Annotated in this window: 36 protein-coding genes and 8 pseudogenes; 22 read left to right on the forward strand and 22 right to left on the reverse strand. The window is 69.6% G+C overall.

What is annotated here, in order from left to right:
• The first annotated feature begins 52 nt into the window (after positions 1-52).
• A complete protein-coding gene (locus JF597_RS28925; RefSeq protein ID WP_294002214.1) occupies positions 53-652 on the forward strand; it encodes a cation transporter in 600 nt (199 codons plus the stop codon).
• A 46-nt stretch (positions 653-698) separates the two neighbouring features.
• On the opposite strand, the gene JF597_RS28930 is transcribed toward JF597_RS28925, so the two are convergent.
• Positions 699-1,049: a metalloregulator ArsR/SmtB family transcription factor gene (locus tag JF597_RS28930; RefSeq protein WP_294002216.1), complete on the reverse strand. Its 351-nt coding sequence runs from the start codon at positions 1,047-1,049 to the stop codon at positions 699-701.
• 413 nt (positions 1,050-1,462) lie between these two features.
• Between JF597_RS28930 and JF597_RS28935 the strand changes: the two are divergent.
• Positions 1,463-3,491 (forward strand): annotated as a pseudogene (locus JF597_RS28935) (ATP-dependent DNA helicase).
• A gap of 292 nt (positions 3,492-3,783) precedes the next feature.
• On the opposite strand, the gene JF597_RS28940 reads toward JF597_RS28935, so the two are convergent.
• Together JF597_RS28940 and JF597_RS28945 are read right to left on the reverse strand one after the other, a co-directional pair.
• Positions 3,784-5,496 carry a SulP family inorganic anion transporter gene (locus tag JF597_RS28940; protein WP_294002217.1) on the reverse strand — a complete coding sequence of 571 codons (1,713 nt, stop codon included), beginning with the start codon at positions 5,494-5,496 and terminating at the stop codon, positions 3,784-3,786.
• On the reverse strand, positions 5,493-5,834 hold the full coding sequence (locus JF597_RS28945) for a metalloregulator ArsR/SmtB family transcription factor (RefSeq protein WP_294002219.1): 342 nt from the start codon (positions 5,832-5,834) through the stop codon (positions 5,493-5,495). The genes JF597_RS28940 and JF597_RS28945 overlap by 4 nt, the downstream gene beginning before the upstream one ends.
• Positions 5,835-6,519: 685 nt before the next feature.
• Here JF597_RS28945 and JF597_RS28950 point away from each other — a divergent pair.
• From JF597_RS28950 to JF597_RS29005, 12 genes are all read left to right on the forward strand, one after another.
• On the forward strand, positions 6,520-7,584 hold the full coding sequence (locus tag JF597_RS28950) for a sugar ABC transporter substrate-binding protein (RefSeq protein WP_294002220.1): 1,065 nt from the start codon (positions 6,520-6,522) through the stop codon (positions 7,582-7,584).
• 46 nt (positions 7,585-7,630) lie between these two features.
• On the forward strand, positions 7,631-9,196 hold the full coding sequence (locus JF597_RS28955; protein WP_294002221.1) for a sugar ABC transporter ATP-binding protein: 1,566 nt from the start codon (positions 7,631-7,633) through the stop codon (positions 9,194-9,196).
• 4 nt (positions 9,197-9,200) lie between these two features.
• Entirely contained in the window at positions 9,201-10,241 is a 1,041-nt protein-coding gene (locus tag JF597_RS28960) for an ABC transporter permease (RefSeq protein WP_294002259.1), read from the forward strand.
• A gap of 92 nt (positions 10,242-10,333) precedes the next feature.
• Positions 10,334-11,659 carry an L-fuconate dehydratase gene (locus tag JF597_RS28965; RefSeq protein WP_294002222.1) on the forward strand — a complete coding sequence of 442 codons (1,326 nt, stop codon included), beginning with the start codon at positions 10,334-10,336 and terminating at the stop codon, positions 11,657-11,659.
• Positions 11,652-12,539: an amidohydrolase family protein gene (locus JF597_RS28970; RefSeq protein ID WP_294002223.1), complete on the forward strand. Its 888-nt coding sequence runs from the start codon at positions 11,652-11,654 to the stop codon at positions 12,537-12,539. The genes JF597_RS28965 and JF597_RS28970 overlap by 8 nt, the downstream gene beginning before the upstream one ends.
• Positions 12,540-12,551: 12 nt before the next feature.
• Positions 12,552-12,989 carry an RbsD/FucU family protein gene (locus JF597_RS28975; protein ID WP_294002224.1) on the forward strand — a complete coding sequence of 146 codons (438 nt, stop codon included), beginning with the start codon at positions 12,552-12,554 and terminating at the stop codon, positions 12,987-12,989.
• The gene (locus JF597_RS28980; RefSeq protein WP_294002225.1) at positions 12,986-14,029 is read left to right on the forward strand and encodes an alcohol dehydrogenase catalytic domain-containing protein; all 1,044 of its coding nucleotides are present in this window, start codon (positions 12,986-12,988) and stop codon (positions 14,027-14,029) included. The genes JF597_RS28975 and JF597_RS28980 overlap by 4 nt, the downstream gene beginning before the upstream one ends.
• Positions 14,026-14,787: an SDR family oxidoreductase gene (locus tag JF597_RS28985; protein ID WP_294002226.1), complete on the forward strand. Its 762-nt coding sequence runs from the start codon at positions 14,026-14,028 to the stop codon at positions 14,785-14,787. Before JF597_RS28980 ends, JF597_RS28985 begins: the two co-directional genes overlap by 4 nt.
• A complete protein-coding gene (eda, locus tag JF597_RS28990; RefSeq protein WP_294002227.1) occupies positions 14,784-15,413 on the forward strand; it encodes a bifunctional 4-hydroxy-2-oxoglutarate aldolase/2-dehydro-3-deoxy-phosphogluconate aldolase in 630 nt (209 codons plus the stop codon). Before JF597_RS28985 ends, eda begins: the two co-directional genes overlap by 4 nt.
• Positions 15,410-16,447: a sugar kinase gene (locus JF597_RS28995; RefSeq protein ID WP_294002228.1), complete on the forward strand. Its 1,038-nt coding sequence runs from the start codon at positions 15,410-15,412 to the stop codon at positions 16,445-16,447. The genes eda and JF597_RS28995 overlap by 4 nt, the downstream gene beginning before the upstream one ends.
• 23 nt (positions 16,448-16,470) lie before the next feature.
• Positions 16,471-17,481 carry an aldo/keto reductase gene (locus tag JF597_RS29000; protein ID WP_294002229.1) on the forward strand — a complete coding sequence of 337 codons (1,011 nt, stop codon included), beginning with the start codon at positions 16,471-16,473 and terminating at the stop codon, positions 17,479-17,481.
• A complete protein-coding gene (locus JF597_RS29005) occupies positions 17,472-18,191 on the forward strand; it encodes a FadR/GntR family transcriptional regulator (RefSeq protein WP_294002230.1) in 720 nt (239 codons plus the stop codon). Before JF597_RS29000 ends, JF597_RS29005 begins: the two co-directional genes overlap by 10 nt.
• Before the next feature lie 88 nt (positions 18,192-18,279).
• On the opposite strand, the gene JF597_RS29010 is transcribed toward JF597_RS29005, so the two are convergent.
• The gene (locus JF597_RS29010; RefSeq protein WP_294002231.1) at positions 18,280-20,511 is read right to left on the reverse strand and encodes an alpha-L-fucosidase; all 2,232 of its coding nucleotides are present in this window, start codon (positions 20,509-20,511) and stop codon (positions 18,280-18,282) included.
• A gap of 337 nt (positions 20,512-20,848) precedes the next feature.
• Here JF597_RS29010 and JF597_RS29015 point away from each other — a divergent pair, with 337 nt between their 5' ends.
• Entirely contained in the window at positions 20,849-21,550 is a 702-nt protein-coding gene (locus tag JF597_RS29015) for a FadR/GntR family transcriptional regulator (protein WP_294002232.1), read from the forward strand.
• A gap of 52 nt (positions 21,551-21,602) precedes the next feature.
• Here the strand turns inward: JF597_RS29015 and JF597_RS29020 are convergent, their stop codons facing one another.
• The 10 genes and pseudogenes from JF597_RS29020 to JF597_RS29065 form a co-directional block, all read right to left on the reverse strand.
• Entirely contained in the window at positions 21,603-22,937 is a 1,335-nt protein-coding gene (locus JF597_RS29020; protein WP_294002233.1) for a ricin-type beta-trefoil lectin domain protein, read from the reverse strand.
• A gap of 51 nt (positions 22,938-22,988) precedes the next feature.
• Entirely contained in the window at positions 22,989-24,971 is a 1,983-nt protein-coding gene (locus JF597_RS29025; RefSeq protein ID WP_294002234.1) for an alpha-L-fucosidase, read from the reverse strand.
• Between the two features lie 53 nt (positions 24,972-25,024).
• Positions 25,025-27,430: a ricin-type beta-trefoil lectin domain protein gene (locus tag JF597_RS29030; RefSeq protein WP_294002235.1), complete on the reverse strand. Its 2,406-nt coding sequence runs from the start codon at positions 27,428-27,430 to the stop codon at positions 25,025-25,027.
• Positions 27,431-27,477: 47 nt separating this feature from the next.
• Complete coding sequence (locus JF597_RS29035) at positions 27,478-29,304, reverse strand: RICIN domain-containing protein (protein WP_294002236.1); 1,827 nt, start codon at positions 29,302-29,304, stop codon at positions 27,478-27,480.
• Positions 29,305-29,374: 70 nt separating this feature from the next.
• On the reverse strand, positions 29,375-30,940 hold the full coding sequence (locus tag JF597_RS29040) for an arabinofuranosidase catalytic domain-containing protein (protein ID WP_294002237.1): 1,566 nt from the start codon (positions 30,938-30,940) through the stop codon (positions 29,375-29,377).
• Between the two features lie 71 nt (positions 30,941-31,011).
• Positions 31,012-32,643 (reverse strand): ricin-type beta-trefoil lectin domain protein, encoded by a 1,632-nt coding sequence (locus JF597_RS29045; protein ID WP_294002238.1) that lies wholly within the window; start codon positions 32,641-32,643, stop codon positions 31,012-31,014.
• A 43-nt stretch (positions 32,644-32,686) separates the two neighbouring features.
• A pseudogene (locus JF597_RS29050) lies at positions 32,687-33,661 on the reverse strand (arabinofuranosidase catalytic domain-containing protein); the annotation flags it as partial.
• A 481-nt stretch (positions 33,662-34,142) separates the two neighbouring features.
• Positions 34,143-35,606, reverse strand: a pseudogene (locus JF597_RS29055) (endo-1,4-beta-xylanase); the annotation flags it as partial.
• 65 nt (positions 35,607-35,671) lie between these two features.
• Complete coding sequence (locus JF597_RS29060) at positions 35,672-36,823, reverse strand: ricin-type beta-trefoil lectin domain protein (RefSeq protein ID WP_294002239.1); 1,152 nt, start codon at positions 36,821-36,823, stop codon at positions 35,672-35,674.
• A gap of 285 nt (positions 36,824-37,108) precedes the next feature.
• The gene (locus JF597_RS29065; RefSeq protein ID WP_294002241.1) at positions 37,109-38,707 is read right to left on the reverse strand and encodes an arabinofuranosidase catalytic domain-containing protein; all 1,599 of its coding nucleotides are present in this window, start codon (positions 38,705-38,707) and stop codon (positions 37,109-37,111) included.
• 886 nt (positions 38,708-39,593) lie between these two features.
• Here JF597_RS29065 and JF597_RS29070 point away from each other — a divergent pair.
• From JF597_RS29070 to JF597_RS29090, 5 genes are all read left to right on the forward strand, one after another.
• Positions 39,594-40,004 carry a hypothetical protein gene (locus JF597_RS29070; RefSeq protein WP_294002243.1) on the forward strand — a complete coding sequence of 137 codons (411 nt, stop codon included), beginning with the start codon at positions 39,594-39,596 and terminating at the stop codon, positions 40,002-40,004.
• Positions 40,005-40,247: 243 nt separating this feature from the next.
• A complete protein-coding gene (locus tag JF597_RS29075; protein ID WP_294002245.1) occupies positions 40,248-40,949 on the forward strand; it encodes an RHS repeat-associated core domain-containing protein in 702 nt (233 codons plus the stop codon).
• Between the two features lie 20 nt (positions 40,950-40,969).
• Positions 40,970-41,482, forward strand: a complete 513-nt coding sequence (locus JF597_RS29080) for a hypothetical protein (RefSeq protein WP_294002247.1) — start codon at positions 40,970-40,972, stop codon at positions 41,480-41,482.
• 697 nt (positions 41,483-42,179) lie between these two features.
• Positions 42,180-42,443: a hypothetical protein gene (locus JF597_RS29085; protein ID WP_294002249.1), complete on the forward strand. Its 264-nt coding sequence runs from the start codon at positions 42,180-42,182 to the stop codon at positions 42,441-42,443.
• A 73-nt stretch (positions 42,444-42,516) separates the two neighbouring features.
• Positions 42,517-43,410, forward strand: coding sequence for a hypothetical protein (locus JF597_RS29090; RefSeq protein ID WP_294002250.1), 894 nt, complete (start codon positions 42,517-42,519; stop codon positions 43,408-43,410).
• A 207-nt stretch (positions 43,411-43,617) separates the two neighbouring features.
• Here the strand turns inward: JF597_RS29090 and JF597_RS29095 are convergent, their stop codons facing one another.
• Positions 43,618-44,142: a hypothetical protein gene (locus JF597_RS29095; RefSeq protein ID WP_294002252.1), complete on the reverse strand. Its 525-nt coding sequence runs from the start codon at positions 44,140-44,142 to the stop codon at positions 43,618-43,620.
• Between the two features lie 38 nt (positions 44,143-44,180).
• A pseudogene (locus JF597_RS29100) lies at positions 44,181-44,792 on the reverse strand (GNAT family N-acetyltransferase).
• Between the two features lie 279 nt (positions 44,793-45,071).
• Between JF597_RS29100 and JF597_RS29105 the strand changes: the two are divergent.
• A complete protein-coding gene (locus JF597_RS29105; RefSeq protein ID WP_294002253.1) occupies positions 45,072-45,656 on the forward strand; it encodes an Imm21 family immunity protein in 585 nt (194 codons plus the stop codon).
• Positions 45,657-45,704: 48 nt separating this feature from the next.
• Here the strand turns inward: JF597_RS29105 and JF597_RS29110 are convergent.
• Positions 45,705-46,190, reverse strand: a pseudogene (locus tag JF597_RS29110) (transposase family protein); the annotation flags it as partial.
• Between the two features lie 173 nt (positions 46,191-46,363).
• On the opposite strand from JF597_RS29110, the gene JF597_RS29115 reads away from it, so the two are divergent.
• Positions 46,364-46,804 (forward strand): hypothetical protein, encoded by a 441-nt coding sequence (locus tag JF597_RS29115; protein WP_294002255.1) that lies wholly within the window; start codon positions 46,364-46,366, stop codon positions 46,802-46,804.
• Positions 46,805-46,830: 26 nt separating this feature from the next.
• Here JF597_RS29115 and JF597_RS29120 read toward each other — a convergent pair.
• The 5 genes and pseudogenes from JF597_RS29120 to JF597_RS29140 form a co-directional block, all read right to left on the reverse strand.
• Positions 46,831-46,960, reverse strand: a pseudogene (locus JF597_RS29120) (IS5/IS1182 family transposase); the annotation flags it as partial.
• Positions 46,961-47,443: 483 nt separating this feature from the next.
• A complete protein-coding gene (locus JF597_RS29125) occupies positions 47,444-47,770 on the reverse strand; it encodes a hypothetical protein (RefSeq protein WP_294002257.1) in 327 nt (108 codons plus the stop codon).
• A 535-nt stretch (positions 47,771-48,305) separates the two neighbouring features.
• Positions 48,306-48,906 (reverse strand): annotated as a pseudogene (folE, locus tag JF597_RS29130) (GTP cyclohydrolase I FolE).
• A gap of 77 nt (positions 48,907-48,983) precedes the next feature.
• A pseudogene (locus tag JF597_RS29135) lies at positions 48,984-50,270 on the reverse strand (aminomethyl transferase family protein); the annotation flags it as partial.
• Between the two features lie 265 nt (positions 50,271-50,535).
• Entirely contained in the window at positions 50,536-51,969 is a 1,434-nt protein-coding gene (locus tag JF597_RS29140; RefSeq protein ID WP_294002258.1) for a multicopper oxidase family protein, read from the reverse strand.
• Positions 51,970-52,169: the final 200 nt, after the last annotated feature.

Here is a 52,169-nt window from a genome sequence, read left to right on the forward strand (position 1 = left end):
GGACGCCTGAGGCGTCTTCGCGTCCGGTGGGCAGGTCTGGGAGGATCTCGCGGTGGACAGCACTGATGACGCCGCCCGCCGGACACTTGTCCGCCGCGGCTTGGCTCTGGAGTACGTCACCCTGGGCTGGAACGTGATCGGCATCGTGGTGCTCGCCGTCGCCGCGCTCTCCGCCAGGTCCGTCGCGCTGGCCGGGTTCGGACTGGACTCCCTGATCGAGATCGGCGCCTCCACCGTGGTGGTCTGGGAACTGTCCGGCACCGGCGAGGACCGCCGACGCCGTGCGCTGAATCTGATCGGCGTCGGCTTCGCGCTCCTGGCGGTGTACCTGCTGGTGCAGTCCACATGGGTGCTGGCCTCCGGCTTCCGGCCCCACCACTCCCCGCTGGGCATCGGCTGGACCGCGGTGACGGCTGCGGTGATGTTCACGCTCGCCGCCGGCAAGGCACGCACGGGCACCGCGCTCGACAACCCGGTGCTGAAGACCGAGGGCCGGGTGACCCTGATCGACGGCCTGCTGGCCTCCGCCGTGCTGCTCGGCCTCCTGCTGAATTCCCTGGCCGGCCTCTGGTGGGCCGACCCGGCCACCGGCTACGTGCTGGTCTACTACGCACTGCGCGAGGCCAAGGAGATCTTCTTCAGCGAGCACTGACGCTCGTGACCAGCGATGGAAACCGGCCGCCGTCCTGGGGCCACCGCTACGACGGCGGGTTCGGCTCCTGCTGTGCGGACTGGAGGTCGGCGAGGAGTTCCGCCTGCCCGGCCAGCACGCCGGACAGGATGGACCGCGCCACCCGCAGCAGCTCGGCCAGTTGCGGGCTGGCCAACGAGTAGTACACGTTGGAGCCCTCCTTCCGGGTCCTGACCAGGTTTGCGCGCCGCAGCACGGCGAGTTGCTGGGACAGGTGCGCAGCCTCGATGCCCACCTCGGGCAGCATCTCGGCGACCGCATGCTCTCGCTCGCTCAGCAGTTCCAGGACCCGGATGCGGGCCGGATGGCCGAGCGTCTTGAAGAACTCGGCCTTCAGTTGGTACAGCGGTGTACTCATGGAGTCGCCTCCCCCACACAGCCGCACGGCCCCACCGGCCGGCGTTCGGCGCATCGCATCCATCCACTCGTCAGCAACATGCGGCCATCCTCGCCTGCGGCGCCTGCCGGATCGAATCCGCACCGAAGCAGCGAGGCAAGCCCCCGTTTCCATCTCATTGGATCGAAGGAAAGCGGGGAAGATTCGGCGCAGCGATTCAGGAAGGCAAATAGCGATATACGGAACGGCGGAATGCATGACACGTAATACGGTCCGCCGTCATGGATTCAGCCGCAGGGACACATCCTCAACAAGTAAGTCAAGACTTACCCTTGGGGAGCTTTGACCGTATGGTGTGGCTCGAATCGAAGGAGCCCCCTTTGTCGGAAGCGAACGATCCCGCTGTGCGTGCGGTTGAATCGGAGCAGGATTATGTGTCCTCCTTGTACGAGTTGCTCACCGAGCGGCTTTCCGAGGCGCGAGTACACCGAGCGAGCGTGCTGAAGGCTCCGGCGGACAGCGCCGGTGAGGCATACGAGAGGGAAATCACCGCCGAGCGTCTGACCAGGGAAATAGGCCGCCTGGAAGGCGCCGAGAAGGGGCTGGTCTTCGGACGCATCGACTGGACGGACGGCACGGCCCTGCGCATCGGGCGGATCGGACTGCAGAGGGAGGAGGATGACCTGCCGCTGCTCGTGGACTGGCGCGCGAACGCGGCGCGGCCTTTCCTACGAGGCGACACCGGTCCACCCGATGGCCCTGCGGCGGCGCAGGCACCTGCGCCTCGAGGAGCGCACGGTCATCTCGGTGAGCGACGAACTGCTGGACGGGACCGCCCCGACCGACGAGGACGTCGTGGGGGACGGCCCGTTGACCGAGGCTCTGTCGGCACGGCGTACGGGCAGGATGCACGCGGCCGTCGCGACGCTGCAGGCCGAGCAGGACGAGATCGTCCGCTCCGCCCACCGCGGGGTGACCGTGGTGCAGGGCGGGCCCGGCACCGGCAAAACGGTGGTCGCCCTGCACCGGGCGGCCTTCGTCCTGTACGCGTTCCCCCGCGCCGCGGAGGAGGGTGTCCTGGTGGTGGGCCCGAACGCCCGGTTCCTCGACTACATCTCCCAGGTCCTTCCCTCGCTCGGCGAGAACGACGTCGTCCTGGCGACCTGCCGGGAACTGGCCGGAGTGTCCACGGACGCGGCGGGCCCGCTCGACACGGCGCGCCTGAAGGGCAGTTCCGACCTCGCTGGCGCCTTGGCCGGCCTGCTGCGCGTCCACCGAGCCCCGGCCGGGGACTTCGGCGTGCGCGTCGGACAGGAACTGGTTCGCCTCTCCTGCGAGGAAGTCGCCGTGGCGCGCGAGGCCGCCGTGACCGCCGTACCGGGGCACAACCCCGCGCGCCAGGTGTTCAAGGAGCTCTTGGTCGACGCCGTCGCCGATGCGATGCAACGAGACATGGGCGACCTCCTGGATCAGATCGACGCCGATGCCGAGAAGATGACGGGCCTGAACCTCGACCGGTTCACGGGAGTCGCCCAGCGCCGTGCCGAAGGTGGGGACGACTCAGGTCCGGTCCACGCGTTGGACCTGGACGCCATCCGGGCCGATCTTCTCGACGACGCCGGCGTCGACCGAGCGGTCGAGGCGTTGTGGCCGGGGCTGGTACCCGGTGACCTCGTCAAGGCGCTCCTGACGAGCGCCGACGCTCTCGCCCAACACCTGCCCCGCCTGACCGCGCAGGAGAGGTCCCTTCTGCTGCGCGGTCCGGACGACCCGTGGACCGAGGCCGATGTGCCGTTGCTGGACGAGGCGGCGAGCCTGGTCGACGGCCCTCCCGAGCGGACGTACGGGCACGTCGTCGTCGACGAGGCGCAGGAACTGACCGCGATGCAGTGGCGGATGATCGCCCGCCGCTGCCCGGCGAGGTCGATGACGCTGGTGGGTGACTTCGCCCAGGCGGGGCCGGTCACGACAGCACGCGACTGGAAGGAAGCGCTGAGCCCGCACGTGGGACCGCGGTTCACGCTGCACAACCTGACCGTCAGCTACCGCACCACGCAGGAGATCCTGGAAAGCGTCCGGGACCTGCTCACGCAGATCGCCCCGGACCAGCAGCCCGCACGGTCACTGCGAAGCGGTGAGAGCCCTCGGGCCGTGACCACACCCGCGACCGGGTTGATCACCGCCGTCGTTCAGGCACTCCGCGCCCAGAGCACCGCGCACCCGGGCGAGCTTCTGGGAGTGATCTGCGCGGACACCCGGGTCAGCGGGCTGACGGCCCAGGGCATCGCTCACCACGCACGCATCGTGCCGGCGTCCGAAGCGCGCGGCCTGGAATTCGACGGGGTCGTCGTCGTGAGTCCCGAGGAGATCATCACGGCCCGTCCCGGTGGGGAAAGGGACTTGTACGTAGCCCTGACCCGGGCCACCAAGCGCCTCTGCACCATCACCGTCCGGCCCGCCTGACGGCTCGGCGCCCGCGTCGTCGCCGCGGGCGCACCCGGCGCGGTACGGACACCCGCCCGCTCGCGGGGCTGCTCGACGGGTCACCGCTCGTGGCGGCACCCGGCATCACGGGGCCTGGTCCGCGTCGGGTTCGATGCCGAGTTCGTGCGTGCTGTACTCGCCGAACCGTTTGACGTGGTCGGTCGGGTACGGCGAGGTATGGGCCAGGTCCTCAGGATTCATTGGGCAGGGCCGGGTCCGCTGACGGTCAGTCGGCCCTGCCCCCACGCCTGTCAGGCGGGCCGGATCATGGTCAAGTGCTGGAGGTTCGTGGCTGCTGCGTGGGAAGGGCGGGCAGGACTCCGGCCGTCTCCAGATGGGCGCGGGCGGCCGCGATCGCCTCGGGTGTGGTGGTGTACTCCCGGCCCTCGTCGCGCAGCAGGTCCAGCACGCCGAGGGAGTCCAGGACCCGGCGCTGGCCGGGGCGAATGCCGGAGGCGAGGACGGTGATGCCGCGTCGGCGCAGTTTCTGGACGGCGTCCTTGAGGACGAGGGCACCGGTGGCGTCCATGGTCGACACCCGGGACATCCGCAGGATGACGACCCTGACGTCGGCCACCTCGGCCAGTACCAGCAGGAAACGGTGGGCGGCGGCGAAGAACAGCGGGCCGTCGATGCGGTAGGCCACGATGTTCTCGGCCAGCAGGGCGTGTTCCTCGGCGCCGTGGTCGCCCCGGTCGAGCGGCACCTTGTCGACGCGCGCCTGCTTCGCGACCGCGTGCAGGGCGAGGGCACCCGCGACGGCCAGGCCGATGACGACCGCGTACACGAGGTCGAGGGCGAGGGTCGCTGCGGCGGTCAGGACAAGGATCAGCGCATCGGAGCGGGTGGCCCGCGCCAGGGCCCTGAGCGAGCCCACCTCGACCATGCGGACCGCGGTGGCGAGCAGCACGCCGGCGAGCGCGGCGAGCGGGATCCTCGAGACCAGCGGTGCGGCGGCGAAGACGATCACGGCGAGAACGGCGGCGTGGGTGAGGGCGGCGAGCCGGGAGCTCGCGCCGGTGCGGACGTTGACCGCGGTACGGGCGATCGCGCCGGTCGCCGGGACACCGCCGAAGAGCGGAGCAGCGATGTTCGCGAGGCCCTGGCCGAACAGCTCCCGGTCGGGGTCGTGCCTCTGCCCGACTGTCATGCCGTCGGCGACCGACGCCGACAGGAGGGACTCCAGGGCGGCGAGCGCGGCCACCGCGACGGCCGGGGCGAGCAGGGAACCCAGCGAGCCGAGATCGAGGAAGGCGAGCGAGGGCGCGGGCAGTCCGGAGGGCAGGTCACCGATCGGCTTGGCGGCATTCAGGTGGGCGGCCTGCGCGACCACGGTCGCGGCGGTCACGGCCAGGATGGAGAACGGTACGGCCGGTCGCAGGCGGGCGCCGGCCAGCATGACGGCGGCCACCGCGGCGGCGAGGCCGACGGCCGTCCAGTTCGGGGACCCGGTGAACTCCTCGACCGCCCGCCAGGTCACCACCAGCACCCGGTCGCCCTCCGGCTTGGGCACGCCGAGGGCGTTCGGGATCTGCTGGAGGCCGATCACGCAGGCGATGCCGAGAGTGAAGCCCTCGACCACGGGCGCGGGAATGTACTGCATGTACCGCCCGGCCTTCAGTACGGCGAGCGCCACCAGCATCACGCCGGCCAGCAGACCGACCGTGAGGACACCCGTCCGGCCGTACCGGCCGACGATGGGGACGAGGACCACGGTCATGGCGCCGGTCGGCCCCGACACCTGGAGGTTGGATCCGCCGAAGAGGGCGGCGAGGGCGCCCGCCACGACAGCGGTCGCCAGACCCGCCTCCGCGCCCAGCCCGGAGGAGACACCGAAACCGAGGGCCAGGGGCAGCGCCACGATGGCCACGGTCAGCCCGGCGAGCAGGTCCCGTCGAGGGTCGCGGCCTGCCTGAGCCAGGTCGGTACGGGCGGGCAGCAGTGCGGTGATCCGGGAGCCGGCCCGGCCGATCCACCGTGTCATTGCTTGGCGACCTCCGCGTCCCGCAACTCGACCAGTAGTTCGTTCCGTCCGGCGAGCATCTCGGTCAGGATTCGCCGCGCGGCCGTCATCAGGTCCGCGACGTCGCCCCCGGCCAGCTCGTAGACGACGGTCGAGCCCTCGCGGGCCGACGTGACGATCCCCGAGCGGCGCAGCACCGCCAGGTGCTGCGACAGGCCGGAGGGCTCCACCTCGATCGCGGCCAGCAGGTCCCGCACCGGCATCGGCCCGTCCTGCAGCAGCTCCAGGACCCGGATCCGCACGGGATGCCCCAGCATCCGGAAGAACTCCGCCTTCGCCTGGTACAGCGGAACGGACACGACCCCTCACCTTCGCCTGCGAGCCCCGCCCCACAAGACGGACAGGGAAAAGCTGCATCCGCGGCAACTTGCGAACACGATGAACTAAGCATCTAAGCAATTGCGAAAATTTGCAATTCCTCATCAGGATGCCGTCCGGAGCCCTGGCGTCGGAGGGGGTGGCGGAGACTCTGGCGGTGTCGAGGGTGGACGGCCATGCCGAAGCGGAGGCGCTGGGGCCGTCCCGGGGCGGTCACGGGCGGTGGTGACCCGGCGCCACGACGTCGGTGCCGTCAGCGCTCGGCCGTTGATGACGACCGTGCCCGGTGAGTCCGTGCTTCCGCAGGAGCGTCCGGCGCGGGCCCGCCAGTCGCCGGCGCGCACGGGGCCGAGGGCAGGCCGGCCTCCGAGCGGGTCGGCCGCCGGGTGCCGGGCGCCGAGCCCGCCCGGACGCCGCCATCTAGCGATCCGATGCAAGAGACATCCCATCACAGGTTCACAACATTGATGGGATGGATCCCTTGTTGACATCCCATGACGGCGACCCCCAGTCGAGCGATCAGGCGGAATTCTCCAGCTTCTTCTCCCATGCCTCTAGACAACCCCTCCGGACCCACCCTATAAACATCCCATCTCTCTGTCAGCGACACCCAACCGTCGCATCGGTGTAACAACCCCGCTCCGGGACAAGCGCGAGGAAGTACCCATGAGAATCAGACCCGCACTCAGCTCCACAGCCTCCGTCGTCTGTGCGCTGACGCTGCTCAGCGCGTGCAGCAGCGGCTCCGGTACGTCCGCCTCGTCGAGCGGCAAGCCGCTCGTGGGCGTCGACTACCCGCGGTCCGACACCGACTTCTGGAACTCCTACATCAAGTACACGCCCGACTTCGCGAAGCAGCTCGGCCTGTCCCTGAAGACCACGAACTCCCAGAACGACGTCGCCAAGCTCACCGCCAACGCGCAGACGTTCATCAGCCAGGGCGTCAAGGGCATAGCGATGGCGCCGCAGGACACCGCCGCCATCGCGCCGACCCTGGCGCAGCTGGAGGCGAAGAAGATCCCCGTCGTCACCGTCGACACCCGTCCCGACACCGGCAAGGTGTTCATGGTGGTGCGGGCCGACAACCGCGCCTACGGCGAGAAGGCCTGCCAGTTCCTCGGCACGAAGCTCGGCGGCAAGGGCAAGGTCGTCATGCTCGAAGGCGGCCTCGACTCGATCAACGGCCGTGACCGCACCGAGGCGTTCAACGACTGCATGAAGAAGAGCTACCCCGGCATCAAGGTGTTCGGCGAGGCCACCAACTGGGACGGCGCGGTCGCCGCGCAGAAGCTGCAGACGGACCTCACCGCCAACCCGGACATCAAGGGCGTCTACATGGAATCCAGCTTCGGCCTGTCCGGCACGCTGCAGGTGCTCAAGCAGAAGGGCCTGCTGGTGGATCCGAAGGACAAGAAGCACGTGTTCATCGTGTCCAACGACGGCATCCCCGAGGAGCTCAAGGACATCGCCGCGGGCAAGATCGACGCCACCGTCTCCCAGCCCGCCGACCTGTACGCCAAGTACGCCCTGTACTACCTCAAGGCCGCGATCGACGGGAAGACGTTCAAGCCGGGCAAGACCGACCACGACAGCACGATCATCCAGGTCCGTGTCGGTCTGCTGGAGGACCAGCTCTCCGCTCCTCTGGTCACCGCTGACGGCGGCACCTACGGCGGCGTTCCCAGCGTCAAGAGCGACGACACGTCGCTGTGGGGCAACCACCTCGGCTGACCTGCCCGGTCAGGGACCAACGGCTATCCAGAACAAGGCGGTTGAGATGAGCGACGGGGAGCGTACTGTCACCCCCGCGCCCGCCCCGGCGGACGACGGGCGGGCCTTTGCGGCCCCGCCCGTCGTCGAGGCGACGGGCATAGTCAAACGATTCGGTCCGACGGTGGCCCTGAACGGCGCCCGGATCACCATCCGGCCCGGCGAGACCCACGCACTCGTCGGCCGCAACGGGGCCGGCAAGTCGACCCTCGTGTCCGTCCTGACGGGCCTGCACGCCCCCGACGAGGGGACGGTCACCTTCGGCGGCGACCCCGCGCCGCGGCTCAGCGACCGCGACGCCTGGCGCCGGCGCGTCGCCTGCGTCTACCAGAAGTCGACGATCATCCCCACGCTGACCGTCGCCGAGAACCTGTTCCTGAACCGGCACCACCACGGCCCCCACCGGCTCATCAGCTGGACCGGCGTACGCCGCCGGGCCCAGGAGCTGCTGTCGGCCTGGTCGGTGGAGGTCGACCCGCAGTCCCCGGCCGGCGACCTCAGCGTCGAGCAGCGGCAGTTCGTCGAGATCGCCCGGGCGCTGTCCTTCGGGGCCCGGTTCATCATCCTCGACGAGCCCACCGCGCAGCTCGACGCGGCGGCGATCAACCGGCTCTTCGACCGCATCCGCGACCTGCAACGCCAGGGCGTGACCTTCCTGTTCATCAGTCATCACCTGCAGGAGGTCTACGAGATCTGCGACATGGTGACGGTGTTCCGCGACGCGGCGCACATCGTGACCGCGCCGGTCGCGGAACTGCCCCGCACCGAGCTGGTCGCCGCCATGACCGGCGAGGCCGCGGCAGACCGGCGCCAGGAGCGCACCGCCAGCCTGGACGAGAGCACCGTGCCCGCGCTGACCGTGCACGGTCTGAGCAGCGACGACACCTACACCGACGTCACTTTCCAGGTGGGCGCCGGGGAGATCGTCGGCCTCGCGGGCGCCGCCGCCAGCGGACGTACGGAGGTCGCCGAGACCGTCGTAGGCCTGCGCGCCGCCGCGAGGGGGGACCTGGAGATCTCCGGGCGCCGGCCCCGGCCGGGCAGCGTGCCCGACGCGCTCGCGGCCGGCGCCGGGTTCGTTCCGCAGGACCGGCACCACCAGGGCTTCGTGCCGGACATGTCGATCGCCGACAACGCGACCCTGTCCGTGCCCAGGCGGCTCGGCAGGAACGGCTTCCTCAGCCGCGGACGGCGCGACCGGCTGGCCGAGGGCATGATCGAGAACCTGGCCATCAAGACCCCCGGACCGGAGCTGCCCGTCTCCGCCCTGTCCGGCGGCAACCAGCAGAAGGTCGTCATGGCGCGCGCCCTGGCCGACGACCCCCGGCTGCTGGTCCTGATCAACCCGACCGCCGGCGTGGACGTGCGCTCCAAGGAGTTCCTCCTCGGCAAGGTCGAGGAGACCGCCGAGTCCGGCACGGGCGTGCTCATCGCCTCCGACGAACTCGACGACCTGCGCATGTGCGACCGGATCCTGGTGATGTTCCAGGGCCGGGTCACGACCGAGATACCACGCGGCTGGCACGACCACGACCTCGTGGCCGCGATGGAAGGAGTGGACCTGCATGCCTGAAGCAATGCCTGAAACCGTCCTCGCGGACGCCGCCGCCCAGGCCGTGGAGACCGGGCAGAGGCGCACCGCGCTGCTCGGCGGCCGGATCCCCCTCGCCCGGCTGCGCGACCTGGCGCTCGTTCCGGCGATCGTCGTCATCGCGATCGTCGGACAGATCGTCAACCCGGTCTTCCTGCAGGCCGACAACCTCATCAACGTCCTGCAGACCATGTCCGAGATGGCCCTGCTGGTCCTCGCCCAGACGATGATCCTGATCGTCAAGAAGATGGACCTGTCCCTGGAGTCCACCATGGGTCTGGCGCCGGGCGTCGCGGCCTGGCTGGTCGTCCCGGCCGGCGCCGGGCACGGACTCGGTCTGCTCCCCGGCGCCTGGTCGGTCCCCCTCACCCTCGCCGTGGGCGCGCTCGTCGGCGTGATCAACTCGCTGCTGATCATCCGCTTCGGCCTCAACGGCTTCATCGTCACGCTCGGCATGCTGATCGTGCTGCGCGGCATCCTCACCGGCATCTCCGGCGGTCAGACCTTCTTCCAGCTGCCGCAGTCGATGCTCTACACCGGCACCGCCGAATGGTTCGGCATGCCCGCCTCGATCTGGATCTGCCTGGCCCTGTTCGCCGTCGCGATCGTGGTGCTCGGCTGGACCAGCTTCGGCCGCTCCCTGTACGCCATCGGCGGCAACGTCGACGCGGCGAAGGCGGCCGGCATCCGCACCGACCGGGTGCTGTGGATCGTCATCGTCACCGGCAGCGTGCTTGCCGCCCTCGCCGGGCTGATGCTCTCCGGACGCCTGGCCTCGGTCGCCTCCGCGCAGGGCAACGGCTACATCTTCACCGTCTTCGCCGCCGCCGTCATCGGGGGCATCAGCCTCAACGGCGGCAGGGGCACCATGTTCGGCGCGTTCTGCGGCATCCTGCTGCTCTTCATGATCCAGAACGTGCTGACGCTGGCCGGTGTCCCCGCCCAGTGGATCGGCGCCCTCAACGGCCTGATCATCCTGGTCGCCCTCGCCATCTCCCGCATCACCGGCGGCAAGGTCCAGGAGTGACCCGGGCGGCCCACCGGCCGCCCCGCCTCCGCCGCGTTCACGTCTCGTCGCGGGGAGACCCGTCTCCCCTGCCCCTCCCAGGAGTTGCCGCCATGTCCTCCCCCGTGCCCCCGTCAGCCCGCATCATCGCCCTGGACGTCCTGGACGTGCGGTTCCCGACCTCCGAACACCTCGACGGCTCGGACGCCATGAACCCCGAGCCCGACTACTCGGCCGCCTACGTGGTCCTGCGCACCGACGCGGGCGACGGGCTGGAGGGCCACGCCCTGGCCTTCACCACCGGACGCGGCAACGACGCCCAGGCCGCCGCCATCGCCACCCTCGCCCCGCACGTGGTCGGCCTGTCCGTGGAAGAAGTCTGCTCCGATCTCGGCGCCTTCGCCCGCTCCCTGGTCCACGACCCGCAACTGCGCTGGCTGGGGCCGGAGAAGGGCGCCATCCACATGGCGACCGGCGCGGTCGTCAACGCCGCCTGGGACCTGTCCGCCAAGCGGGCGGGCAAGCCGGTCTGGCGCTTGCTGGGCGAGATGTCGCCGGAGGAGCTGGTCGCCCAGGTCGACTTCCGCTGGCTGTCCGACGCGCTCACGCCCGAGGAGGCGCTGGAGATCCTGCGCCGTGCCGAACCCGGCCGTGAGCGGCGCATCGGCCACCTTCTCGACCAGGGCTACCCGGCCTACACCACCACCCCGGGCTGGCTCGGCTACTCCGACGAGAAGCTGGCCCGCCTCGCCCGTGAGGCCGTCGCGGACGGCTTCACGCAGATCAAGCTGAAGGTGGGCGCCGACCTGCAGGACGACATACGGCGCCTGCGCACCGCCCGCGAGACCGTCGGCCCGGACATCCGGATCGCCGTGGACGCCAACCAGAGATGGGACGTCCAGCCCGCCATCGACTGGATGCGGGCCCTGGCCCCCTACGACCCGTACTGGATCGAGGAGCCCACCTCCCCCGACGACATCCTCGGCCACGCCGCCGTCCGCAGGGCGCTCAGCCCCATCAAGGTCGCCACCGGCGAACACATCGCCAACCGGGTGGTGTTCAAGCAGCTGCTGCAGGCCGGCGCGGTCGACATCGTGCAGATCGACTCCGCCCGCGTCGGCGGCGTCAACGAGAACATCGCCATCCTGCTGCTGGCCGCGAAGTTCGGTGTGCCGGTCTGCCCGCACGCCGGCGGCGTCGGCCTGTGCGAGATGGTGCAGCACCTGTCGATGTTCGACTACGTCGCCGTCTCCGGCACCACCGAGGACCGGGTCATCGAGTACGTCGACCACCTGCACGAGCACTTCGTCGACCCGGTCCGCATCGTCGACGGCCACTACCTCGCCCCGACGCTGCCCGGACTGAGCGCGCAGATGCACCCCGCCTCCCTCAAGGAGTACAGCTACCCCGACGGCCCGGTCTGGTCCGCCCGTGTCTGAATCACTGCCCCTGGTCGACGCCCACCACCACGTGTGGGACCTGGACCGCCGGCCCCAGGCCTGGCTGGAGGAGCCCGGCCTCGAGCCGATCCGCCGCAGCCTCGGCGTCGAGGACCTGCGACGGGCAGCCGACCGGCCCCTGGCGGGGCGCCGGCTGACCAGCACGGTGGTCGTGCAGTGCGTGACCTCCGTGGCGGAGACCGCGGACCTGCTCGACCTCGCGGGCCGGGACCCGCTGGTCGGCGCGGTGGTCGGCTGGGCGGACCTGACGTCCCCCGCGATCGGCGACGTACTCGACGAACTGCGCTCCAAGCCCGGGGGCGACTACCTGCGGGCCCTGCGCCACCTGGTGCAAAGCGAGCCGGACCCGGAGTGGCTGCAGCAGCCGTCCGTCGAGCGGGGCCTGCGCGCCGTACGGGACCGGGGCCTCGGCTACGACGTGCTCATCCGCAGCCACCAGTTCGACCAGGCGATCCGTCTCGCCCAGCGCTTCCCGGACCTCCCGCTCGTGCTGGACCACGCGGGCAAACCGCCCATCGGACAGCCAGCGTTCTCCGACTGGGCGCGCCAGGTGCGGGCGCTGGCGAGTCATCCTCAGGTGCGGTGCAAGGTCTCCGGACTGATCACCGAAGCCGACCACCACACCTGGACACTCGACGACATCCGCCCCGTCTGGGACACCCTCCTGGCCGCCTTCGGCCCCGAGCGGCTGATGTTCGGCTCCGACTGGCCCGTCTGCGTCCTCGCCGGAGGCTGGTCCCGCTGGGCCGCCACCGTCGAACAACTGATGGACGACTGCTCCCCGCACGAGAGGCAGGCGGTGCTCTGTGACACGGCCACCGCCTTCTACCGCCTGACCGACCACGAGAACGACACGTAAGGAGGGGACCGCGTGCTGCTGACCGAACTGCTGCACCCCGGCATCCTCGAAGCGCTGGCCGGAGCCGGGCACGGCGCCCGTGTCCTGCTCGCCGACGGCCACTACCCCGCCAGCACCGCCGTCGGCGAACGAGCCAGGACCGTTCACCTCAACCTGGCACCCGGCACCCTCGACGTGACCACGGTCCTGGACGTGCTGTTGCGCGCCCTGCCCGTGGAGGCGGCGCAGGTGATGGTGCCGCCCGAGGGCGAGCCGGAGCCGGCGGCCATCGCCGAGTACCGGTCCCGACTGGCGCCGGTGCCCGTCGACACGCTCGGCCGCTTCGCGTTCTACGACGCCGCCCGCTCCCCCGACCTGGCACTCGCCGTCGTCACCGGTGACACCCGTACCTACGCCAACCTGCTGCTGACCATCGGCGTCCGCGCGGAAGGGACCCTGACCCCACGATGACTCTCGCCGTCCGCTACACTTCGGCCCGCACCCTGGACACCGCGCCCGCCACCGCCTCCGAGCCCGGCCCCGGCGAGGTGGAACTCGCCCCCGCCTACGTCGGAATCTGCGGAACCGACCTGCACATCTTCCACGGCGACATGGACGCCCGCGTCGCCGCGCCCGCCGTCCTGGGACACGAGATGGCCGGGCGGATCGTCCGCGTCGGACCCGGCGTCGAGGAGTGGCACCCCGACGACGCGGTCACCGTGATGCCGCTGCGCTGGGACGACACCTGCCCGGCCTGCCGAGCCGGCCACCAGCACATCTGCCAGCACCTGGACTTCATCGGCATCGACTCCCCCGGCGCCATGCAGCAGCGCTGGACGGTACCCGCCTCCACCCTCATCCGGCTGCCCGCAACCCTCCCCCTGGACCAGGCCGCGCTCGTCGAACCGACCGCCGTCGCGGTACACGACGTCGGCCGGGCGGCGGTGAAGGACGGCGAGAAGGTCGTCGTGGTCGGCGGCGGACCCGTCGGCATCCTGATCGCGCTCGTCGCCCGCGCCGTCGGCGCCGAGGTACGGGTGGTCGAACTCAACGCCCATCGCAGGCTGCTCGCCGAGGAGTTGGGCCTGAGCACCTGGGACCCGGCCGCCGCCGACATCACCGAACTCGTCCAGCAGTGGGCGGGCGAGGCGGGAGCGGACGTCGCCTTCGAGGTATCGGGAGCGGCGGGCGGTGTGGACACCGCCGTCGACGTCCTCGGCGTGCGTGGCCGGCTGTGCCTGGTCGCCATCCACCCACGGCCCCGCGAGATCAACCTGCACCGCTTTTTCTGGCGCGAACTCACCCTCGTGGGCGCCCGGTTGTACGACCGCTCCGATTTCGAGCGGGCGGTCGCCCTGGTCGCCGACGGCACCATCCCCGCCCAGCGCCTGATCACCAAGATCGTGCCGATGACCGAGGCACCGGCCGCCTTCGAGGCGCTGGAGAGCGGCGGAGACGTGATGAAGATCCTCGTGGACTGCACCGACGACACCCAGGGAGCCACCGCATGAGCGCCTTTGACCTCACCGGGAAGCTCGCCGTCGTCACCGGCGCCCGACGCGGCATCGGCCAGGCGATGGCCCGGGCGCTCGCCCAGGCCGGCGCGGACGTGATCGGTGTCAGCGCCAACCTGGAACAGTCCGGGAGCCAGGTGGAGAAGGACGTCCTCACGGCCGGGCGTTCCTTCGAGGCGATCCGCACCGACTTCGCCGACCCCGACGCCGTCCGCGCTCTGGGCGAGGAGCTCGCCGGGCGCGAACGCCCGGTGGACATCCTGATCAACAACGCGGGCACCATCCGCCGCACCCCGGCCGCCCAACACAGCGACGCCGACTGGGCATTGGTGCTCCAGGTCAACCTCACCGCGCAGTTCGCGCTCACCCGGGCCGTGGGTGCCACGATGGTGGCCCGCGGACAGGGCAAGGTCGTCTTCACGGCCTCCCTGCTCAGCTACCAGGGCGGCATCACCGTCCCCGGCTACACCGCCGCCAAGCACGGCATCGCCGGGCTGACGAAGGCGCTGGCCAACGAGTGGGCGCCGCACGGGGTCAACGTCAACGCCATCGCCCCCGGCTACATCGCCACCGACAACACGCAGGCCCTCCAGGACGATCCGGCCCGCAGCAAGGCCATCCTGGAGCGGATCCCCGCCGGACGCTGGGGCACCGCCGACGACCTCGCCGGCGCCACCGTCTTCCTCGCCTCCCCCGCCTCCGACTACATCCACGGCACCACCCTGCCCGTCGACGGCGGATGGCTCGGACGATGACGGGGGACCTGGCCGCCGTACTGGCGGGGTCGCGTCTGCTGCCCGTGCTCACCGTGGCGTCCGTCGCGAGTGCCGGCCCCCTGGCCGACGCGCTCGCGGCGGGCGGCGCCCGCTGTGCGGAGGTCACCTTCCGCACACCCGACGCGGAACAGGTCGTCAAGGCGATGGCGGCGCACGGCGCTCTGACCGTCGGTGCCGGGACCGTGCTCACCGCGGAGCAGGCGGAACGGGCCGTGGCTGCCGGGGCCCGCTTCCTCGTCTCGCCCGGCATCGACGACGAAGTCATCGACAGGGCACGCACGTTGGGAGTACCGGTCGTGCCGGGCGTGGCGACGGCGAGCGAGTTGATGCGCGCGTTGAAGGCGGGTCTCGACACGGTCAAGCTGTTTCCCGCCGAACCGCTCGGTGGCATGGGGACGCTCCGCGCGCTCGCGGCTCCCTTCCCGCAGGCACGCTTCGTGCCGACCGGCGGCATAGGACCCGACCAGCTGCCCGGCTATCTCGCCCACCCGTCGGTCCTCGCCGTGGGCGGCAGCTGGATCGCCACCCCCGGCCACCTCGAACGCGGCGCGTACGACGAGATCCGCCGGCTGACCGCCGAGGCAGTGGAGAGGACGGCCCGGTGACCGACGTGATCGCCCTGGGCGAGGTGATGCTGCGGTTCGACCCCGGCGAGGGCAGGATCCGCACCGCCCGCACCTTCCAGGTCTGGGAGGGCGGCGGCGAGTACAACGTCGTACGCGGACTGCGCCGCTGCTTCGGCCTGCGCACCGCCGTCGTCACCGCCCTCGCCGACAACGCGGTGGGCCGGCTCGCGGAGGACCTGATCCTCCAGGGCGGCGTCGACACCTCGCACATTCGCTGGGTCGCGGCGGACGGCATGGGGCGCACGGTCCGCAACGGCCTGAACTTCGTCGAGCGCGGCTTCGGCATCCGCGGGGCGCTGGGCGTGAGCGACCGCGCGAACACCGCCGTCTCCCAACTACGCAAGGGGGACGTCGACTGGGACGCGGTGTTCTCGGCCGGGGTGCGCTGGTTCCACACCGGCGGGATCTTCGCCGGACTGTCTGACACCACCGTCGACGTCGCCGACGAGGCCATGGCGGCCGCCCGTCGGTACGGCGTCACCGTCTCCTACGACCCCAACTACCGGCCCAGCCTCTGGGACGGCCGGGGTGGCGCCGCACGGGCCCGCGAGACCGACCTCCGCCTGGCCCGGCACGCCGACGTCGTCGTGGGTGCCCTCGGACTCGCGGGCCCGCACCCGGGCGCCGTGCGGCTGACCGACGACGAGGTACCCGACGCGCTCGCCTCGGTGTCGTCCCAGCTGCCGCAGGCGGGAGTGCTGGCGACGACTCTGCGCGCAGTGCCCTCGGCCGGGGTCAACGACTGGTCCTCGCTCGCCTGGTCACGCGAGACCGGGCTGGTCAGCGGCCCCCGCATGCCCGGTCTGCACGTCCTGGACCGCATCGGCTCCGGCGACGGCTTCGCCGCGGGCCTCGTCTACGGCCTGCTCACCGGTGCGGGCCTGGAGCGCGCCCTCGCCTACGGCACCGCGCACGGCGCCCTCACCATGACCACGCCCGGTGACGTCTCCATGGCCACCCTCGCCGAGGTCGAGGCGCTCCTCGCGGGCGCCACTGCACACGTCCGACGCTGAACCACCCCTCCCGGGAGCACCCCTTGCGCCGCCGTACGATCCCCACCACCGCCGTCCAGGTCACCGAGCTCGGCTTCGGTGCCTCCGTGATCGGCAACCTCTACCGCACCACCAGCGCCGAGGACGCGGCGGCCGCCGTCGACTCCGCCTGGGACGCGGGCATCCGCTACTACGACACCGCTCCCCACTACGGCCTCGGCCTCTCCGAACACCGCCTGGGCGCCGCCCTGCACCACCGGCCCCGCGATCAGTACGTCATCTCCTCCAAGGTCGGCCGACTCCTCGTCCCCAACGAACACCCCGAAGGCGTCGACACCGAAGGCTTCGTCGTCCGCGACGACCTGCGCCGCCAATGGGACTTCAGCCGCGACGGCGTGCTGCGCTCCATCGAGGCGACGCTGCAGCGCACCGGCCTGGACCACCTCGACATCGTCTACCTCCACGACCCCGACGACCACTGGCAACAGGCAGCGGACGAGGCCATGCCCGCCCTCGCCGAACTACGCGACCAAGGCGTCATCGGAGCGATCGGCGCCGGCATGAACCAGTCCGCCATGCTCGCCCGCTTCCTGCGCGAGACCGCCGCCGACCTCGTGATGCTCGCCGGGCGCTACACCCTCCTCGACCAGTCCGCCCTCGACGACGTGCTGCCCACCGCGCAGGAACACGGCAAGGCCGTCGTCGCCGTCGGCGTCTTCAACTCCGGCCTGCTTTCGCTGGACCGGCCCGCGGAAGGCATGAAGTACGACTACCAGGCCGCCCCGCCGGAACTCGTCGACCGCGCCCGTGCCATCGCCGACGTCTGCGAGGCCCACGGCACCACACTGCCCGCCGCCGCCATCGCCTTCCCCCTCACTCATCCGAGCGTCATCAACGTCACGCTCGGCATGCGCGACCCCGGACAGGTCCGGCGCAACGCGCTCCTGCACCGACAGCCCGTCCCCAAGGAGCTCTGGCACGACCTGCGCGACCAGGGGCTCCTCCGCGCCGAGGTCCCCTTCGCACCCGACGAGAGGAGTCGGCCGTGTCCCTGACCGACAAGGCGATCACCCAGATCCGCCAACTCATCGCCTCCGGGGCGCTGCCTCCGGGCGCGAAGCTGCCTCCCGAGCCCGAGCTGGCCGCCCAGCTCGGGCTCTCCCGCAACCTCGCACGCGAGGCGGTGAAGGCGCTGGCCGTGGCGCGCGTGCTGGAGATCCGGCGGGGCGACGGCACGTACGTCACCAGCCTGCAGCCGAGCCTGCTCCTCGAGGGCCTCGGTGGCGCGGTGGAACTGCTCCAGGGCGATCCCGGTGCCGTACTGGACCTCATGGAGGTGCGGCGGCTGCTCGAGCCCGCCGCCACCGCCCTGGCCGTCGCCCGGCTGTCTGACGACGCGCTGGGCGAGGTGAAGCGGCATCTGGACGCCATGCGCGCGGCGCGCGACGACGTGGAGCGGCTCAATGCGCACGACGTGGCGTTCCACCGCGCCATCGTGGACGTCACCGGCAACGAAACGCTGATCACCCTGCTGGAGGGCATCTCGGGCCGCACCCTGCGCGCGCGGATCTGGCGTGGTCTGGTCGACAGCCGGGCGGCGGCCCGTACGCTCGCGGAGCACGAGGCGATCTACGCGGCTCTGGCCGCGCGTGACGCCGTTCTGAGTCACGCCGCGGCACTGGTGCACGTCAACAACACCGAACAGTGGCTGCGGGAGCATCTGGAGGCCGCGGAGGGCTTGCGGGTGACGAGATCTCCTGGCTGAGGCCGCGCCGCCGCAACGGCGAACTGGGGGACTGCCCGGACGGTTCTCCGCCCGGGCAGTCCTTCGGTTCACCGCCTTCACGCCCGTGTCACTGGGCGGTGAAGGTCCACAGCAGGTTGGTGCTGCTGCCGTAGCCCCACTGCTTGGTGACGGACCCGGAGGCCACGTTCCCGCCGCCGTCCAGGACGAGGCCGGTGGTCCGGTTGGCGATGGTGCACATGCCCTCGCCGCGGTGGGTGACCGTCCACTGCTGGTTGTTGCTGCCGTTCCAGGCCGCCTGCTGGGCCGGGGAGCCGTCGGAGGTGGCGCCCCAGCCGTCGGCGACCATGCCGTTGGTGCGGTTGACCAGCTTGTAGTAGCCGCCGCCGACGTCCACGAGCTGCCACTGGAGGTTGGGGCTGCCGTCCCAGGTGTACTGCTTGAGGTTGGATCCCGAGGCGACGTTTCCTCCGCTGTCCAGGGCCAGGCCGTCGGTGACGTTGGTGATGCGGAAGTAGGTGGCCGGATTGAACTGCACCTTCAGGGAGGTGATCTGGTCGTTCTGGCCGGTGACCCTGAGGTCGGGGTTGTCGGCGGTGAAGGTCCAGGAGGTGCCGGTGAAGTTGTCGCCACTGTAGGCGATGATCTGGTTGCCGGCCGCCAGCTTCAGGGAGGAGATGCTCTGGGGGTCCACCCCGGCCAGCTGCAGCTGCTCGGCCGTGTAGGTGCCGGGGTCGAGCACCGCGTAGTTCGCGGAGTAGTTGACGTCCTGGTAGACCACGGCACCGACCGCCGGCCGCAGCGGGGGGATCGGGCCGGAGAAGCTGAGCTTGAGGACGTAGGCGCCCGCGGTGAACGGCGCCGAGGAGGGCAGCGTCACGGTCAGCCCGGAGGAGTCCTGCGTCGGCGCGGCGAGGTTGATGTAGGTGCCGGCGGTCGAGTCGAGCAGCTTGACCGAGGTGAGCGAGGAGACGTTGATGCGGTCCGAGCTCAGGGTCCTGATCTTCAGTGAACTGCCGGGCCAGCCCAGCACGGTGGCGTACAGCACCGTGTTGCCCTTGCTGCGGGTGAAGCGGATGTCCTGTGCGGTGCCGACGAGGGGGGCGGTGAACGCGCCCCCGCCCATCCGGGTCGGCCCCTCGCCGTACTGCGTCCAGGCACGCGTCGCGTACATCGACTCCCCGAAACGCTTCAGGTAGTCGCCGATGCCGAGCAGCACGTCCTTCTGGCCCTGGGGGATCGTGCCGTCGGCCATCGGCGCGATGTTCAGCAGCATGTTGCCGTTCTTGCTGACCCGGTCGATCAGGGAGTGCAGCATCTGCTGGGTGCTGTAGTAGCCGATCCCCTGCGTGTAGCACCAGCTGGAGCTGGAGATGCTGTCGTCGGTGAGCCAGTAGGGCGCGGTCCGGTCGGCCGGGCCGCCGCGCTCGTAGTCGAAGACCTCGCCGTGGCCGTTGAAGCCGTCCTTGTAGGTGGCGACGACCTCTTTGCCCCAGGCATTGGCCTGGTTGTAGTAGTACGACAGGAAGTTCAGGCGCTGCGTCTCGTCGACCTTGGTCAGGTCGAAGTCCTCCCAGAGGATGTCCGGTTGGGCGCGGTCGACGACCTCCTTGAGCTTGTCGTACCAGAGCTGGTTCTCGGCGGTGGAGCCCAGTTGCCCGTAGAGCTTCTGTAGGCTGGGGTCGGTCTGGGCGGGCACGTGGTCGTAGTAGCCGTTGAAGTTGTAGGCGTGGTGCATCGCCACGAGGAGCTTGAGGTTCTTGGCGCGGATCGCCGTGGTGAACAGCTTCAGCAGGTCGAGCCTGGGCCCCTTGGCGACCGAGTTCCACTCGTTGACCTGCGAGTCCCACATGGAGAATCCGTCGTGGTGCTCCGCGACCGGCCCCGCGAACTTCGCTCCGGCGTCGACGAAGAGCTGGGCCCACTCGTCGGGGTCGAAGTTCCCTCCGGCGGACTTGAGTCTGGGTGCGAACTGGGTGAAGTGGCCCGCCTTGTCGTTCGCCCCGTTGATGAAGTTGTGGTACGGCCACACCGAGGGGTCGCCGTAGGTCGCGATGTGGTGCGTGTTGGCGTTGCTCCCGCTGATGTACATGTTGCGGGGGTACCACTCGCTGTCGTAGGCGGGGACGCTGAAGACGCCCCAGTGGAAGTAGATACCGAACTTGGCGTCCTGGAACCACTCCGGGGCGGGCGGGTGCTGGTTCACCGAAGCCCACGTGGGTGTGTAGGTGCTGGGAGCGGCCTGCGCGGTGCCGGCGCCGAACACTCCCCCCGCGACGGCCGCCGCGGCCACGCAGGTGGCACCGGCGAGGAACTGACGTCTGTTGATCGAACTGGGCATGGGCCATCCCTGTGACGGACGAAGGCAGACGGGAGAGGTGGAACCGGCGCGACGGCCACCACCCGTTGCGCCGGCCGTTACGGAAGAAGGTCCGCCATGTGTCATCGCCATGTCAACGGGCGTGCAGGGATGAAAACAGCTTCTCACCGTGAGTTTTTTAGCTTTATGTCGCTTTTGCTGGTATTTATTTACCGGCAAACATACAATGTTTCGGGTAGAGAGCTGCTCCACCGACAGCCCGCCACGGCCCCCGGTATCATCGGCGGCACACACTTGACGCACCGCCCCGGTCACTCGCGCACCGGACCGCACGGCACGCTCACGGAAGGAGCTCACGTTGTCCCTGACAGACAGGGCCATCGGGCAGATCCGTGAGCTCATCCGCTCCGGCGCACTACCGCCGGGCGCGAAGCTGCCCCCGGAGCCGGAGCTCGCCGCCCAGCTGGGCCTCTCCCGCAACCTCGCCCGCGAGGCGGTCAAGGCACTGGCCGTGGCCCGGGTGCTCGAGGTACGGCGAGGCGACGGCACGTACGTGACCAGTCTCCAGCCCAGCCTGCTGCTGGAGGGACTCGGCGGCGCCGTGGAGCTCCTCCAGAGCGACACGGGCGCCCTGCTGGATCTGATGGAGGTCCGGCGGCTGCTCGAACCGCTCGCCACCGGACTGGCCGCCGCCAGGATCACCGACGACCAACTGGCCCAGGTCAAGGGCCACTTGGACGCGATGCGGGAGGCGAGCGACGACGTGGAGCGGCTCAACGTCCATGATGCGGCCTTCCACCGCTCGGTCGTGGCGGCCACCGGCAACGAGAGCCTGCTCACCCTGCTCGAGGGCATCTCGGGCCGTACCCTGCGCGCCCGGATCTGGCGGGGCCAGTTGGACGACCAGTCCGCCGGGCGGACCCTCGCCGAACACGAGGCGATCTACAACGCCCTCCGCACCCGCGACACCGCGGTGAGCCAGGCCGCGGCCCTGCTGCACGTCAGCAACACCGAGCACTGGCTCCGCGAGCACCTGCGATCAAGCACCCCACAGGCGTAGCGAACGGGGGCCGGATTCCGGCCAGGCCCGGCGCCGAGTCCGGGCGCGCCCGTCAGTTCTGCAGGCGCCAGTGCTGGTTGGCGCCGCCCGTGCAGGCCCACAGCTGGACCTTCGTCCCGTTGCCGGTTGCCTGGCCGTTGGCGTCCAGGCACAGTCCCGACCGCACTGCTGTGATCGTGCCGTCCGGATTGACGTTCCATTGCTGATCCGCCTGCTCGCTGCAGTCCCAGATCGCCGCCGGGCTGCCGCTGCCGGCGGACGGGCCTACACCCAGGCACTTGCTTCCGTAGACGACCAGTTGCTTTCCGCCGGAGTAGGTCCACCGCTGGTTGGAGCCGCCGTTGCAGTCCCACAGTTGTGCCTGTGTGCCGTTGGCGGTCGTGGAGTTGTCGATGTCGAGGCAGCGTCCCGACTGCTGACCGATGATCTCCTGGTCGCCGGTGGACGGCGGAGGCGGCGGCTGGTTCGAGTCGAACCGGGTGAAGAACTGCCACACCGCGGCAGAGGTCCAGGTGCGCCAGCCGTCACCGGTGGAGCCGTCGACGGGGCCGGGGTCGTGGCCTGCTCCGTCGAACGCGGCCCAGACGACGGGATATCCGGACCTGCATCCTGAATAGGTGGTGATGATGTGTGTCAGGCTTCCGTAGGCCGGTTCGGGCGGATTCTGCGGGGTGCAGCCGTTCGTCCGCACGAAGGTGTCGCGCAGGTCCCGTCCCGACTGGATGGGCAGCACGTCGTCCCTGAGGCCGTGCAGTCCCATGTAGGCGATGGGCTGGTTGCCGCCGTTGCAGCCACTGAGGTTCGCGCCGGAGTACACCGCGACGGCGCGGAAGACGGTCGCCCGGGAGCAGGCGAGGGCGTACGACATGGCACCGCCGTAGCTGAAGCCCGCGGAGAACAACTGGGTGGTGTCGACGCACAGGCCCGCTTCGATCTGGCTGACCATGGCGTCGACGAAGGCCACGTCCTGACCGCCGGAGTTGGCCCAGCCGTTGCCGATGCCCTGCGGGGCGACGAAGATCGTGCCGTTGTTCGCGCTGTCCGCCAGGCGCCGCAGGCCGTAGTAGGACCAGTTGTATCCGTCCGTTCCGCCCGAGTCGACGTCGGCCGCCGTGCCGCCGCGCCAGTGGAAGCCGAAGATCAGCCGGTAGGGGTGGTTGCTGTCGTAGCCGGCGGGGACCCTCAGGATGTAACTGCGTGTCTGGCCGCCGCTCTGGATGGTGTGGGTACCGCTCGTCAGTGTGGGGGCCTTGCCGCAGCCGGCGGTGGCCGCGGCGGCTGCGGCCGGCCTGAGGGCTCCGAGGCCGTTGCCGATCGAGGTGCCGGCAGCCGACAGGACGAGGAGTATCGCAGCCGCGATGGACAGTAGGAGTGGTGTGCGTTTCATGCGCGCTCCTTCTTCCGTGGTCGAGGGAGAGGCTTCGGTCGCGCGGACGGTTCACACGCCGGTGATGGTCCATTCGTTGTTGGTGCTGGAGTTCGGCGTCCACAGCACCGTGGTCGACCCCACCGTGGTGCTGCCGCTGCCGTCCAGGGCGGTGCCGGTGCCGCGGTTGATGATCTGGTAGCGGTTGTCGCCCAGGCTGTTCAGCGACCACTGCTGGTTGTTGCCGCCGTTCCACGCCTCCTGGCGGGCGGGAGCGCCGTTGGCGGCGTTGCCCCAGCTGTCGGCGGCCATGCCGTTGGCGCGGTTCACGAGGCGGCAGTACCCGTTGCCGAGGTCGACGAGCTGCCACTGCAGGTTGGCGCTTCCGTCGTAGTTCCACTGCTTGAGGTTGGAGCCGGAGGCGACGTTGCCCCCGCTGTCGAGCACCAGTCCGCTGGTCACGTTGCCGATCTTCACCCAGGTCGTGGAACCGCCCGGTGCGCCGAGGACGGGGATGTCACCGGAGAAGGTGAGCTTGACCGTGTACGCCAGGGCGGTGAACGGCGGGTTCGTCGAGGGCATGGTCAGGTGCAGGCCGGAGGCGTCCTGCGTCGGTACGGGCAGGTTGACGTAGGTGCCGGCGGCGTTGTTCAGCAGTTGGGCGCCGGTCAGGCTGCTGAGGTTGATCTGGTTGGAGTTCAGCGTGGTGATGGTCGTGGTCGCGCCCTGCCAGCCCAGCGTGGTGGCGTAGAGGACCTTGTTGTCCTGACTGCGGGTGAAGCGGACGTCCTGAGGTTTGCCTGCCACCGGTCCGCTGAAGGAGCCCCCGCCCATCTTGGTGGGGCCCTCGCCGTAAGCGGACCAGGAGCGGGTGCCGTAGACCGCCTCTCCGAAGCGGCCGAGCCAGTCCCCCATGGCGAGCAGGATCGACTGCTGTGCGGAGGGGATGGTGCCGTCGGCCGTCGGGGCGATGTTCAGCAGCATGGTGCCGCCCTTGCTGACCCGGTCGATCAGCGAGTGCAGCAGCGCCTGCGTCGTGTAGTAGCCGATGCCCACCGTGTAGCACCAGCTGGAGGAGGAGATGCTGTCGTCGGTCAGCCAGTAGGGCGTGAGCAGTCCTGCCGGGCCGCCGCGCTCGAAGTCGAAGACCTCGCCCTTGTTGTCGAGGCCGTCCTTGTAGGTCGCGACCACGTCCTTGTTCCAGGCGACCGCCTGGTTGTAGTAGTGCGCGAGGAACTGCAGCCGGTAGGACTCCTGCACCAGGTTCAGGTCGAAGTCCTGCCAGAGCAGGTCGGGCTGGTAACCGTCGATGACCTCGACCAGCTTGTCGTACCAGAGCTTGTTCTCGGCCGCCGAGCCCTGTTGTCCGTAGAGGATGCGCAGGGCCGGGTCGGACTGGGACGGCACGTGGTCGTAGTAGCCGTTGAAGTGGTAGGCGTGGTGGAGCGAGGCCATGAACTTCAGGCCCTGGGCGCGGATGGCCTGGGCGTGCAGGGCGACCAGGTCGAGCCGGGGGCCGTGCTGGACGGAGTTCCACGGGTTGGCGCGGCTGTTCCACATCGAGAAGCCGTCGTGGTGCTCGGCGACCGGGCCGGCGAACCGGGCGCCCGCGGACCTGAACAGCCGGGCCCAGGCGTCCGGGTCCCAATTGCCGCCCTGGGAGACGAGTGCGGGGGCAAACTGCACGTAGTTGCCCGCCTTGTCGCGGGCGCCGTCGATGAAGTTGTGGTACGGCCACACCGAGGGGTCGCCGTAGGTGGCGATGTGGTGCTGGTTCTCGCTCGAGCCACCGATGTACATGTTGCGCGGATACCACTCGTTGCCGAACGCCGGGACGCTGAAGGCGCCCCAGTGGTAGTAGATGCCGAACTTGGCGTCCTTGAACCAGGCCGGCGCCGGGGGGTGCTGGTCCACGGAGGACCAGCTCGCGGCGTAACTCGCGGGGCCGTCGGTGGCGGCGGCCTCAGGTGCGAACCGCAGCAGGCCGAAGGCCGTGGCCGCGCCGGTCGCCGCGAGCATGCGGCGGCGGCTGATCGGGCGGGGGGAGGAAGTCATGTGGGGGTCCTTCCAAGTCCGTTGACGGGGTGGGCGTTCCCGGCCGGCACCGGTCACTCGCGCGTCCACGTCTGGTTGCCGGCGCCGGTGCACGTCCACAGCTCCAGCAGGGTGCCGTTGGCCGTTCCCGCGCCGGTGGCGTCCAGGCACAGGCCGGACTGGGCGCCGGTGATCGTGCCGTCGGCGTTGAGCGTCCACTTCTGGTTGCTGCCGCCGGTGCACCCGGAGATGTCGACCTTGGTGCCGGGGCTGGTGCCGCTGCCCGCCGCGTCCAGGCAGGCGTTGCCGTAGACCCGGATCTCACCGGCCGGTGTGCTGGTCCACTGCTGGTTGCTGCCGCCGTTGCAGTCCCACAGCTCCACCTGGGTTCCGGGGGTCTGCGACTGGTTGGGCACGTCCACGCACCGGCCGGAGGCGGCTCCGACGATCGGGCCGGTCGTACCTCCTCCGCCGCCGCTGCCGGGGGTGACGGAGAGGTTGTCGAACTGTGCCGTCTCGCCCTGGCCGGTCGCGTAGCCGACCTGTCCGCCGGCCCAGGTGCGGTCGTCGGCGGAGCCGACCGTGGAACCGTCGATGACGGCGCTGATGGTGGTCCCGGAGAAGGTGAGGGCGAGAGTGTGCCACCGGTTGGTGCCCAGTGCCGTGGTCGTGCCGTGGGCGAGAGTGGAGACGGTGCCGTTGGTGCCCGAGTTCAGGATCGACCAGGCACCGGTGTCGCTCACCCGCAGGTGGTAGGCGTCGAGTCCGCCGGTGCTGCTGTAGTCCTGGCCGTTCGCGCGGCCGATCAGCTCGGCGTATCCCTGCTGTTCGAGCAGCACGTCGGAGGAGACGGTGTAGTTGCTCCAGCCCACGTCGCCGAGCAGGGCGTGCGGATCGGACAGCGCGTCCCAGGTGATCGGTTTCTGGGGACTCATCTGGCGCACGCACTTGCCGCCGCGGCCGCCACCGCAGGCCGTCACCTCGAAGGCGCCCTGCCAGTCCATGAGGTACTTCGCCTCGGTGCCGGTGGTGTAGCCGTCGAAGGTGTCCTTGTACGGCAGGCTCATGGCGCCCTGGGCGGGGCCGGTGGCGGTGCCCTTGCCCTGCCCGGTCGTGGTGGTCAGGGTGTAGACGTGATGGGGCTGCACGGTGAGGCTGAAGCCTCCGCCGGAGGGGGTGACGTCGGCGGTGTGCACGAAGTAGTCGGCCGGGTTCGACGAGTTCACGTCGGTCGACCAGACGTGGACGGTTCCGCTGGACAGGCCTCCGGCGACGTCGAAGTTCAGGGTCTGTGCGCCGCCGGCGTCCATCGTCTCGATGACGGTGGAGTAGTCGGAGTTGCCGGGGGACTTCAGCGAGACGTAGCTGCCGTTGTTCCGGTTGCCGCCGATGTAGCCGCTGGAGGAGTCGAGGTACTTCCAGCCCGGGGCGGTGAACTGGCTGGTGTGCGCCATGACCCAGGTGTTCTTGCCGATCGCGTAGTGGCCGGACCAGGGCTGGGCGGCCAGGGCGAGGCCCATGGTGGGGTACGGCAGGTTCGGCGTGATCGCCGCGATGACCGGCCAGTTGAGATACGCGGTCATCCGGCCGTCGATGTATCCGCGGTTGATGCCGCGGGCCATGGCGGGTGCTCCCCCGTTGTAGTCGTCCGAGCCGTTCTCGCTGGCCCACAGGGGCTTTCCGGAGGACGTGGCGGCCGACGGCACCGAGCAGTTGGACTGGGAGGAGCGGTAACCGCAGGGGTAGTGCGTGCCGATGACGCTCACCGCCGCGGCGAACGCCGCGTTGGAGTTGACGTCGTTGGCCACGGTCCAGTCCGAGTCGGCCGCGACGATCTTGACGCTGCCGTAGCCGTTGGAGTTGAGCGCGCTGCGCAGTTGCTCGTACCAGGAGACGTTGTAGCCGCGTTCGTTCCAGCCGCCGAGGTAGTCGATGGCGAGGCCGTGCTGTTTGGCGCAGCCCAGCCATGAGACCAGGTAGTTGACCATGTCGGTGGACCAGAAGTTCCCGCCGCCGATCCAGCCCGGCGCGCCCCAGGCGAGCCCGTAGAGCTTGATGTCCGGGTTGCGGGCCTTGGCCTGCTCCATGAGCCACCATTCGTAACCCCGGTCGCAGTTCAGGTCGGAGCGGGTGTGCTGGTGGCTCGGCTCGGCGCCGGAGGTGGAGTTGGTGTCCCCGCCGATCTCGGCCTTGAGGATCTGCAGGGAGGCCCCGTAGCCGGGCTTGAAGAGGTAGTCGAGGATCTGGCCGCGCTGGGGCTCGGGGTAGTCGATCAGGAGTCTGCTGTTGCCGCCGCCCCCACTGATCGCGCCGACGCCGTCGAAGGTCCGTCCGCCGGACGCCCCGTTGATGGTGATCGAGGTGGCGGCGTGCGCCGGGGCGGCGACGGTGCCGACAAGGCCGCCGACGGCCAGGAGGAGGCCCGTGAGCACGGCGGTCGAGGCGCGCAGGCGCCGCAGCAGCCGTCTGATTGCTGACACGGTGAAGTTCCTTTCGCAGGTCGGTGGGGTCCGCGTCGGGTGCGGTATCAGCGGACGACGAAGTCCTGGTTGGTGCCCGGCGCGTTCTTGCACTGCCACTGGTCCAGTTGCTGTCCAGGGGTGCTGCCGGCGCCGTAGACGTCCAGGCACAGGCCGCTGTTGCGGTTCTGGAAGGCGTAGGAGCCGTCTGACTGGCGCACGGGCAGCCAGAGGGCGCCGGCGGCCGTGCCGGGGGCCTGCTGGACGATGTCCGGGGTGCCCGGCGTCGTGGAGGCGCCGGCGACCGCCACGTCCTGGCCGGAGTGCTGGGCGCGCAGTTCGCCGTAACCGCCCGCGGCCGGCAGGAACCGGAACTGCTGGTTGCCCTGGCCGTTGCAGGTCCACTGGTCGACCGCGGCGCCCGCGGCGGTGGAGTCGCCGTACACGTCCAGGCACAGGTTGTCGCCGGCGACGACGAGTGGGTGGTAGCCGTCCGGGAAGCCCGTGCCGCCGGCGGAGGCCGGGGTCAGGTAGACGGCGAACGCGTCGTGCGTTGCCTGGAAGGTGAGCGGCACGGTGAGCGAGCCACCGGATGCGCTCACGTTCTGGTCGTACACGGTCTGCGGCGCACCGAGCGGCGCCTGGTCCGGGATGCGGTGCACGGTGACGTGGACGCTGCCCGCGTTCGTCAGCCAGGGCACGGAGGACAGCCCGTCGAAGGACACGGACGCGGCGCCGGTGTACCCGTTGGAGTCACCGATGAGCGCCACGGCGCGTTCGGCGGCGGAGTCCTCGGAAGCGGCGATGGCCGTGGAGCCGACCTGCCCGGAGGTGCCGACGAGGGTTCCCGTCATGTCGGCGTAGTCCCGAAGCGCCCACCAGTTGCCGGTCGGCTGCCAGGTGCCCCCGCTCTGGGTGAGCACTCCCGTCAGGTTCGGGGTCGTGCAGCACACCCAGTTGCCGCGCATGGCGTTGGTGTACCCGGACTGCGCGAACCGGGCCAGGTACCAGGCCGTCACTCCGGCGGTCTGCCGGTCGGCGGGCTGGTACTCGTTCGAGGAGAGCGGCAGCGGGCCGATGCCCGCCGCGCTGAGGGAGGTGCGCAGGGTCTGGGCGACGGTGACGGGGTCGTCGACGTCGCCCTCGTTGTGGTTGCTGATCATGTCGGGGACGGTCCCGGCCGCTTTCACGTGTGCGAGCCAGGTCTGCCACTTCCCCGGGTTGCGCTGCGGGGTGAAGGCGAGGGACGGCCCCACGATCTGCGCCCCGGGGGCGAGGCGCCGGATCTCCCGGTAGGCGGTGTCCCACATCTGGAAGTACTGCGCGCTGTTGACGCCCCGGGTCCAGAACACGGAGATGTCCGGCTCGTTCCAGATGTCGTAGGAGAACGTGAGTCCCGACGCCTGCAGGGCCCCCACCGTGGCGTCGATGAAGCTGATCCAGTTCGAGCAGTCGCCGTTGTCGCACGGATACCTGGTGTTCGAGGGCTGGCCGCCGTTGGCACCGTAGATGTCGCTGACCAGCACCTGGTACTGCGCGTGGTAGGGCGGCCGGGTGAGCCGGCGGGCCTGCGCGGTGATCGAGTCGAGGTCGGCCCGGGTCGCCGACCCGTACTGGTAGCCGTCCCTGATCCAACCGCCGGAGAACCATCCGCCGCCGCGGAACGCGTTGATCCCCAGCGGCTGCAGGAACTGGTCGGCGGGCTGGGTGCCGTCCTGGCTGATGCCGTAGAGGAACCCTTCCCCCACGCCGGTGGACGGTCCCCGGGTCGAGGCCAGGTCGACGCTCAGCGACGTGCCCGAGGCGGCCCGGCTCGGGGCCGTCGTCAGCAGCGCCAGCACGAGTGTCAGGACGATGCCGGTCACCAGGGCCGGAAGGCCGGGTCTCGTGTTCATCCTCATCCGATCCTCCTGAGTCGGGGCGGCGGGATGCCCCCGCCCGGAGCCGGGGGCGGGGGCTCACCGGTCAGCTCAGCGTCCATTTCTGGTTGGACTGGCCGTTGCAGGTCCACAGCTGTACGGGGCTTCCGTTGGCGGTGGCGGCGCCCGACACGTCCAGGCAGAGCCCGGACTGGGCGCTGGTGACGGTGCCGTCGGTGTTGAGCGTCCATTGCTGGTTGCTCTGGCCGTTGCAGGTCCAGGTGATGACCTTCGTGCCGGGGCTGGTGCCCTGTCCGGAGGCGTCCAGGCACAGGCGGCCGCCTCCGAGGGAGACGCTCAGCTCACCGGAGGTGCTCTCGGACCAGGTCTGGTTGGCCCCGCCGGAGCAGTCCCGGATCTGCGTCTGCGTTCCCGGTGTCGTCGAACTGCCCGGTTCCTCCAGGCACTTGCCCGCGCCCACCGCGTGCAGCGCACCGGTGGTGCCGCCCCCGCCGCCCGACGTCCCGTACCCGGCGGCGGTGATGCCGGCCTGGACGGCGTTCTCGGTGGCGTCGGAGGGGTAACCCGCCGTCATCGCGCCCTCGAAGAACTCGCCCTGTCCCGAGACGCTGTTGTCGCCGCCGGTGCCGAGGAGGACGGAGTTGTCGACCTTCATCGGTGAGTAGCCGTTGGGAAGGGGGCCGGAGAAGGTGGTGGTCAGTCCACCGCCTGCACCGTCGCCGTACTTGAGGGTGAAGTTGCTGGTGCCGTTGTTCTTCAGCCACGCGCTGACGAACGGGTGGTGCACGCCCTGGTTGTTCGGGTCCTTGTTGGAGCCGGTGTTGGTGTGGAACATGCCGTTCTCCAGGTCGGCCTCCACCCACGGGCCGCTGCCGGTGCAGCCGCCGAACCAGCAGGCGTTGCCCCAGTAGATGGCGTTCATGGTGGCGTTGCCGGTGTCGGTGTGGGAGTTCTCGCCGCTGCCGTAGTCGAAGCAGCACCACTGGTTGGTGAAGTTCGACGAGGTCACCATGTAGATGCCTTCGGGCTGGGAGCCGGTGGCGACGCCGCTCGCGTGGTCGATGCGGTAACCGACACCGGGGGTGACCTTGACGCCGAAGACCTGGTGGCCGCCCGCGGTCACCGGCAGGGCCATGGCGTCGGCTCCCACGTCGGATCCGCTCGGACCGGGCCCTTTCCAGTAGCCGCCCCAGGAGATCGGCAGGTCGTTGTGGCGGGTGGTCTGGTCGTAGATCTTCGTGATCGTGCACGAGGTGCCCGCACAGAACGACACCTGGGAGGCGGCGTCGGCGTACCCTCCTGGGGCGAGCAGCCCGATGTCACGGTAGGCGTGGTCGGAGGACCGCTGGATCTGGTACAGCGGTCCGTCGTACGCCGCGAGGAGCGCCCTGGTCGTGGAGTGGGCCGTCACGCACGGGGTGCCGCCGGCGGCATAGATGTCGCACGGCAGCGACGCGGCGGCCGCGGGGCCGGGGGCCGAGTCGTGGACGGCGATGGTGGCTCCGGTCGGCGGGGACGTGGCGAAGGCCGGGGTGCCCCACGCGGCCAGGGCCATCGCCAGGGCGATCAGGAACACGGCGATCGGGAACGGGGCGATCAGGAACGGGGCCGGGAAGCGCCTTCGCCGGTGGTCGGCTGTTGATCCGGGCAAGGAGTCCTCCTCCGTGGCGGTGCCGCCGCACGGCGGCACCGCGGCTGCCGGTGCCTAGGGGCAGGGGGGAGTCAGCCCAGCGTCCATTGCTGGCCGCTGCTCCCGTTGCAGGTCCACAGCTCGGCGAGGGTTCCGTCCGCCGTGGCCCCGCCGGTGACGTCCAGGCACAGGCCGGACTGGACGCCGGTGATCGTGCCGTTGGAGTTCAGCGTCCACTGCTGGTTGGTCTGGCCGTTGCACGGCCAGATCTCCACCTTCGTCCCCGGCGTGGTCTGGTTGTCGTAGGCGTCCAGGCACGTCTGGGCCGTGCCGGAGTAGACGGTGAGCTGGTTGGACGTGGTGTGTGTCCAGGTCTGGTTGGCGCCGCCGTTGCAGCTCCAGATCTCCACCTGGGTGCCCGCGGTAGTGGTGGAGTTGGGTACGTCCAGGCACTTGCCGGCGCCGACCGCGTGCAGTTCCCCCGTCACGCCGGTGCCGCCGCCGCTGCTGGTGCCGCCCGCGACCCGGTACATGACCGTGCCGTGGGCCGGTACCGAGGCGCTGATGGTGCCGGAGGTGGTCGAGGACCCGCCCGACCACAGGTCGGTGAGGGTGTAGGCGGACGCCCCGGTCTTCCCGATGGCGGCCGCGGTGGTGGTGATGGTCGCCGTGGAGCCCGTCTCGTTGAACAGCGCGACCGACACGTCCCCGTTCGCGAGCGGCTTGGCCAGCACGTCCAGGCCGCCGGCGGACGACACCATGGTGCCCTGCTTGCCGAGGGGGTCCTGGTCGACCGCGATCACCCGGGAGTTGGTCAGCGTGGACAGGGTGGAGGCGCTCGCCTGGGGGATGTTGGTGCCGGCGATGAGCGGCGCGGCCATCTCCGCCCAGAGGCTGAACTCGCTGCGGTTCTCGGTGGCCGTCATCGAGCCGTTGCCGACCTCCAGCATGTCCGGGTCGTTCCAGTGGCCGGGGCCGGCGTAGGAGGCCAGCCCCACGTTGCTGTGGAAGATCGACAGCATGCTGGAGAAGGTCGGGCTGATGTCTCCCGTGGTGCGCCAGCTGTTGCCCACGTCGGCGCCCCAGGTCCACACGTTCTCCTGGCCCCAGTTGCACAGGCTGTACAGGATCGGTCGGCCGGTGGCCGCGAGCGCGTCCCGCATCGCGGTGTACCGGGTTTGTGCCGGCACGCCGGTGTTGTTGCAGTTGTCGTACTTCAGGTAGTCCACGCCCCACGACGCGAACGACTGCGCGTCCGTGCTCTCGTGGCCGAGGCTGCCCGGGTATCCCGCGCAGGTGGCGGTGCCCGCGTCCTCATAGATCCCCAGCTTCAGGCCCAACGAGTGGACGTAGTCGGCGGTGCCCTTGATGCCGTCGGGGAACTTCGCCGGGTCCGGCACCAGGTGACCGCCGGAGTCGCGGCTGTGGGTCATCCAGCAGTCGTCGATGTTGACGTACGAATAGCCCGCCGCCTGCATGCCGTTGGTGTGCATCGCCTGGGCGGTGGCCTTGATCAGCGCCTCGGAGACGTCGCAGCCGTAGGCGTTCCAGTCGTTGAAGCCCATCTGCGGAGTGGGCGCGAGTCCGTTGCCGAGGGCGGCGGCGGGTGGTGCGGTCCCGAGGGCGATCAGGGGTGCGGCCACGGCGAGCAGCAGGGCCGAGAGGGCGAGCGCCAGGGTTCTGCGCAGCGACAGCAGTGGGGGCAGCGAAGTGGTCGTGGGCATGGGGCATCTACTCCTGGACCGGGTCGGGGAAACTGACGGGCATTCAGCGATAGTCGGCGGCGGTGACGTTGGCCTGCACCGCGTTGTCGGTCGCGTCGGAGGGATAGCCTGCGACGACGGCTCCCTCGTAGAAGGTGCCGGCGCTGAGGTTGGCGCCGCCGCCGGGCTTGCAGCAGTCGCCGCCGCTGCCCAGGACGATGGCCCCTTGTTTCCTCATGGGGCTGTATCCGCCGGGCAGCGCGCCGTCCCACAGGGTGGTCAGGCCGCCTGACTGGGCGTTGCCGCCCTTGAGGGCGAACCTGGACGTGCCGTTGTTCTTCAGCATCGCCGTGACGAACTTGCCGGCGAACGCCCGCTGGTTGGGGTTCCAGGACGTGCTGCCGCCTGGGTACAGCCCCCATTCGAGGTCGGCCTGCACCCAGGGGCCGCTTCCCGAACAGCCGCCGAACCAGCACTCGGTACCGAAGTTGATCGCGTCCATCGCCCCGGCCGCGTCGGCTTTCCTGGTCGTCTCGCTGTTGCCGTAGTCGAAGCAGCAGCCACCGTTGACGTGGGTGCCGCTGGTCACCATGTACGCTCCTTCGGGTGCGGCACCGGTCGGCACGCCCGTCAGGTGGCCGTCCCGCCAGTAGCTGTTCCCGGGGTTGATGTACAGCGAGTACGCCTTGGTGCCCCCGACGGTCAGCGACTCGGACGTCGCCTTCGCGGGGCTGCTCTGACTCGATCCCGGGACCTGGGCCGAGCCCTGGTACCACAGGTCGTTGCCGTGTCCGGACTGGTCGCGGACGACCGTGATCACGCAGCTGGTGCCCGCGCAGAAGGCGTCCTGGGCCGCGGCGTCGGCGAAGCCGCCGGGTGCCAGGACGCCGATGTCCCGGGTCGCGCTGTCCGAGGCGCGCCTGACCTGGTACAGGGGGCCGTTGTACGAGCGGTAGAGGGCGCGCACCGTGCTGTGCGCGGCGACGCACGGGGTACCGCCCGTGGCGTAGATGTCGCACGGGCCGGCCCCCTGGGGCGCCGAACTCACCCGGGGTGCCGCCGACGCCGGCGCAGACCATGTCGGCCCGGTCGCCAGCAGCATGGCCAGCAGTCCCATCACGATCACGGCGGCCGCCGCGGACAGGCGCGACGCATGAGCGGTGGGGCGACAGGGCGGAGCGGATGGAGGCTGCATTCTGTGTCCTCGCATGGGCGGGGGAAGGGGACGGAGAGTGCCGTGCCTGTCCGAGAAGGTGTGCAAGGGGTGTCGACCGCTCCCGTCGGCGCGCCCGAGAGCACTCACAGGGAACACTCATACATCCCATGTCGCATAGTGATCCCACAGGCCCAACGCCCTGTCAATAGACGGCTCTTGGCAATTCACCGCTCGATACATCCCATGTCTGGCTCGTGATGAGACCGCCCGAGGGCATGCCTGAACCCGCGCCCGGCGACCGCTGCCGTACCGAGCGCGGGTGTTCGCTTTCCGGCCCTACCTCGCGCCGATCACCTCACCCGAGATTCCAGTGCTGATGGGCGCCGCCGTTGGAGTCCCAGACCTGGACGGGGCTTCCGTTGGCGGTCTGCCCTGCGGGTACCTCCAGCGCCCGGCCGGAGGCGACGTTGGTCAGGGTGTACGAACCGTCGCTGTTCCGGGTCGCCCGCCAGTGCTGGTTGGCACCGCCGTTGGCGTCCCAGATCTCCATCCGCGTGCCGTTGCCCGTCTGACCACCCGGCTCGTCGAGAACCCGCCCGCTGCCGACATTCGTCAGCGTGAACGAACCATCACTGTTCTGGCTCGCCCGCCACTGCTGGTTCGCAGCGCCGCTGGCGTCCCAGACCTGCAGGGCCGTGCCGTTGGCCGTCTGCCCGCCCGGCACGTCCAGCGCCCGGCCCGCGGCAGCGTCGGTCAAGGAGTACACCGTCCCCGGGACGATGGCGCCCGGGCTGCCGCCCCCACTGCCGCCCAGGGCGCTCAGGACCGAGCCGTAGGCGGGCTTCTTGTTGCCTGCGCCGTCGAACAGCAGGGGGTTGTCCCCACTCCGCCAGGAGTCGCTGTCCCGGATGCCCCAGACGGTGATGCCGGTGCAACGGGCCACGTTCATACAGGCTTTGACGGTGTTCGCGTACGCCGTGGCCGGTGCCTGCGCGATGTCGAGTTCGGTGATCTGTACGTCGACGCCGAGCGCGGCGAAGTTCGACAGGGTGGTCTGGAAGCTCGACGGCGGGCCGCCGGTGCCGAAGTGGGACTGGAAGCCGACGCAGTCGATGGGCACGCCGCGGGACTTGAAGTCGCGCACCATGGCGTAGACGCCCTGGGTCTTGGCGTCCGACCAGTTCTCGATGTTGTAGTCGTTGTAGCAGAGCTTGGCCGCCGGGTCGGCGGCCCGGGCGGTGCGGAAGGCCTCTTCTATGAAGCCGTTGCCCAGCACGTTCTGGAAGACCGAGCTGCGGTGCCGGCCGCTGCCGTCGTCGGCGAACGCCTCGTTGACCACGTCCCAGGCGTAGATCTTGCCCTTGAAGTGGGTCATCTCGGTGGTGATGTGGTTGTCCATCACCGTGCGCAGGGTGTTCGCGTCCGTGAGGGAGCTGACCCAGCCGGGGAGCTGGGAGTGCCAGACGAGGGTGTGGCCGCGCATCCGCTGGCCGTGCGCGGTGGCGTGGTTGACGATCTGGTCGGCGGGGCCGAAATTGAACGAGCCGCGGGAGGGTTCGGTGGTGTCCCACTTCATCTCGTTCTCGGGCGTGATCATGCTGAACTCACGGTCCAGGATTCCCGCGTAGGTCGCGTCACCGAGCTTCCCGGCGGCCACGGCCGTGCCGAAGTAGCGGCCGCTGCCGGCCGCCGCCGCGCCCAGCGTGCCGGAGGCCGCGTGCGCGGCGGGGCCGGCAGGACCGGCAAGAGCCAGTGCCGTGCCGGCCGTCAGCACGGCGGCCAGGGCCAGGATCTTGCGCGGACGGGGCTCTTCGTTGAGCCAGGACATGAAAAATCAGTCTCCTTGTGTGGGGGATGGCACCGGCCGGGAGCCGGTGCCCCGGCCGGGTGGGGTCACTGGGCCGAGGTGACCGGCAGCGCGGTCCACTGCTGGTTGGCGCCGCCGTTGCAGTCCCACAGGACCAGTTGCGTTCCGTCGGCGGTGGACGAGCCGGGGTCGTCGAGGCAGCGGCCGGAGGCAGGATTGCGGTAGCCGCCGTTGTACGCCTGCCACTGCTGGTTGCCGCCGCCGTTGCAGTCCCAGATCTCGATCCCCGTGCCGTTGGCGGTACCGCGGCCCGTTGCGTCGAGGCACTTGCCGAGCGCCCGCAGCGTGCCGTCGGAGAGCGCGGACCACTGCTGTGCGTTCGAACCGTTGCATGCCGCGATGTCCGCGGCGGTCCCGTTGACGGTGCTGCCGTTGTTGACGTCGAGGCACTTCCCCGCGATTCCGGAGCGCACCTCACCGCCCGCCGATACCGGCGGCCTGATCCAGCCGGCCGCGTCCGCGGCCTGGACCCCGGCGTTGAAGGCGTCCGCCATCTTGCGGAAGCCGTTGTCGTTGGGATGCAGGGCGTCGGAGAGATCCGCACTGGTCAGAGCGCTCATGTCCACCAGCCGTACATGTTTGCCGGCGGCCTGCTCGGCCTGCACGATTCCAGGGAGCCTGGCGTTGAACGCGGGACGGACGGCCTCCTCGGTGCCGCTGGTGGAGACGATCACGGTGCCGACGAGGACGGTCGCGTCGGGGGCGTCGCGGGTGATCTGGTCGATGAGCGCGCGAAGTCGGTCGGGGGCGGTCGGGACCTGGTAATTGCCGTTCAGGTCATTGGTGCCGATCTCCAGGGTGACCACGTTGGGGCGGTAACGGGCCAGCACGGAGTCGGCGATGCCGGCGATCTGGTCGATCCGCCAGCCGGAGTGGCCTTCGTTGTCCGGGTCGGACATGGTGCCGTTGCGGCCCGAGCCGACGAAGTCCAGAGCATGCCCCTCGGCCGACAGCTGGTTCCCCAGGAAACCGCGGTAGCTGTTCCCGGACGGGCTGCCGACGCCCCAGGTGATCGAGTCGCCCAACGGCATCAGCCGCAGCGGGGCGGGCGCGGCGGCGGCGCCTTCGGCGGAGGGCGGCGGCGCCCCGGTGGCGGTGGCGGACGCCGCGGGTGGTGCGGCGCCGATGGCGAGCGCGGCCGTCAGCGCGACGGCAAGGGATACCGAGCACTTCTTCATGAGCGTTCCTCACTGGTGCGGGACAGTGGGTGGGGAGAACGAGCACACGAATCGAACGGTCAGCTGGGGTGAAGTCCTGGTTGGTGCCGGCTGTGTTCTTGCAGGGCCATTGGTGAATCGGCCGACAGCCGGTGCGCGGGCTGCCGCGCCTGGTCGATGCCCGGCGAACTGCTGCTCGGCGGTGCCGTTCCCGCCAGGTGCCGTGTCCGGGGGTCCGTTGTCCGCATCTCGTGACGCGTGGCCCGCGGCCGGTGGTGGGCCGGCCGCAGACCGGAGCCCGTCAGGTCAGTTGAGGCTCCACCGCTGGTTGGATCCGCCGTTGCACGGCCAGAGTTCTGCCAGGGCGCCGTTGGCCGTGGAAGCGCCGGTGACGTCGAGGCACAGCCCGGACTGGACGCCGGTGACGGTGCCGTCCGAGTTCACCTGCCACTGCTGGTTGGCACCCCCGTTGCACGGCCAGGTCACCACCTTGGTGCCGGCGGACGTCTGGTTGTCGTACGCGTCCAGGCACATCTGGCTGCTGCCGCTGTAGACGGTCAGCTGGCCCGAGGAGGTACGGGTCCACGTCTGGTTGGCGCCGCCGCTGCAGTCCCAGATCTGCAGTTGTGTGCCGGCCGTGGTGGAGGAGTTCGGCACGTCCAGGCACTTGCCCGCGCCCACCGCGTGCAGCGCGCCGGTACTCGTCCCGCCCCCCGCGGAGTTGCCGTACCCGACGGCGGTGATGTTGGCCTGGACGGCGTTCTCCGTGGCGTCCGACGGGTAGCCGGAGGTCATCACGCCCTCGTAGAAGGTGCCTTGGGCACCCTTGCTGTTGTCGCCGCCGGTGCCCAGGATGATGGCGCCCTGTTTGCGCATCGGGTTGTATCCCGAGACGTTGGGGCGTACTCCGTCGTAGAACGTGGACAGGCCGCCGGACTGCGCGTTGCCACCACGGATCGCCCAGTGGTTCGGGCCGCCCTTGATGATGGCGGTCGTGTAGCGGTAGTTGATGGTCGGGTCGTTGGCGTTGTAATGCTGGTTCACCCCGGAGAAGAGGCCGTTCTCCAGGTCGGCCATGATCCACGGACCGTTGCCCGAACCGTAGCCCCACACCTTGATGTTGCCGAAGTAGATGGCCTCCATCGTGCCGTTGCCGTCGTCGTTGCTGTCCGTCTCGGCGTTGCCGTAGTCGAAGCAGCAGCCGCCGTTGTAGTGCGTGCCGTCGAAGATCGCGTACATGCCCTCGGCGTTGTCCCCGGTGGCGATGCCGTTGGTGTGGTTGTTCCGGTAGCCCGTACCGGGCGCCACGAAGACGCCGTAGGCCTTGTGTCCGCCCACCGTGGTAGGTGCGGCGGTCGCGTTCGCGAGGTTGTCGGGGCCGCCCGCGGCACCGCCGCCGGGTGCCTGGGTGAGGTTGTTGTTGCGGCCGGACTGGTCGTAGATGACCGTGATCAGGCAGGACGTCCCCGAGCAGAAGGAGTCCTGGGCGGCGGCGTCGGCGTACCCGCCCGCGCTCAGAACCCCGATGTCACGGGTGGAGTTGTCGGAGGCGCGCCGGACCTGGTAGAGCGGCCCGTTGTACGAGGCGTACAGCGCTCGTGTGGTGCTGTGCGCCGCCACGCAGGGCGTGCCGCCTGCCGCGTAGATGTCACAGGGCCCGGACGTGGCGGCCCGAGCTGTGCCGGCCGTGGCCGTGGCGCCGACGAGAGCGCCGGCGACGAGCGCGGCTGCGGCCCCCGCCCGGGCGAACGTCTTCCACCGGGAACGGGCCTGGCCCGCCGACGGAGGGAGATGTGTCCGAGGCGACGCGGTTCGGGGCGCGCCGCGGTGGCGTACCGCCGCGAGTAACCGCTCGACGCTGTCGCGCCCGGGCAGCAGACGGCGTCTTGTACGTGTGGTTCCCATCTGGACTCCCTACCGTGCCGGTGCAACCCGGTCGGGTTGCGGTGGTGGCGGTGACACATGCCGAAGCGCCTGAACGTGCCGTTGTGCAGTGGGATTGCCGAGAGGTGTCGGGGGGACACGGTGCTGCCGGTCTCGCAGAGCGGCCAAGGGTGGGGAGCCACTTCCCGCGGACCTTGTTGCGGAATCGATTCGACTGCTGATTGCCGCGGTTCGCAAGCTCTTGGGAAGCACGAAAAGTTGCGATGGAACGGGCCCGGACCGCGGCCCGACCTACTGCTGCGATGGTGCTGGAGGCCGCGCGAGGGTGACCGTCGGCCGTCCAACGAACTTACGGATGACCCTCCATCGGGCCACTGAACAGGAATATCTCCGAGTGGGCCCAGGTCACGGAGCACCTGAGCGAAGGCCACTCGCCGAAGCGGACGCCCTTGAACGGGGGTTGGCGCCGTTTGCGCTTCGCACTACGCGACTGGCCTGCGCAACGCCGGTCGTGAAACCCCGTCGAATCGCTTGCGTCGAATCGGTTCGCCCTGACCTCGGAACGTCGTGAGACGCGAAACGGGCCCACAGCCCCGACCCGATGAAGGCGAGACCGTACTTACTGCGCTGTCCGAAACCGTACGGGTCCTCCGTCATCTCTTGCCGGGCCACCAGGTACCTCGACGGTCGGCCACCGTGCAGCCCTCAACCGACAGCCTCCGACGCTTCCTTATCGGGGAGACTGCGGAGCCCTTCGCCGGGCCGGCACCGGACGAACTCCAGGGCCGATGCGCGGACGGTAACGCCGACGCAGACATCCACGTCCGGCGGCTACACCCTGACCGTCGGCCAGGACGAGACCGGCGCCGAGACGTCCCGCGTATACACCCAGGACAGCGACGGCACCGTGGTCGCCTCCGACAACACGGACCTGAGCGCCCAGGGCCAGGTCGTGGCCGACGCCGACACCGCCGGACAGAGCCACAGCCGCACCTACGCCTACGACGCCGCCGGACGCCTCACGAGGGTGGACGACACCGCCCCGGACGGGGCCTGCACCCGCCGCGACTACACCTTCGACGACAACCCCAACCGCAGCGCCCTGGCCACCTCGGCCAGCGACGTCGGCGCGGCCTGCACCTCCACCGGCGCCACCACGACGTCCTACTCCTACTACAGCGCCGACCGGCTGGTCACCTCCGGCACGGTCTACGACGCCCTCGGCCGCACCACCACCCAGGCATCCGGCGCCACCATCGGCTACTACGCCAACGACCTCGTCCACCAGCAGACCTCCGGCACCAGCCGGCAGACCTGAAGCCTGGACGCGGCCGGCCGCCTCGCCTCCTGGACCACCGAATCCAACAGCAGCGGCACGTGGACCCAGACCGCGTCCAAGACCAGCCACTACGGCTCCGACGGCGACAGCCCCGACTGGACCCAGGAGACCAGCAGCACCATCAGCCGCGATGTCCAGGACATCGGCGGGGACCTCGGCGCCCTCACCAGCGCCACCGGCGACACCGTCCTGCAGCTCACCGACATCCACGGCGACGTCACCGTGGATCTCCGCCTGGACACCAGCCAGGCCCCGACCGCACTCGCCTTCGACGAGTACGGCAACCCGGAGGGCGACACCACCGCCACCCGTTACGGCTGGCTCGGCGGCAAGGAGCGGTCCAGCGAGACGGTCACCGGTGCCACCCTCATGGGAGTGCCCCGCTACGACCCCGCCACCGGGCGCTTCCTGTCCATCGATCCCGTGCCGGGCGGCTCGGCCAACGCCTACGAGTACTGCGGCGGCGATCCGATCAACCGCTACGACCTCGACGGCCGGTTCTGGGGATTCCACCTCGGCATCGGCGCGAAACTGGCCTGGCACTACGGAAGCCGCGCCTACGGCGGCTACCTCCGGTGGAGAAACCGGCAGCAGGCACGCATCGTCGGCCTCGGCATGGCGTACATCGGGCACAAGTACCTCGGCTACCGATGCCGCTACCGCTACGGCATGCGGGTCTGCACCGGCGGCCGTGGTCTCCACCTCCGGGGCGGGACCACTCTCGGCACCACCTACTTCACCTCGAACAACAGCTACGTCACTCCGGCCAGGATGCGCCATGAGAAACGCCACAAGCGGCAGTGGATGCGCTACGCATGGCACTTCGGCTACATGTACCTGAGGGCGGGAATCAACCCTTGCCACAATAAATGGGAGCGCCGCGCCAACTACCGGGACGGGAATTACCTCCAGTGCATCCACTGAACCAGCCCCGGAAACGGCCCGTGTGGCCCTTCGTCCTGGTGGGGTCGGTCGTCGGCCTGGCCGTCCTCGCGGCCGTCGGGACGTGGGTGTATGGCGTCTACAGCATGTCCGACCCGGTGCCCCCGGCGCTCGGCGCACGCGTCGAAGGAAAGACGATCGTCGTCAAGTTTCCCGTCTGCCCCACCGACGTGATCCGCCGCGTGGAGGTCACAGACTTCCACGACGACAAGACTGCGCACCCGCACGTGCTGTGGTGGGCCTCGAACCCCACGACGCCATCAGCCAAGAGCGGGGTCGTCAAGCTCTGGTCCGGCGACGGATTTAAGCGCCATGCCCCACAACCGGCCCCGTCCTCCCTACCCCGCGATCTCGTGGTGGGGTATTTGGACCCGTCGGGTGGAGGACTGGACGGCGTCTTCACGCTGCACACGGTAGCCGCAGCGAAGTTGAAGACCGGACAGTACTGGACCAGCGATGGCTCCAGAACCGCCGCACAGATTGACGCTCAACTCAACTGCCACGACGGCAATTAGGAACGAGGAGGAAGTCAAGCCCGATCGGGCAAGCGAACAGCGCTGACCCGCTCGGGCCAAGAGGGAGCCGTGCCATGCACGGCACCCTCTGTCGCGCTCAGCCGAGCTCTCACCCCAGGTGGTTCCATGGGGATGACCTCGCAGTGAGACGGATCTCTACCGCCGCTCCGTGAGACGGGCGCAGAAGTTGCAAATCGCAGAAGCGGAAGATGGCACGGGGCGAGAGAACACCTGCGCAAGTCAGAGACCTGCTCTCGGCGACGCTCCCGAGGATTTGGCCGCGGCCGTGAGACTGAGTGGCTGGCCACCGCATGAGACACCGCGAGAAGCCGCAGGTCACGGCATCGCCGTAGGACACGAGCAGCGAGAACCTACACCACGCAACCGCCCCCTCGCCGCACGGAACGGTCGCCGACCTGCACTGACCAGTCGCGGCCGGCTGAGGGCACGGTCACCGCAGTGCGTGAGCATCGGCTCGATCGGAGGCATGAGGGCCACACCCACACGTATGCGCCGCGCCGGCTCACCACGCGCGCTGTTGTAGCGGCCGGCTTGATCGGCACGCCGACGAATCCGCACGATCCGGGGGGTCTGGCTCGTCAGCAAAGAACGGATCGAGGAATGCATCCATAAAGGGATGTATAGGTGCAATTTAGGGTGGTACTCCGACAGGACACACCACAGAACGGAGAACCCCATGGTGATCAAGAAGATGCACGACATGGGCATCCGCAGTGAACACGCCTACATCGCCGGAGTGGCGTCCATCGGTCTCAGCTTCGCGTCCTGGCTGACCAGCCTCAAAGCCGAGCAGGCCGGCGTCGAGCGAGCCGACCGATGGGGGATCTTCGTCGGTGAATGGGCCCCGACGTTCATAGGGCTCGGCCTGGCACTCTCCCACTACGAACAGCAGGAGGGCACCCTCAGCGGGTCCCTGCACGCCGTGAAGCAAGCCAGCTGATTCCGGGCCACCGCCCGGTCCGCACCCGCTACGGGGAGGAGACAAGAAGCCTGGTCGCGGTCGGGAGGCAGGAGTGGATCTGGAAGAAGTTGCCGATGAGCTGTACGCCCTGGCACCGGCTGATTTCACGGCCGTCCGGGACGAGCGCGCCAAGGCCGCCCGCGCTGCCGGGGACCGGGAGCTGGCCGGACAGATCCGCCGGCTGCGCCGGCCCACCATGGCGGCGTGGGCGAGCAACCTGCTCGTGCGCGAGCAGCCGGAGGAGAGCCATCAGCTGCTGCGGCTCGGCGAGGCACTGCGGCGGGCCCACGAGGATCTCGACGGTGAGCAGCTGCGGGAGCTGTCGGCGCAGCAGCACCAGCTCACCTTCGCCCTGGCCCGCCAAGCCGGGCAGCTGGCGGCCCAGGCCGGGCAGCGCATCAGTGACGACGTCCGGCAGGAGGTCCAGGACACCCTCCACGCCGTGCTCGCCGACCCCGAGGCGGCCGGGCAGTGGGCCAAGGGCCACCTGACCAAGCCGCTGAGCGGCCCGGTCGGTTTCCCCGCCCTCACCCGGCAGCCCGCCCCAGCCGCAGCTTCGCGGCGCGCCGCGAAGCCCGCTGGTGCGGTCGGCGACCTGGAGGCCGTCCGCGCGCGGCGGCGCGAGGACGACATGCGCCTGAAGCGGGCTCGGCAGCAAGCCGCGGCCGCCGATCAGGAACTGCACGAACGCGAGGGCGAACTGGAGGCGGCCGAGGAGGAGCAGAAGCGGGCAGAAGAAGGGCAGCAGCACGCCGAAGAACGCGTCAAGAACCTGTCCGAGCAGCTACGGGACGCCGAACACGATCAGCAGGACGCCCGGGAGCGGGCCCGCGCGGCCCGCGACCGCGCCCGAGTCGCCGACCACGCGGTGCACGAGGCCCGGCGCCGCGCCAAGGAAGCCGCAGGTCAGGTCCACGAGCTTGCGGAACACCGCGCCCGAGTCTGATCGAAGAGCGGAATGGTCAGGGGGGCGATGGCCAGTGCGATCCGGGCGGTGTGCCGACCTTCGGGCTCGTCACCGTACCCCTACAGTACCGGCATCGCCTGCTCGTCATGCTCGGCAAGCAGTACCTCGTAGGCTCATCCATGCCGTCACGGCTGCCTCCTGAACGGTGAAGCACGCACAGCGTTCAGGGACTCGCCCTGTGAGACGTCAGGAAGGCTGCTCGTCGCGGACGTCGAGGTGACCGGCACGGCACTCGCGGACCACTTCGGCCAATGCCCGTACCGCGGCCCGCACCTGCTCCCGGTCCTGCCCCTGGTCGACGACTTCCAGCGTCTCGGCCGCCGCCAGACGCACGGAAAGCGGCAGGTCGTCGATGGCGGCACACCGGTACGCGACGGTGCGCCGGGACTCCCGCTCCACAGCACTGACCCCGCCGGCAGCCAGCGGGAAGGCGGCCGCCTCGTACAACATGATTCCCCACAGGACCGCGTCCGCTGAAGCCTCCGCGCGGCCGTCGCCCACGATCTGCTTCAGGAAGTCCTGCGTGTGCAGGCGGCACAGGGATATCGTGATCCTCGCTCCAAGGCACACCATGGTCATGCTCGCGAGCATCCCGGCGCCGGCGCCCAGCCAGCCGCCCAGCCGGAGCCCGGCATAGCCCCCGGCTGATCCCGCACACGCGATCAGCAGCGTCAACGCCGCGAACAGACGGGTGCGGAGCGGGACTCTCATGCCCACCAGTATGCCCGCCCAAGATGGGCAGGGCTCCATCAGTGCCGCAGAGTGGCAGGCTCGAGGCCTGGCCCGGCGGTGTAGATCCCTGCCGGTGCCGCGGGCCAAGGCACTTCGCGGGGGCACGATCGGATCCGGTAGAGCACACACTGGCGAAGCGGCCCCTCGGGCACGCTCGGATCCTCGAAGTCGTCGGCCGGATCCCGGGTCATGCCGATCCGGCGCATCACTGCCTATGAACGAAGGTTGTGGACGGTCGTCGACGCCACCACTTCCGGCAGCCCGAGGGCCTCGAAGCCGAAAGCCAGGGCGGCCAGGGCGGCCTCGGTGGCGTAACCGTGACCCCACGCCGAACGCATCAACCGCCAACCGATATCCACTCCCGCGAACGGCATGTCCCCGCCCACCTCGTCCAAGCCGGCACGGCCGATGAACTCACCAGTCTCCCGTGATTCGAGCGCCCACCACCCAAAACCTCGCTCGTCAAACTCAGCCTGCATGACTGCCACCGCGGCATCGCTTTGCTCCCGCGTCAGCAGTTCCCCCAGGTGTTCTCGGACTTCAGGATCGGCATTCATAGCCGCCCACGGTTCGAGGTCGGACTCCCGCCACCGGCGGAGCAGAAGACGATCGGTTCGCAGCTCAGGCATACCACCCAGCCAACCCGATCAAGACCAGGGTGTCGATCAGTTATGTCGAGCCCTACGGCGCTCGTCCATGCCGGACCCACTGCGCAGATCCTCACGGCCTACACCACCCTGCGGAACACCATCGGCCTGCGGCGAAACTTGCTGGCACCAGCCCTCGCCCTCTGGGGTGTAGGCAGGGCCCTGAAGGCTGTCCCGTAGCCCCTGGCTGGTGCAGACAGGGAGCCGCCGCCTGCGCTGGGCGCCACGGGCGTTGTCAGTGGGCGAGGGCACACTGCATGCATGAGCGCCTCCTCAGCCATCGCAGCCGATACCTCCCAAGCCTCCCCTGTCTGGGTGGCGTCGATGGGCGGCCCTTTGACAGTCGTCCCCGTTTCCGCCCTGGCTGCATGGCACGGCTGCACCGAGAGGGGGGTCATGGTGGGAGATGCCACCGCTCCAGACGACTACGACCGGGCCTGTGCGGTGGACGATCTGGCCGGTGTAATCACCGTTGGCGAGAACGGTCAGGCACTGGTGCTGGCGGACGAGCCGGCCACCAGCTGCTACCTGCCCGAGCGCAGAGCGTTCCTGCGGTGGCTTGCCGCCGACTCCGAGGCCGGGCTGAGGGCCGCGGCAGACGCTGTTCTCGCCGACCGGGCCACAGTGTGGGAGGAGTGCGGCACCTGGTTGTCGGACGGTCCGGCGGTGCTCATGGACTCCGCTGAAGCGGGATCCGAATTGGGCATTGAATATCCCGGCGGTGGTATGCCTGCCCAGGCATCGATCCCCTTGCCCGCCGGCCGCTGGAGGGTACGCGCCACCCACACCAAGGTGGACGGGGAGAACTGGGTCGGCCTGGTCCAACTCCTGCCCACCGATTCCTGAACGGTCGGGTGCGGTCAGGCCCGCCGCGCAATGTTGTTGCAGACGAGCAATGCCGAGCCCGGTCCCGCGGTAGCCACCGTCAGCGATGGTGGTGACGCGGTCGACCATGGCCTTTGCACCCCATGCTTCCCATGCGATCTGGTGATTGGTGAAGTAACGGTAGTTCGTGGTCTGTTGGGCAATGGTGCGGTCGCGGGTGGGCACCAAAGTGCCGTCCACGACCAGAACGGTGCCCCTGCGAAACCGCTGGCGCGCCTTGAGTGCGAGCAGCGGGCCGGTGCAGAGGACAATCCGAGCGGCTGCAGATTTCGACACCCCGAACAGCAGTCTAACTTTCGTCACGTGGGGTTTGTGTGCCAGTACGCGACCACCAGTCGCCCGGCCCTCCAGCGGCAGCGGCCACGGCCGCCCCGGACGGGATGAACCCGCCGCCTCCGGAAGCAGCACCGTGACCGACGCACGGAAGGACCGAGGGGACAGTCCCGTAAACGGAGCTGTCCAAGAGAGATCAGACGCCGTGATCGCACCAGCCACAACAAGATCGACTCACTCGTGACCAGCGGTTACGGGACAGCCTTTAGGCTGTGGCCATGCTCCTGGTTCACGACGGGGAAACCACCGCTGCCGCACCCCAGCCACGTACTGGCGGCGTCCCACTTGTCCCCGGCGGATTTCTCTGGCCGACGTGCCGGGAGTGCGGCGGGGCCATGCAGTTTCTCGCGCATCTGCCCCTGCAGGTCGGCATCGTTTCGGTGTTCTTCTGCCAGAACGATCCCGGCATGTGCGATGACTGGGATGCCACCGCGGGTGGCAATCGTGCCTTCCTGTTCAACATCAACGGCAACCTTGCCCAGGCCGCTGTTCCCGCCGAGCACGAGACGCTCCTTGGCGCGATTACCGCGCTGCGGCTCCACCCGGCTGACGTACCCACAGAGGAACGGGTGCTGGGACGGGTGGGCGGCGAGCCTGGTTGGCTCCAGGGTGACGAGACGCCCGACTGTCCTTCGTGCACGACCGCTATGGCGTTTACGGCCGAGCTACAAGAGGGCTATGACTTCGCCGCCTCGGCGAACTTCGGTGGTGGGGGCCGCGGCTATGTCTTCACCTGCCGACCCTGCGACGAGGCCGCGTTCCTCTGGCAACGCTGACCCCCGATGCCCTCTGGAAGTCGCGCCCGCAGCCAGAGCCGGATTGCTGCTGCGACAGGGACAGCGCCGTGGAATACGTAGGCCCTCTTGCCGTACCTCGTCGCGACGGCTCGGCAGTTCCCAAAGCCTGTTGATTGTCCGCTCCATTTCGTTCCTTGCGCTTGTAGATCGTCTTGTCCGGTGTTGATGCCTCAGATCTCCTGTCGGCGCCGGTCGTAGCGTGATGTGGGCGTGAGCTCGCTGGTCGACCATCACGGCGGCTGTTCTCCACCGCGCCGATGTCACAGGTCACGGCCGTCTTGCCGGACGTCGGCCGTCTTGTCGGACGTAGGCCGTCGTGTCGGACGTAGGCCGTCGTGTCGTCTTCACCGCGCGGCCTGACGAAGCCGGTCGTGCGGGATCCTGCGTCCAGTGCAACGCGCTCTGGCGGAGAGTGGGTTTCCCTGTCTCCGGCCTTTGACCCGCGTGGCTGGCATACGTGGTCAGGCTGTGCACGCTGAGCAGTGGCGTCCCGGCGGTGATCTCCTTGACCGCGCTGCGCCCGCAGGCTCCGGCCCGGCTCGGCCCCGCGGGCGCATGATGCGACGGCGGTGCCGAGCCGGCCGGTGCAGGGGCGCCTGCGGTGCACGGGCACCTGTCTCACATCCCTTGTGTCTGCCGCCCCTCGAGTTCCCGCCTGGCGGCAAGCGCCATCGCCATCACCTTGGTTCGGTAGGGGTTCGTGGTGTCCAGGGCCGACGCCACCGCCACCGCCTCGTCCAACAGCGCCAGCCGCTGCTCGGGCAGCTCCTGCACCAGCAGCGACGCGCTGGCCTCCACCAGGACGTACGCCAGCTTCGACCCGTACACCTCCGGCTGGACCTGCGTCAGCAGGCGGTAGATCCGCAACCCCTCGGTGCCGCGCACCACCCGCCGGTTGGCACTGAGCAGCTCGACCCTCGCCCGCATGACCATGTCCTGATCCATCGATCCCCCTCCATTCCCTCACCCCCGCCTGCGCCCGTCCCACGACGAGACAGCACGACGAACGCGTCGACACCGGGGAACGGATGCCGACACGGACGTCGGAGAGTGGATGACGACGAGTCTGCGGGCAGGCCACCACCTGGGACAAGCCTGAACGAACGTGTGCTCAGTCCTACCTCAAACCACGTCCGAGCAGGCATGATGGACCTGACACTCACTCAAACCCCTGCCGGAGACCGCGGACGGCGCCAGACCTGCCCGACTCGGTCGGTTCGGGAACTCCGGGGACGCGCTGTTGCCCGTGGTGGGGGGCAGGGTGACTGGTCATGACGACACCTGCGGCACTGCGGCGTCGTCGCGGTCAACGACCTCAGCTGCAGGGGTGAGAACCGCCTCGAGGTCATCGAAAGGGACACCGACGTGGACTGACCATCGGCCACGTTCACAGCGAGGCAACGGGGCGTGTGCACAGCCGTGTTCGCCGCCCCGACGGGAACGCAGCCGACGGGCCCCACCGTCCGGCGGGCGTCTCGGATCAGCGCACCAGGATCAGGCTCATGGCCTCCGCTCGCGTCGCCGCTCTGCGCAGCTGTCCGCGTACGGCTGATGTCGTCGTGCGTGCACCGGGCTTGCGGATGCCACGGGCCGACATGCACATGTGTTCCGCTTCCACGATCGCGCCGCGGGCGTCGAGTATGCGCATCAGGGCATCGGCGATCTGTCCGGTGAGCCGTTCCTGGACCTGGAAGCGGCGCGCGTACACCTCCACCAGGCGGGCCAGTTTGGACAGCCCGGTGACCCTGCCGTGCGCGGCGGGGATGTAGCCGACGTGGGCCGTGCCGCTGGAACGGCAGGAGATGGTGCTCGCAGAGGCTGACGATTTCTATGTCCTTGACCAGGACCATTTCGTCGTGGCTGAGTTCGAAGGTCGTGGTCAGGACGTCCTCGGGCTGCTGCCACTGGCCGCCGAGGAGTTCCCGGTAGGCCGGTGCCACCCGTGCCGGTGTCGCGCGCAGTCCTTCGCGGTCCGGGTCCTCGCCGACGGCGAGCAGCAGTTCGCGGACGGCGTTCTCGGCCCGTCGGGCGTCGAACTCGCCGGCGCGCGTGCCGATGGGTGGCGTTGCGAGGTCGGTCATGGGTGTTCTCGTCTCTCCGGTCGGGTCCGTGACGTGGGAAGGTCTGCCGCGTTGCACCGCGGACCTGCGGGGACGGATCACCTGGCGCCTGGGATCGCCCGCCAGGTGATCTGTCCCCGTGTGCACGGCGGTCGGGGGGTGCGGTCAGCTCTTGTCGCCGGCGAAGGGCCTGCGGGAGACGTGGCGCGGATCTTCGTCTGGGAGTGCCGCTCGACGGTGGGGTTGGCGGAGCCGCCGTTCGGCTCGCCCCACACCAGCTCGACCTCCTGGCCGTAGGTGAGTTCGTCCTCGTCGATCAAGCAGACAGAGATCCAGCCGCGGACGTTGGCGGTGTAGCTGCACAGCGTCGATATGCCGATGAGACGGCCGTCGCGCTCGATGCGGTCGAACTGCGAGGCCGCGTAGAAGGCAGCGGGCATCTCGATGTGCTTGAAACGCCGCTCGCCCTGCTCGTACTGGCTGGCGAAGACGCGTGCGACGTCGTCGCGGTGCCAGGACAGCCACGCCTTCCTGCGGTGCTTCCGGCCGCGCAGCGCCTCCAGGGCCTCACGGCCGATGAAGTCGTGGTCGAACTTGAGGATGTGGCCGTAGCCGAGGTCCCAGGGGGAGACGTAGTAGTCCTCGACCCGGTCGGAGACGAAGCTGCCGCCGAGGGAGAGGTTGGCTTCGAAGCTCCTGGCGTTCGCCCACTGCCGGTAGGGCTTCATCGCGTCTCCGCAGTAGACCGCTGGGACGGTGTTGGCGATCCAGCCGGACTCCGTGGCCACCGACGCGTAGGCGCGGCCGCCGACCTGGCGGACCCCGAAGGACTCGCCGGCTTCCAGGATGGTGTCGCGGACGTCGGCGATGTGTTCGTAGGGGCCGAAGAACTCCAGGCCGGGGAAGCCGGACATACGGTGGTTGAGAGCCGTGACCTCGTGCTTTCCGATGCGGAACCTCCCCATCGAGAAGAACGGGATGTCGGGCATGGGGCCGCCGTTGACCTGCTCGAAGATGGCCGCCGCGTGCGGGCCCTGGAGCTGGAGGCGGAAGAACTCGCGGCCGTCCGGGTTCTGCGCCGTGCGCTCGTCGCGGCGCAGGGTTACGTCGTACCCGCCGGTCTCGGCGTGGAACTGGACCCAGTTCAGGGCGGGTGGCCGTCCGACGAGCCGGACCAGGTTGTCGGCCAGGCAGAACAGGATGCAGTCGCCGACCATGTACCCGTCGTAGTTGACGGCGATGAACTGCTTGGCCTTCATCGGGCCGAAACCGGCGAAGGTGTTGGCGCCGACGTCCGACAGCAACCGGTAGCAGTCCGGACCTTCGACCGTCAGGTCGGTCATGTGGTGGGACAGGTCCATCAGGGCCGCCGAGGTGCGCCAAGGCTCCTGCTCGTCACGTCAGTTGGTGAACTCGGCCCGGATCGGGAAGGGACAGGCGCCGGAGCGGCCGCTGCGCAGGAGGGCCAGCGCGCTTCCGCTCGCCTGGATCTGGTCTTCGAGGTGTGCCATCGGGTTCTAGGGGACCCCTGGCCACCGACTCGTCGCGGCCCGGACCGCGTCGGCGCACGCGAAAGCCGCGGTATCCAGGTGGTCGGCTCCGGAAGTCCTTCGGGGGTTGACTCCGGAGCCGGTGCTGGGGACTTCGCTGTCAGCTGGTGATGAAGTCCGCCATCATCGCCATGTCTTCGTGTTCGAGGTTGTGGCAGTGCAGCAGGAACCGGCCGGCGTACTCGGTGAATTTGACGATTACCTCGGCGGATTGAGCGGGGTAGAGGTCGAGGGTGTCTTTCCAGCCCTGGTCGTAGGGGCCGGGCGCGCTGCCGTTCCGGGCAAGGACCTGGAAGTGGTCGAGGTGGACGTGGATGGGGTGGTGCAGGTCGGTGACGAAGCGCCAGATTTCGGTCTGACCGAGTCGAGGGTGAGCCAGTGGGTGGGCCGGGTCGTAGCGGCGGGAGTTTATGGTCCAGGCCTGGGAACCGGGCCGGTTCTGGAACAGGAAGTCCCGTATAACTGCGGCGGTGCGCCGGTCCGGCGTGGGAACGGCGGCCAGAGAGGCGGGAATCATCGCGTCGTCGCTGGTTCCCGTGGCCGAGCCGGAGACGTCGAATCGCATGACGTGCGTGGTGGCACCCGAGCCGAGGGCGTTGCGCAGGTGGATGCGCGTGCCGGGCGGGAAGCGGGCGAAGTCGATGACGACGTCGAACCGTTCGGCTGGGGCCAGCTCGATCGCGTCGTGGACGATCGGGGCTGAGAGCAGGCCCCCGTCGCTGCCGATCTGGACGAGTCCGGCTCCACCCGGAGGGGGCGGGTCCAGGACGAGCCGGTAGCGACGAGCGTTGGAGGCGTTGAGCAACCGCAGCCGGTACTTGCGCCGCTCGACGCTCATCACAGGCCACGGCGCGCCGTTGACCAGGATGACGTCGCCGAGGACGCCGTTCATGTAGGCGGTCTGAACGCCGGGTGCCGAGGTCAACGCGGGGTCGGCGGCGGGATAGTGGAGTCGGCCGGCGGCGTCGAAGGACCGGTCCGCGATCATGATCGGCACGTCGCGCTCCCCTTTGGGCAGTGGCAGCGCATCCTCCTCGGCGTCACGGACGAGATGGAAGCCGGCCAGGCCGTACCAGACGCCGGCGCCGGTGAACCCCATCCGGTGGTCGTGGTACCAGAGCGTGGCTGCGCGCTGGTTCATCGGGTAGGTGTAGTCGCGGCTGCCGGAGGTAGCGGCGCCCGTGAGGACGGGCATCTCCGGCATGGACGGCATCGGCGTGCCGGAACCCGGTGGCAGCGGTGAGCCGGTCGGCAGGATCAGGTCAGTGGGGTAGCCGTCGCTCTCATGCGGCGTGTGCCCGCCGTGCAGGTGGACGACGACAGGGTGTGGCAGGCGGTTGACGTGGCGCACCACGGTGCGGCGTCCGGAGCGCGAGGTGATCGTCGGGCCGGGGAAGGTCCCCTGGTAGGTCCAGGCGGGTGTGCGGACTCCGTCGAAGACGGCGATGTCGCCGATCCGCTGGGTGATCTCGTAATAGTCGGTGGTGGCGTCACTGCGGATCGGTGCCATTACCGGCGGGATCGGCAGTGGCATCTGATAGGGGGTCGGCAGTGGACGGCCGCTGCGCAGCAATGTGCCCGGCTCGCCCTGGCTAAGCCTCGATCCACCGGGCAACAGCCGGTCCAGGGCTTGGACATGAAGACGCGGATGCCCTCTGAGCTGGGACGATGGGACTTCCTAGGGTTCCATGTCCACAGAATCGGAGTGCATCCGCGAGATGCAATCTTCCCATG

Origin of the sequence: Streptomyces sp., from assembly GCF_019510245.1 — a bacterium.
GTDB lineage: Bacteria > Actinomycetota > Actinomycetes > Streptomycetales > Streptomycetaceae > Streptomyces.

What these genes read in the sequence shown, in the direction of transcription:
- JF597_RS28930 (WP_294002216.1), bottom strand. Translation starts at nt 1,049, where the DNA reads ATGAGTACACCGCTGTACCAACTGAAGGCCGAGTTCTTCAAGACGCTC.
- JF597_RS28940 (WP_294002217.1), bottom strand. Translation starts at nt 5,496, where the DNA reads ATGACACGGTGGATCGGCCGGGCCGGCTCCCGGATCACCGCACTGCTG.
- JF597_RS28950 (WP_294002220.1), top strand. Translation starts at nt 6,520, where the DNA reads ATGAGAATCAGACCCGCACTCAGCTCCACAGCCTCCGTCGTCTGTGCG.
- JF597_RS28955 (WP_294002221.1), top strand. Translation starts at nt 7,631, where the DNA reads ATGAGCGACGGGGAGCGTACTGTCACCCCCGCGCCCGCCCCGGCGGAC.
- JF597_RS28960 (WP_294002259.1), top strand. Translation starts at nt 9,201, where the DNA reads ATGCCTGAAACCGTCCTCGCGGACGCCGCCGCCCAGGCCGTGGAGACC.
- JF597_RS28965 (WP_294002222.1), top strand. Translation starts at nt 10,334, where the DNA reads ATGTCCTCCCCCGTGCCCCCGTCAGCCCGCATCATCGCCCTGGACGTC.
- JF597_RS28980 (WP_294002225.1), top strand. Translation starts at nt 12,986, where the DNA reads ATGACTCTCGCCGTCCGCTACACTTCGGCCCGCACCCTGGACACCGCG.
- JF597_RS28985 (WP_294002226.1), top strand. Translation starts at nt 14,026, where the DNA reads ATGAGCGCCTTTGACCTCACCGGGAAGCTCGCCGTCGTCACCGGCGCC.
- eda (WP_294002227.1), top strand. Translation starts at nt 14,784, where the DNA reads ATGACGGGGGACCTGGCCGCCGTACTGGCGGGGTCGCGTCTGCTGCCC.
- JF597_RS29010 (WP_294002231.1), bottom strand. Translation starts at nt 20,511, where the DNA reads ATGCCCAGTTCGATCAACAGACGTCAGTTCCTCGCCGGTGCCACCTGC.
- JF597_RS29020 (WP_294002233.1), bottom strand. Translation starts at nt 22,937, where the DNA reads ATGAAACGCACACCACTCCTACTGTCCATCGCGGCTGCGATACTCCTC.
- JF597_RS29025 (WP_294002234.1), bottom strand. Translation starts at nt 24,971, where the DNA reads ATGACTTCCTCCCCCCGCCCGATCAGCCGCCGCCGCATGCTCGCGGCG.
- JF597_RS29035 (WP_294002236.1), bottom strand. Translation starts at nt 29,304, where the DNA reads ATGAACACGAGACCCGGCCTTCCGGCCCTGGTGACCGGCATCGTCCTG.
- JF597_RS29045 (WP_294002238.1), bottom strand. Translation starts at nt 32,643, where the DNA reads ATGCCCACGACCACTTCGCTGCCCCCACTGCTGTCGCTGCGCAGAACC.
- JF597_RS29060 (WP_294002239.1), bottom strand. Translation starts at nt 36,823, where the DNA reads ATGAAGAAGTGCTCGGTATCCCTTGCCGTCGCGCTGACGGCCGCGCTC.
- JF597_RS29065 (WP_294002241.1), bottom strand. Translation starts at nt 38,707, where the DNA reads ATGGGAACCACACGTACAAGACGCCGTCTGCTGCCCGGGCGCGACAGC.
- JF597_RS29085 (WP_294002249.1), top strand. Translation starts at nt 42,180, where the DNA reads ATGGTGATCAAGAAGATGCACGACATGGGCATCCGCAGTGAACACGCC.
- JF597_RS29095 (WP_294002252.1), bottom strand. Translation starts at nt 44,142, where the DNA reads ATGAGAGTCCCGCTCCGCACCCGTCTGTTCGCGGCGTTGACGCTGCTG.
- JF597_RS29105 (WP_294002253.1), top strand. Translation starts at nt 45,072, where the DNA reads ATGAGCGCCTCCTCAGCCATCGCAGCCGATACCTCCCAAGCCTCCCCT.
- JF597_RS29115 (WP_294002255.1), top strand. Translation starts at nt 46,364, where the DNA reads ATGCAGTTTCTCGCGCATCTGCCCCTGCAGGTCGGCATCGTTTCGGTG.
- JF597_RS29125 (WP_294002257.1), bottom strand. Translation starts at nt 47,770, where the DNA reads ATGGATCAGGACATGGTCATGCGGGCGAGGGTCGAGCTGCTCAGTGCC.
- JF597_RS29140 (WP_294002258.1), bottom strand. Translation starts at nt 51,969, where the DNA reads ATGCCACTGCCGATCCCGCCGGTAATGGCACCGATCCGCAGTGACGCC.